The organism is Actinoplanes sp. CA-015351, assembly GCF_050955685.1.
GTDB lineage: Bacteria > Actinomycetota > Actinomycetes > Mycobacteriales > Micromonosporaceae > Actinoplanes.
The window spans coordinates 7,289,686-7,346,877 of record NZ_CP192102.1; the positions used below are offsets into that span (position 1 = coordinate 7,289,686).

The 57,192-nt window shown below is 70.0% G+C and carries 51 protein-coding genes and 1 pseudogene (2 of these 52 cut by a window edge); 16 read left to right on the forward strand and 36 right to left on the reverse strand.

Translation table 11 applies throughout. From position 1 onward, the window contains the following. Positions 1–585: the beginning of a 1-deoxy-D-xylulose-5-phosphate reductoisomerase gene (gene dxr / locus ACQP2E_RS33040; protein WP_433834144.1), read on the reverse strand. 624 nt of this gene lie to the left of the window's left edge; 585 of the gene's 1,209 nt are visible here — the first part of the coding sequence; it begins with the start codon at positions 583–585; its stop codon lies beyond the left edge, outside the window. Between the two features lie 64 nt (positions 586–649). Here dxr and ACQP2E_RS33045 point away from each other — a divergent pair, with 64 nt between their 5' ends. Further along, the gene (locus ACQP2E_RS33045; RefSeq protein WP_433826904.1) at positions 650–1,495 is read left to right on the forward strand and encodes a YhjD/YihY/BrkB family envelope integrity protein; all 846 of its coding nucleotides are present in this window, start codon (positions 650–652) and stop codon (positions 1,493–1,495) included. 11 nt (positions 1,496–1,506) lie between these two features. Then, positions 1,507–3,075 carry a phytoene desaturase family protein gene (locus ACQP2E_RS33050; RefSeq protein ID WP_433826905.1) on the forward strand — a complete coding sequence of 523 codons (1,569 nt, stop codon included), beginning with the start codon at positions 1,507–1,509 and terminating at the stop codon, positions 3,073–3,075. Here ACQP2E_RS33050 and ACQP2E_RS33055 read toward each other — a convergent pair. Beyond that, positions 3,072–4,622: a Rieske 2Fe-2S domain-containing protein gene (locus ACQP2E_RS33055; protein WP_433826907.1), complete on the reverse strand. Its 1,551-nt coding sequence runs from the start codon at positions 4,620–4,622 to the stop codon at positions 3,072–3,074. The genes ACQP2E_RS33050 and ACQP2E_RS33055 overlap by 4 nt on opposite strands. Positions 4,623–4,749: 127 nt before the next feature. Here ACQP2E_RS33055 and ACQP2E_RS33060 point away from each other — a divergent pair, with 127 nt between their 5' ends. Next, positions 4,750–4,986: a DUF2631 domain-containing protein gene (locus ACQP2E_RS33060; protein ID WP_433826909.1), complete on the forward strand. Its 237-nt coding sequence runs from the start codon at positions 4,750–4,752 to the stop codon at positions 4,984–4,986. 63 nt (positions 4,987–5,049) lie between these two features. Here ACQP2E_RS33060 and ACQP2E_RS33065 read toward each other — a convergent pair whose 3' ends face one another. The 7 genes from ACQP2E_RS33065 to rpsB all read right to left on the reverse strand — a co-directional run bounded on the left by ACQP2E_RS33065 (position 5,050) and on the right by rpsB (position 12,171). Beyond that, entirely contained in the window at positions 5,050–6,312 is a 1,263-nt protein-coding gene (locus ACQP2E_RS33065; protein WP_433826911.1) for a DivIVA domain-containing protein, read from the reverse strand. Between the two features lie 37 nt (positions 6,313–6,349). Beyond that, a complete protein-coding gene (rlmN, locus tag ACQP2E_RS33070) occupies positions 6,350–7,528 on the reverse strand; it encodes a 23S rRNA (adenine(2503)-C(2))-methyltransferase RlmN (RefSeq protein WP_433826912.1) in 1,179 nt (392 codons plus the stop codon). Between the two features lie 63 nt (positions 7,529–7,591). Beyond that, entirely contained in the window at positions 7,592–8,602 is a 1,011-nt protein-coding gene (locus ACQP2E_RS33075) for a phosphatidate cytidylyltransferase (RefSeq protein ID WP_433826913.1), read from the reverse strand. Positions 8,603–8,810: 208 nt separating this feature from the next. Further along, a complete protein-coding gene (frr, locus tag ACQP2E_RS33080; RefSeq protein ID WP_433826915.1) occupies positions 8,811–9,368 on the reverse strand; it encodes a ribosome recycling factor in 558 nt (185 codons plus the stop codon). A gap of 61 nt (positions 9,369–9,429) precedes the next feature. Further along, complete coding sequence (gene pyrH / locus ACQP2E_RS33085) at positions 9,430–10,137, reverse strand: UMP kinase (RefSeq protein WP_181557968.1); 708 nt, start codon at positions 10,135–10,137, stop codon at positions 9,430–9,432. Between the two features lie 153 nt (positions 10,138–10,290). After that, on the reverse strand, positions 10,291–11,118 hold the full coding sequence (tsf, locus tag ACQP2E_RS33090; RefSeq protein ID WP_433826916.1) for a translation elongation factor Ts: 828 nt from the start codon (positions 11,116–11,118) through the stop codon (positions 10,291–10,293). Positions 11,119–11,205: 87 nt separating this feature from the next. Next, a complete protein-coding gene (gene rpsB, locus ACQP2E_RS33095; RefSeq protein ID WP_433826918.1) occupies positions 11,206–12,171 on the reverse strand; it encodes a 30S ribosomal protein S2 in 966 nt (321 codons plus the stop codon). 384 nt (positions 12,172–12,555) lie between these two features. On the opposite strand from rpsB, the gene ACQP2E_RS33100 reads away from it, so the two are divergent. The 3 genes from ACQP2E_RS33100 to ACQP2E_RS33110 are packed head-to-tail and all read left to right on the forward strand — an operon-like array spanning position 12,556 to position 15,642. After that, on the forward strand, positions 12,556–12,915 hold the full coding sequence (locus tag ACQP2E_RS33100; RefSeq protein WP_433826919.1) for a YraN family protein: 360 nt from the start codon (positions 12,556–12,558) through the stop codon (positions 12,913–12,915). Beyond that, a complete protein-coding gene (locus ACQP2E_RS33105) occupies positions 12,915–14,483 on the forward strand; it encodes a YifB family Mg chelatase-like AAA ATPase (protein WP_433826920.1) in 1,569 nt (522 codons plus the stop codon). The genes ACQP2E_RS33100 and ACQP2E_RS33105 overlap by 1 nt, the downstream gene beginning before the upstream one ends. Further along, a complete protein-coding gene (locus ACQP2E_RS33110; RefSeq protein WP_433826921.1) occupies positions 14,470–15,642 on the forward strand; it encodes a DNA-processing protein DprA in 1,173 nt (390 codons plus the stop codon). Before ACQP2E_RS33105 ends, ACQP2E_RS33110 begins: the two co-directional genes overlap by 14 nt. A gap of 151 nt (positions 15,643–15,793) precedes the next feature. Here the strand turns inward: ACQP2E_RS33110 and ACQP2E_RS33115 are convergent, their stop codons facing one another. Further along, positions 15,794–15,979, reverse strand: a complete 186-nt coding sequence (locus tag ACQP2E_RS33115) for a DNA-binding protein (protein ID WP_229069476.1) — start codon at positions 15,977–15,979, stop codon at positions 15,794–15,796. 421 nt (positions 15,980–16,400) lie between these two features. Between ACQP2E_RS33115 and ACQP2E_RS33120 the strand changes: the two genes are divergently transcribed. The 3 genes from ACQP2E_RS33120 (at position 16,401) to ACQP2E_RS33130 (ending at position 18,871) form a co-directional block, all read left to right on the forward strand. Next, positions 16,401–16,643: a hypothetical protein gene (locus tag ACQP2E_RS33120; protein WP_433826922.1), complete on the forward strand. Its 243-nt coding sequence runs from the start codon at positions 16,401–16,403 to the stop codon at positions 16,641–16,643. A gap of 86 nt (positions 16,644–16,729) precedes the next feature. Continuing rightward, entirely contained in the window at positions 16,730–17,665 is a 936-nt protein-coding gene (locus ACQP2E_RS33125; protein WP_433826924.1) for a tyrosine recombinase XerC, read from the forward strand. Between the two features lie 18 nt (positions 17,666–17,683). After that, positions 17,684–18,871, forward strand: a complete 1,188-nt coding sequence (locus ACQP2E_RS33130; protein WP_433826925.1) for an aminotransferase class V-fold PLP-dependent enzyme — start codon at positions 17,684–17,686, stop codon at positions 18,869–18,871. Here ACQP2E_RS33130 and ACQP2E_RS33135 read toward each other — a convergent pair. The 13 genes from ACQP2E_RS33135 to proS all read right to left on the reverse strand — a co-directional run bounded on the left by ACQP2E_RS33135 (position 18,839) and on the right by proS (position 27,588). Beyond that, positions 18,839–19,318: a murein hydrolase activator EnvC family protein gene (locus tag ACQP2E_RS33135; RefSeq protein WP_433826926.1), complete on the reverse strand. Its 480-nt coding sequence runs from the start codon at positions 19,316–19,318 to the stop codon at positions 18,839–18,841. The two genes, ACQP2E_RS33130 and ACQP2E_RS33135, sit on opposite strands and share 33 nt — an antisense overlap. A gap of 72 nt (positions 19,319–19,390) precedes the next feature. Beyond that, positions 19,391–19,714 carry a DUF2469 domain-containing protein gene (locus ACQP2E_RS33140; protein ID WP_067505225.1) on the reverse strand — a complete coding sequence of 108 codons (324 nt, stop codon included), beginning with the start codon at positions 19,712–19,714 and terminating at the stop codon, positions 19,391–19,393. After that, positions 19,711–20,574, reverse strand: a complete 864-nt coding sequence (locus tag ACQP2E_RS33145; protein ID WP_433826927.1) for a ribonuclease HII — start codon at positions 20,572–20,574, stop codon at positions 19,711–19,713. Before ACQP2E_RS33145 ends, ACQP2E_RS33140 begins: the two co-directional genes overlap by 4 nt. Then, positions 20,574–21,035: an NUDIX hydrolase gene (locus ACQP2E_RS33150; protein ID WP_433826928.1), complete on the reverse strand. Its 462-nt coding sequence runs from the start codon at positions 21,033–21,035 to the stop codon at positions 20,574–20,576. Before ACQP2E_RS33150 ends, ACQP2E_RS33145 begins: the two co-directional genes overlap by 1 nt. Positions 21,036–21,076: 41 nt before the next feature. After that, a complete protein-coding gene (lepB, locus tag ACQP2E_RS33155; RefSeq protein ID WP_111651365.1) occupies positions 21,077–21,739 on the reverse strand; it encodes a signal peptidase I in 663 nt (220 codons plus the stop codon). Further along, the gene (lepB, locus tag ACQP2E_RS33160) at positions 21,736–22,629 is read right to left on the reverse strand and encodes a signal peptidase I (protein WP_433826929.1); all 894 of its coding nucleotides are present in this window, start codon (positions 22,627–22,629) and stop codon (positions 21,736–21,738) included. The genes lepB (ACQP2E_RS33155) and lepB (ACQP2E_RS33160) overlap by 4 nt, the downstream gene beginning before the upstream one ends. A 165-nt stretch (positions 22,630–22,794) precedes the next feature. After that, positions 22,795–23,151: a 50S ribosomal protein L19 gene (gene rplS, locus ACQP2E_RS33165; protein ID WP_433826930.1), complete on the reverse strand. Its 357-nt coding sequence runs from the start codon at positions 23,149–23,151 to the stop codon at positions 22,795–22,797. Positions 23,152–23,270: 119 nt separating this feature from the next. After that, complete coding sequence (gene trmD, locus ACQP2E_RS33170) at positions 23,271–24,035, reverse strand: tRNA (guanosine(37)-N1)-methyltransferase TrmD (RefSeq protein ID WP_433826931.1); 765 nt, start codon at positions 24,033–24,035, stop codon at positions 23,271–23,273. After that, entirely contained in the window at positions 24,032–24,601 is a 570-nt protein-coding gene (gene rimM, locus ACQP2E_RS33175) for a ribosome maturation factor RimM (RefSeq protein ID WP_433834147.1), read from the reverse strand. The genes trmD and rimM overlap by 4 nt, the downstream gene beginning before the upstream one ends. Before the next feature lie 7 nt (positions 24,602–24,608). Then, positions 24,609–24,866: an RNA-binding protein gene (locus ACQP2E_RS33180; RefSeq protein WP_111651360.1), complete on the reverse strand. Its 258-nt coding sequence runs from the start codon at positions 24,864–24,866 to the stop codon at positions 24,609–24,611. Then, a complete protein-coding gene (rpsP, locus tag ACQP2E_RS33185; RefSeq protein WP_433826932.1) occupies positions 24,844–25,359 on the reverse strand; it encodes a 30S ribosomal protein S16 in 516 nt (171 codons plus the stop codon). The genes ACQP2E_RS33180 and rpsP overlap by 23 nt, the downstream gene beginning before the upstream one ends. A gap of 172 nt (positions 25,360–25,531) precedes the next feature. Continuing rightward, a complete protein-coding gene (locus ACQP2E_RS33190; protein WP_433826933.1) occupies positions 25,532–26,179 on the reverse strand; it encodes a DUF402 domain-containing protein in 648 nt (215 codons plus the stop codon). Between the two features lie 2 nt (positions 26,180–26,181). Further along, complete coding sequence (proS, locus tag ACQP2E_RS33195) at positions 26,182–27,588, reverse strand: proline--tRNA ligase (protein ID WP_433826934.1); 1,407 nt, start codon at positions 27,586–27,588, stop codon at positions 26,182–26,184. Positions 27,589–27,668: 80 nt separating this feature from the next. Between proS and ACQP2E_RS33200 the strand changes: the two genes are divergently transcribed. The 4 genes and pseudogenes from ACQP2E_RS33200 (at position 27,669) to ACQP2E_RS33215 (ending at position 31,665) form a co-directional block, all read left to right on the forward strand. Next, the gene (locus ACQP2E_RS33200) at positions 27,669–28,151 is read left to right on the forward strand and encodes a SigE family RNA polymerase sigma factor (protein ID WP_433834149.1); all 483 of its coding nucleotides are present in this window, start codon (positions 27,669–27,671) and stop codon (positions 28,149–28,151) included. Next, positions 28,141–29,565, forward strand: a complete 1,425-nt coding sequence (locus tag ACQP2E_RS33205) for a PQQ-binding-like beta-propeller repeat protein (protein WP_433826935.1) — start codon at positions 28,141–28,143, stop codon at positions 29,563–29,565. Before ACQP2E_RS33200 ends, ACQP2E_RS33205 begins: the two co-directional genes overlap by 11 nt. A 77-nt stretch (positions 29,566–29,642) precedes the next feature. Further along, positions 29,643–30,119, forward strand: a pseudogene (locus tag ACQP2E_RS33210) (SigE family RNA polymerase sigma factor); the annotation flags it as partial. 112 nt (positions 30,120–30,231) lie between these two features. Beyond that, a complete protein-coding gene (locus ACQP2E_RS33215) occupies positions 30,232–31,665 on the forward strand; it encodes a PQQ-binding-like beta-propeller repeat protein (RefSeq protein ID WP_433826936.1) in 1,434 nt (477 codons plus the stop codon). Here the strand turns inward: ACQP2E_RS33215 and ACQP2E_RS33220 are convergent, their stop codons facing one another. The 4 genes from ACQP2E_RS33220 to ACQP2E_RS33235 all read right to left on the reverse strand — a co-directional run bounded on the left by ACQP2E_RS33220 (position 31,666) and on the right by ACQP2E_RS33235 (position 35,285). After that, positions 31,666–32,742 carry an amidohydrolase family protein gene (locus tag ACQP2E_RS33220; protein ID WP_433826937.1) on the reverse strand — a complete coding sequence of 359 codons (1,077 nt, stop codon included), beginning with the start codon at positions 32,740–32,742 and terminating at the stop codon, positions 31,666–31,668. A 25-nt stretch (positions 32,743–32,767) separates the two neighbouring features. Next, on the reverse strand, positions 32,768–33,370 hold the full coding sequence (locus ACQP2E_RS33225) for a Uma2 family endonuclease (protein ID WP_433826938.1): 603 nt from the start codon (positions 33,368–33,370) through the stop codon (positions 32,768–32,770). A 68-nt stretch (positions 33,371–33,438) separates the two neighbouring features. Then, positions 33,439–34,989, reverse strand: a complete 1,551-nt coding sequence (ffh, locus tag ACQP2E_RS33230; protein WP_433826939.1) for a signal recognition particle protein — start codon at positions 34,987–34,989, stop codon at positions 33,439–33,441. Positions 34,990–35,054: 65 nt separating this feature from the next. Beyond that, positions 35,055–35,285: a hypothetical protein gene (locus ACQP2E_RS33235; protein WP_433826940.1), complete on the reverse strand. Its 231-nt coding sequence runs from the start codon at positions 35,283–35,285 to the stop codon at positions 35,055–35,057. 239 nt (positions 35,286–35,524) lie between these two features. Between ACQP2E_RS33235 and ACQP2E_RS33240 the strand changes: the two genes are divergently transcribed. Together ACQP2E_RS33240 and ACQP2E_RS33245 are read left to right on the forward strand one after the other, a co-directional pair. Continuing rightward, positions 35,525–37,294 (forward strand): stealth family protein, encoded by a 1,770-nt coding sequence (locus ACQP2E_RS33240; RefSeq protein ID WP_433826941.1) that lies wholly within the window; start codon positions 35,525–35,527, stop codon positions 37,292–37,294. Positions 37,295–37,312: 18 nt separating this feature from the next. Beyond that, positions 37,313–38,575, forward strand: coding sequence for a nucleotide sugar dehydrogenase (locus ACQP2E_RS33245; protein ID WP_433826942.1), 1,263 nt, complete (start codon positions 37,313–37,315; stop codon positions 38,573–38,575). A 1,077-nt stretch (positions 38,576–39,652) separates the two neighbouring features. Here the strand turns inward: ACQP2E_RS33245 and ACQP2E_RS33250 are convergent. From ACQP2E_RS33250 to ACQP2E_RS33270, 5 genes are all read right to left on the reverse strand, one after another. Beyond that, complete coding sequence (locus ACQP2E_RS33250; RefSeq protein ID WP_433826943.1) at positions 39,653–40,030, reverse strand: GtrA family protein; 378 nt, start codon at positions 40,028–40,030, stop codon at positions 39,653–39,655. Continuing rightward, the gene (locus ACQP2E_RS33255) at positions 40,017–41,057 is read right to left on the reverse strand and encodes a glycosyltransferase family 2 protein (protein WP_433826944.1); all 1,041 of its coding nucleotides are present in this window, start codon (positions 41,055–41,057) and stop codon (positions 40,017–40,019) included. The genes ACQP2E_RS33250 and ACQP2E_RS33255 overlap by 14 nt, the downstream gene beginning before the upstream one ends. Further along, positions 41,054–42,577, reverse strand: coding sequence for a hypothetical protein (locus ACQP2E_RS33260; RefSeq protein ID WP_433826945.1), 1,524 nt, complete (start codon positions 42,575–42,577; stop codon positions 41,054–41,056). Before ACQP2E_RS33260 ends, ACQP2E_RS33255 begins: the two co-directional genes overlap by 4 nt. Before the next feature lie 62 nt (positions 42,578–42,639). Beyond that, the gene (locus tag ACQP2E_RS33265; RefSeq protein ID WP_433826946.1) at positions 42,640–43,308 is read right to left on the reverse strand and encodes a hypothetical protein; all 669 of its coding nucleotides are present in this window, start codon (positions 43,306–43,308) and stop codon (positions 42,640–42,642) included. After that, on the reverse strand, positions 43,301–45,529 hold the full coding sequence (locus ACQP2E_RS33270; RefSeq protein ID WP_433826947.1) for a glycosyltransferase: 2,229 nt from the start codon (positions 45,527–45,529) through the stop codon (positions 43,301–43,303). The genes ACQP2E_RS33265 and ACQP2E_RS33270 overlap by 8 nt, the downstream gene beginning before the upstream one ends. Positions 45,530–45,703: 174 nt before the next feature. On the opposite strand from ACQP2E_RS33270, the gene ACQP2E_RS33275 reads away from it, so the two are divergent. Further along, positions 45,704–48,415, forward strand: coding sequence for a glycosyltransferase family 2 protein (locus ACQP2E_RS33275; protein WP_433826948.1), 2,712 nt, complete (start codon positions 45,704–45,706; stop codon positions 48,413–48,415). 1,287 nt (positions 48,416–49,702) lie between these two features. Here ACQP2E_RS33275 and ACQP2E_RS33280 read toward each other — a convergent pair. From ACQP2E_RS33280 to ACQP2E_RS33295, 4 genes are all read right to left on the reverse strand, one after another. Beyond that, entirely contained in the window at positions 49,703–51,757 is a 2,055-nt protein-coding gene (locus ACQP2E_RS33280) for an acyltransferase family protein (protein ID WP_433826949.1), read from the reverse strand. 4 nt (positions 51,758–51,761) lie between these two features. After that, entirely contained in the window at positions 51,762–52,808 is a 1,047-nt protein-coding gene (locus tag ACQP2E_RS33285) for an O-methyltransferase (RefSeq protein WP_433826950.1), read from the reverse strand. A 55-nt stretch (positions 52,809–52,863) separates the two neighbouring features. After that, positions 52,864–55,326 (reverse strand): glycosyltransferase family 2 protein, encoded by a 2,463-nt coding sequence (locus ACQP2E_RS33290; RefSeq protein WP_433826951.1) that lies wholly within the window; start codon positions 55,324–55,326, stop codon positions 52,864–52,866. A gap of 73 nt (positions 55,327–55,399) precedes the next feature. Further along, positions 55,400–57,192, reverse strand: partial view of a [protein-PII] uridylyltransferase gene (locus ACQP2E_RS33295; protein WP_433826952.1) — the 3' portion only. It continues 478 nt past the right edge of the window; 1,793 of the gene's 2,271 nt are visible here — the last part of the coding sequence; its start codon lies beyond the right edge, outside the window — the gene reads right to left on this strand; it ends in the stop codon at positions 55,400–55,402.

Genomic DNA, 57,192 nt, shown 5'->3' on the forward strand with positions numbered 1-57,192 from the left:
CCGCCGGCCACGGAACGCTCCCCCGCTCGCGGTGAGCACGAGACGGCGTACCTCGTCGGCCCGGCCGCCGCGCAGGCACTGAGCCAGGGCGGAGTGTTCCGAGTCGACCGGGACGATCTGGCCCGGCTTGGCGATGGCCCGGACCAGCGGCCCGCCGGCGACCAGGGATTCCTTGTTCGCCAGGGCGAGGATGCGGCCTTCGGAGAGGGCGGCGAGCGTCGGTGCGAGGCCGAGGCTGCCGACAACGCCGTTCAGCACGACGTCGCAGGGGTGCCGCGCCAGCTCGGTCATCGCGTCCGGCCCTGCCACGATCTTGGGGATCTTGAAGTCACCGGTCGCGTAACCGCGCTTCTGCGCCTCGGCGTAAAAAGCCAACTGCAGATCTTGTACGGCCGACGAGCGGGCCACGCCGACCACCTCGACGCTCAGCTCCAGTGCCTGGGCGGCGAGGAGCTCGATGTTGCCACCCCCGGCGCCGAGGGCCACCACACGGAACCGGTCCGGGTTGCGGCGGACGATGTCGATGGCCTGAGTACCGATGGATCCCGTGGACCCGAGCAGAACGAGGTCGCGCATGATGCCCATCCTCCCGTAGGCGCGCACGCCGCTCAGCGCTGGGCCGCGACCTATGAGTGATCTGGGAGCGCCGATGGGGTACCCCTGCGGTGTGCGATCAAGAATCGCGGCTCTCCTGCAGCCGCTGCGTGGCCGGGACGTGTCGTTGCATGCGGCTGCCATCACGTTCTACGCCGCCATCGCGGTGGTGCCGGTCGCCCTGCTCGCGGTCTGGCTCACCGGCCTGACGATCGGCGCTGACCGCGTACGCGATCTGACCGGCCGGACCATCTCCGCCCTGCCGGACCAGCTCGGGGCGCCGCAGGCGCTCTCCGCCCTGATCGAGGCCGGACTGAACCTGACGCCGATGCTGGCGCTCGCCAGCCTGCTGCCGGCGACGCTCTACGGCGAGGGCCTGCGCCGGGCCTTCGTCTCGCTGAGGCGCCCCGGGGAGTCGCTGGTCGGCTGGCGTGGCCGGATCCTCTGGCTGCCGCTGCTCGCGGCCGCGCCGGCACTTCTGCTCGCCCTCTTCCTGGCGCTGCCGACCACGAGCGGACTATGGCTGCGCGGCGGCTGGTGGTCGGTTCTCGGCGTGGTGCTCTCGTTCCTCGCCACCTGGCTGGTGCTGACCCCGGTGGTGATCTGGGTGTACCGGTACGTCGCGCCGGGCCGGCCGCCCTGGCTCTCGACGATCGTGATCGGCTCGTTCACCGCGGCGAACCTGTCCGGGTTCCTGCACGGCGCCGTGCTGTTCTGCTCGCTGCCGCTGGATCTGGGTGTGCCGTTCGGCGGCTTCACCGAGATCGGCGCGATGGTCGCGACCCTTCTCTGGCTCTACCTGTTCCACATCGTCCTGCTGACCGGATTCGCCGTCACGCACACCGTCAAGACGTATTTAACGGACGATTCACCGAGGGTGCCGGGCCTCTTCGCGGGGTAGTCTCGCTCGCCATGACCTCCATCCCCGATCGCGCCGATGTGGTGATCATCGGCTCCGGGCACAACGGCCTGGTCTCGGCGATCCTGCTCGCCCGCGCCGGGCTCGACGTCGTCGTGCTCGAGGCCGCCGGCGTGCTGGGCGGCGCGACCCGCACCGAACACCCCTTCGCCAAGGTTCCCGGCCTCGGCCAGTCGACCGGGTCGTACCTGCTCGGCCTGATGCCGCCGGAGCTGCTGCGCACGCTCGACCTGGACATTCCGGTCCTGCGCCGCGACCCGCACTACTTCCTGCCGACGCCCGGTCCGGCCGGTTCGCCGTACCTTCTGTTCGGTCGCGACCGTGCCGACACCCGGGCCCAGCTGGAGCAGTTCTTCTCACCCCGGGACGCCGCCGCCGACGAGGCCCTCGCCGTGGAGATCGGCGCGCTTCGCGCCGATCTCGCGCCGGCTTGGCTCGACGAGCCGGCCTCCGTCGAGGAGATCGCCGACCGCCACATCCGGCCGCAGCTCCAGAGCACCTTCTTGGATCTTGTACGCGGATCCGTCGCCGACTATCTCGACCGGTTCGGCTTCAAGAGCGAACTGCTGGTCAGCATGTACGCGGTGACCGACGGCCTCTCCGGTCTGAACGCCGGCCCGGACGACCCGGGCACCGGACACAACTTCCTGGTGCACAACATGTGCCGGCTGCCCGGTGCGGACGGCACCTGGATGATCGCCCAGGGCGGCATGGGCACCGTCTCGCGGACCTTCGCGGACGCGGCCCGGGCTGCCGGGGCGCGCCTTTACACCGGCGCCCGGGTCAGCGCGGTGACCGTCGACGGCGGTGCGGCCAGCGGTGTCGTGCTCGCCGACGGAAGGAGTGTCGCGGCCCGTGTCGTTCTCGGGAGCTGTGACCCGTACGCATTGATGAGTCTTGTCCCGCAGGGTGCGATTCCGGCGGAGCTCACCGACCGGATGGCCGCCGTCAGGCGGCCTGGGACCACGCTCAAGGTGAACCTCGCGCTTCGTGATCTGCCGGTCTTCTCGTGCCTGCCGGCCGGGGCGCCGTCGCCGTTCGGGGCGACCATCCACCTGCTGCCGGACTCCGGCTCGCCGATGGCGTCGCTGCGCGAGATGTGGGCGGACGTGCAGGCCGGGCGGTTGCCGTCGGAGCCGACCATCGAGTGGTACCTGCACACGACAGTCGATCCGTCGCTCCAGGACTCCGAGGGGCACCATTCGTCGGCGCTGTTCGTGCAGTCGGTGCCGTTCGAGCCGGCCGGGTCGTCGTGGGATTCAGAAATCGACGGATACGTCGAGAAACTTCTGGCTATCTGCGACCGGTACGCGCCCGGGGCCAGCGATCTCGTGGCGGACGTCATGCCGCTCACGCCGCCCGGCATCGAGAAGCATTTCGGGATCACCGGCGGGCACATCCACCACGTCGACAACACTGTCGCGTTCGATCAGCGGATGCCGTACTTCACCGGTCTGGACGGGCTGTACGCCGGTTCCGCCGGCGCTCACCCGGCCGGAAGCGTGATCGGCGCGGCGGGCCACAACGTGGCCCGCCGCATCCTGAAAGATCTCGCTGCCTAGGAGTTCTTCGTCGCCCTGATCTTGTGGCCGACGCCGGTCAGGCATCGGCCACTGGGCAGGTCGAATTTCCATCCGTGCAGCTGGCAGGTCAGCACGTTGCCCTCGACGATGCCGAACCGGGACAGGTCGGCCTTCAGGTGTGGGCAGCGGCGCTGCACGGTCCAGTCGCCGAACTCGATGTCCTCGGCGTCGACCGCCTTCTCGTGCTCGTCGTACCAGCCCTCGGCGTACTGCAGGCGCTCCTCGGAGAGGCACTTGAAGAACGCGTAGACGAACTCGTTGTACTGACCGATCCGGGCCGCCGAGAAGCGGCAGGAAAGGAAGAGCGAGTTCACCCAGTCGCCCTCGTCGATGAAGATGAGGTGCTCGATCAGCTCACGCTGGGTCTTGAAGCGGTACCGGACCTTCTCGTCCGCGTACGGCCGGACCTGCTTGCCCGGGAAGTCCACGACGATCGACTCGATCTCCTCGCCGTCGTAGGAGACCAGGTCGAACCGGACCGGGCCGCCGACACCCTTGGCCAGGTAGATCGACTCCTCGAGCAGCGGCTCGATCCGCTTCTTCAGCTCACCGAGCACGTCGATCTCGGGGTGCCGCCAGGACGCCTTCTCCGCCTCCAGGGCCGGGCGCTTGCGCTCGCGCATCTCCTCGAGGTGGGCGACCTTGTTGGCGAAGAACTCGTCGACAGGCATCGGGTGCGTCGTCGACTGCGTCCGGCCGCCGTCGGAGAGCTCGGTCACGCTGCCCGGGAGCTGCACGACCGCGTTGGTGCCGCCGACCTTCGCGTACTCGGTCAGGAACACCGACTGGTCGGGGAAGATGTTGCCCTCGTCACCGTGGATGTCGTTGAACTGCCACAGGTCGTCGTCGAGGAAGCACGGCGGGCCGGCGATCGGGAAGACGAAGTCCGCCTTCAGGTCGTCGATGTACCGCCAGGTGCGGTCGAACTGCCGCTCCCGCTTCTGCTTGCCGAACGCGGTCTTCGCGTTATCCGGCAGCTCGTAGACCATCGGGTACCAGATCGCGCCGGAGAACTGGAGCATGTGCGCGTGCACGTGGCCCAGCTCGTTGAAGCGGGTCAGGTCGGACGGCCGTGCGTCGTTCTGGTTCAGCACGCGGATGCCGTCGTGCTCCACCCAGAGCGACGAGTCGCCGATCGGGCCGTCGGTCGGGCTGATCAGCGCCTGGATCATCACCTTGAGACCACCGTCCAGCTCGTGGACTTCGTCGGACTTGGTCCGGAAGAAGCTGGTGAAGCCCAGGTCGCGCAGCTCGTCCTCAAGCTGGCTGGTCGGGTACTCCGGCAGCAGAACCGTCGCCTTCTTGCTGATGAAGCGCTTCAGATGTTCCGCGTCGAAGTGGTCGCGGTGCAGGTGCGAGACGTACAGGTAGTCGACGTCGCCCAGGGTCTCCCAGTCGAGCTGCGAGTTGTCCGGGAACGGAAACCACGAGGCGAAGTACGCCGGGTTCACCCACGGATCGCACAGAATGCTGCCTGCGGCGGTGTCGATCCGCATGCTCGCGTGTCCGGTGCCGGTGATCCGCACTTGTTCGCTCCTCTGCTTTCGCTTCCGTTTGCCGCATCGAAAGTACAGCCGGGTTGCCGGGTTCCGCCCGGCGACCCCGTGACACACTGAGATCCTCGTTATGGCTCGGTTATAGGAGGACGCCACCGTGGCTGCGGAGGAACACGACGAGGTCTACGCGCCGGACCAGCTCAAGCCGGGTAACCGGAAGCGTGCCCAGAAGGGCGCGATCATCTCTGCGGTGATCATGTTGCTCTTCTTCTGGGGCAACCAGCAGGGCAACACCGAGAAGGTGTGGCTCGTCGTGATCGCCATCGGCCTGGTCGCCGTCATCATCGGCGACGCGGTGCTGCGGCGCGCGGGATTGCGCCCCAACGACCAGTAACGACTGCTCAGCAACGAAAGAGGGGGCCATCGGCCCCCTCTTTCTCGCTCTCCGGCTCGTCGCTCAGCGACGGCGCAGGAGGATGTCCTTCACCTCGCGCAGCGCGGCGTCGACCTCAGCCTCGAAATAACCGTTCGGTACGAGGCCGAACTGCAGCATGTCGAGATCGTTCTCGTTCACCGGCATCGGGCCGCGACCGGTCATCGCCTCGAGGATGCCCTCGAAGAGCCGGTCCACCTGCATCGGGTCGTAACCGCTGCCGAAACGCCGCGGCTGGAACGTGCGGCGCATCTGGTCAACCCGGTGCAGCTCGCCACCGGGCTCGCCGACCGGCGGGCCGAACTGCTGCTGCGGCGGGCCGAAGCCACCGGGAGGGCCACTCATCGGCGCGCCGGGCATCGGTGAACCGGGCATTGCCGACGGCATCTGCGGAGCGCCGTAACCGCCACGCGGGTCGCGGTCCGGCATCCGGATCTCGGCCGTCATGTCGGCCTTGCCGTGCCGGCCCGGCTCGAAGCCGTCATAGCTGCCGCCCTGGTCGTAACCGGGCGGGCCCTGGTCGTACCGAGGCGGCTGCTGGTCGTAACCGGGCGGCGGGCCCTGGTCGTAACCACCCTGGTCGTAACCCTGGGGCGGCTGGGGCTGACGCTGCGGGGGCTGCTGGCCGTAACCGGTGGGCTCGTCGTAACGCCCGTAGGGGTCGGGCTGCGGCATCTGCGGGCGCTGCGGCATCTGCGGGGGCATCTGGGGCGGCAGCATCCGGTCGTCGCGCACCGGGGCGGGAAGGCGCTCGGTCGGCGGCGCCATCCGGGCCGCGGCCGGGTTCATGCCGGGGTTCTGCGGGCCAGGCGGAAGCTGGCCCATCGCACCCTGGCCCATCGCACCCTGGCCCATCGCACCCTGGCCCATCGCACCCTGGCCCATCGCACCCTGGCCCATGCCGGGGCCGAACTGGCCCTGGCCGCCGCCCATGCCCTGGGGGGCACCCATCATGCCGGGCGGGGGGCCTTGAGGCGCCTGAGGGACCGCTGAGAGGCCGCCACGCATCGAATCGCGCATGGGGTCGGGGGCGGGACGGCCGCCGCGCTCCTCGAACTCGGCCAGCTGGCGCTCGACGCGGTCCAGGTGGAGGTCGACCTGCCACTCGTCGTAACCGCCGAAGCGCACCCGGAAGACGACGTCGTGCACCTCTTGCGCACCGACCGGCGGGCCGACCTGCTCACCGGCCAGGGTCGCCTCGACCCGGTCCAGGAACGCGTCGACCTCGTCGACCTTGTAACCACGCCGTAGCGCACGCCGCCGGAAACGCTGCCCCTGACTCGTCACAACGTCTCCCACTCCGTTTGCTGGGACCTGCGCCCAGTCACTGTGCCACCTCCGCGTCGGCTGCGGCGCCCCCTGCGCTCGCTTGCGTCAGCTCGCCCGCAGCCAATTGGCCGCATGCGCCGTCGATCTCCTGCCCCCTGGTGTCGCGAACAGTGGTCGACACACCGGCCTCTCGGAGCCGGCGGACGAACTCGCGCTCGACCGGTTTGGGGCTTGCATCCCACTTGCTCCCCGGGGTCGGGTTGAGCGGGATGAGATTCACATGGGCCAGCTTGCCGCTCAGAAGCTTGCCGAGCAGGTCGGCACGCCAGGGCTGATCGTTTACGTCCCTGATCAGGGCGTATTCGATGGAGACCCGACGGCCGGTCTGTGCCACGTAATCAAACGCGGCATCGAGTACCTCGGCCACCTTCCAACGCTGGTTGACGGGCACAAGCTCATCGCGCAGATCATCATCGGGGGCGTGCAGTGACAACGCAAGAGTCACCGAGAGCTGTTCGGCCACCAACCGGCGCATTGCGGGCACCAAACCCACCGTGGACACCGTGATGTGCCGTTGTGACAGCCCCAGACCCTCCGGAGCTGGTGAGGTGAGGCGCCGCACTGCCTCGATCACCCGGGGGTAGTTGGCCAGCGGCTCACCCATCCCCATGAAGACCACGCGGGACAGCCGGGGCGGCGATCCGGTGACCGCGCCGGAGGCCGCGACACCGGCAAGATAGACCACCTGGTCGACGATCTCGGCCACCGAGAGGTTACGCGTGAGGCCCTGCTGGCCGGTCGCGCAGAACGGGCACGCCATGCCGCAGCCGGCCTGGCTGGAGACGCAGGCCGTCACACGGTCGGGGTAGCCCATCAGGACGCTCTCCACCAGAGCGCCGTCGTGCAGCCGCCACAACGTCTTGCGGGTCGCGCCGTCGTCACAGGCCTGCTCCCGCAGCGGGGTCAGCAGCTGCGGGAAGAGCTCGGCGGTCAGCCGGTCGCGGGACGCCGCCGGCAGATCGGTCATCGCCGAGGCGTCACGCACCAGGCGGCCGAAGTAGTGGGTGGAGAGCTGCTTCGCCCGGAAGGCGGGCTCGCCCAGGCTCGCGACGGCGCTCTTGCGTGCGGCGAGGTCCATGTCGGCGAGGTGCTTCGGCGGCATGCTGGGGCGGCGACGGGTGATCACCGCGTCGGGCTGGTCTGGACTGATCGGGATGACCGGAAGAATCGTCATGGCGTATCCAGTCTCCCACGCCCGTCGAATCGGTCAGCCGTAGCTCGTTCGGCACGCACCGGGTCAGCTCGGGATGATGATCGCGAAGAGCAGGTAAGCCGTCGGGACGGCGAACAGGATCGAGTCCAGCCGGTCCATCAGGCCGCCGTGCCCCGGCAGGAGGTTGCTCATGTCCTTGATCCCGAGGTCCCGCTTGAGCATCGACTCCGCGAGGTCACCCATGACGGCCACCACCGAGATCACCGCACCGAACAGCAGGCCCCAGTAGACCGGCACGTCGAGAAGGAAGAAGAGCAGAGCGCCGCTGCCGATCGCGGCGGCCGTCAGCGAACCGGCGAAACCCTCCCACGACTTCTTCGGGCTGATCTTCGGCGCCATCGGGTGCTGGCCGAGGAAGACGCCGGCCGCGTAACCACCGGTGTCCGAGAGCACCACGGCGACCAGGGTGCAGATCACCCGCCAGGCGCCGTCGTCCGGAAACACCAGCATCGCCGCGAAACTCAGCAGGAACGGCCCGTAGACCGCGGTCAGCACGGTGCCGGTGAAGTCACGGCGGACCGCGGCAAGACCGTCGGCGAGACGCCAGAGCACGGCCGCGCCGATCGTCACGAGCAGGCCGAGGACCAGGGCGTCCGGTCCGCCGTACCAAGCCAGGCCGGTCATCAGGGCGGAACCGCCGACCAGCGGGATCAGCGGGATCCGGCTGCCGGCCGCGGTGAGCGCCTTGGACATCTCCCAGACGCCGATGCCGGATGCCACGACCAGGACCGCCAGCAGTGCACGCCGCTCGATCAGCAAGGAGGCCAGGACCACGACGCCGAGACTCAGCCCGACCCCGATGGCGGCCGGGAGGTTGCGCCCGGCGCGGCTCTTGCCCTTGCTCTGGCTCCGGCTGGCCCGGCGGCGGCCCTTCGCGCCTTTCGGCGTGGGCACGTCGGTTCCCAGCTCGGTCACCGGGGAATTCGCGTCGGGATCCCCCTGCCACGCCGGGGTGGGGGTGTCATAGAAATACGGCGCCGGCACGTTGGTGTCGTCGCCGGACGGACGGCCGGCACGCGGATCGAGGTAGGACATCAGAGTTCGAGCAGCCCCGTCGTGTGCGAAATCAAAGCCATCCCCTACGTGCCGTCGCCTGTTGTTCTCCCCCCGGACAGGAGTCGGCCCCGAGCCTACTGCACAGCAAAAGGGTTAACAGCGGGCCTGAGCGGTGGTTTGTTCCGTACATACGAAAGCCCGGCCTCGGCACAAAGGCACAAGACCGGGCAGACGTACGAACTTCGGATCAGACCTCGAGCAGCTCGGCTTCCTTGTGCTTGAGCAGCTCGTCGACGACGCCGACGTACTTGTGCGTCAGGTCGTCCAGCTCTTTCTCGGCACGACGGCCCTCGTCCTCGCCCGCCTCGCCGTCCTTGACCAGCTTGTCCAGCTGGTCCTTGGCCTTGCGGCGGACGTTGCGGATCGCGATCCGGCTGTCCTCGGCCTTGCCCCGCGCCACCTTGATCATCTCGCGGCGCCGCTCCTCCGTCATCTGCGGGAGGTGGATGCGCAGCTGCGTACCCTCGTTGTTCGGGTTCACGCCGAGGTCGGAGTCACGGATCGCCCGCTCGATCGGGGCAAGCTGCGACGCGTCGTACGGCTTGACGATGACCATGCGCGGCTCCGGCACACCGACCGACGCCATCTGGGTGACCGGCGTGGGCGCGCCGTAGTAGTCCACCAGGATCTTGGAGAACATAGCCGGGGTTGCCCGGCCGGTACGGATGGCGGCGAACTCCTCCTTGGCATGTTCGACCGCGCTGTCCATCTTCTCCTCGGCCTCGAAGAGGGTTTCCTCGATCACCGGCTCTTCTCGCCTCCTCGCTGTCTTCGGTGGTGCGGGATGTGGGGACGTGGGCGCGCGATCACGCGGTGATGAGGGTGCCGATCTTCTCGCCCGCGCACGCGCGCACGATGGTGTCGTCGCCCTCCGCGCCGAAGACGAGCATCGGCAGCTTGTTCTCCTCGCAGAGGCTGAAGGCGGCCTGGTCGGCGACCCGCAGACCCCGCTGGAGGAGCTCCTGGAAGGTGATGTTGTCCAGCTTCTGAGCGGTCGGGTCGACCCGCGGGTCAGCGGTGTAGACACCGTCGACGCCGTTCTTGCTCATCAGCACCATGTCGGCGTGGATCTCCAGCGCACGCTGGGCGGTCACCGTGTCGGTGGAGAAGTACGGCATGCCCGCGCCGGCGCCGAAAATGACGACCCGGCCCTTCTCCAGGTGCCGGATCGCACGCAGCGGGATGTACGGCTCGGCGACCTGGGCCATCGTGATCGCGGTCTGCACCCGCGTCTCGATGCCCTCCTTCTCCAGGAAGTCCTGGAGGGCCAGGCAGTTCATCACCGTGCCCAGCATGCCCATGTAGTCGGCGCGGTTCCGGTCCATGCCGCGCTTCTGCAGCTCGGCGCCGCGGAAGAAGTTGCCGCCACCGACCACCACGGCGACCTGGATGCCACGCTGGTTGACGGTCGCGATCTGCCGGGCCAGCGCCTGCACGACGTCGGGGTCGACGCCGACCGCGCCGCCGCCGAAGACCTCGCCGGAGAGCTTGAGGACAACCCGCCTCGGCCGCATGGTCGGCGGGTTCTGACCGTCGACCGCGGCGGACTGGTCGGTCACCATCGTCATGGAACCCGCCTTCCTTTCAGTTTCTGCAAGAGACCTTATGCGACGAGGAGGCCGGTCGCAGAATCGCGTACCCGACCTCCAACGTCATTGCTTGTTGCCTTACTCCTGGCCGACCTCGTACCGGACGAACCGGGTGACCTGGATGCCGGCCTCGTCGAGGATCTTCTTGACGGTCTTCTTGTTGTCGACGACCGACGCCTGCTCGAGGAGGACGAAGTCCTTGAAGAAGGAGTTCACCCGGCCCTCGATGATCTTCGGCAGAGCCTGCTCCGGCTTGCCCTCCTCGCGAGCGGTCTGCTCGGCGACGCGACGCTCGGTCTCGACGGTCTCGGCCGGAACCTCTTCACGGCTGAGGAACTTCGGACGCATCGCGGCGATCTGCATGCCGACGCCACGGGCGTCCGCGTCACCGGCCTCGTCGGTCTTGCCGGTGTACTCCACCAGCACGCCGACCTGCGGCGGGAGGTCCTGCGCCTTGCGGTGCAGGTAAACCGCGACGTTGCCGTCGAGGATCGTGAAGCGGTTCACGACGATCTTCTCGCCGATCTTCGCGGCGTACTCCTGGATGGTGTCGGCAACGGTCTTGCCGTCCAGCTCGGCGGCGAGCAGGCCGGCGGCGTCCGCGACCTTGTTCTCCTCGCCGAGCTTGACCAGGCTGTCGCCGAGGGCGACGAAGTCGGGGGTCTTGGCGACGAAGTCGGTCTCACAGTTCAGCTCGAGCAGAGCCTTGCCGTAGTGCGCGACGATGCCGTTGGCCGCGGTGCGACCGGCACGCTTGCCGACGTCCTTGGCACCCTTGATGCGCAGGAACTCGACGGCCTTGTCAAAGTCGCCGTCCGCCTCGTCCAGCGCCTTCTTGCAGTCCATCATTCCGGCACCGGTGAGGTCGCGGAGCTTCTTGACGTCCGCGGCGGTGAAGTTAGCCATGACTCTTCTCTCGATGTCAGTTCGGGACTCGGCCGCCGCCGCGAGGAGCAGCGGCGGCCGAAACGCACCTGGGACTTCGGGCCGAAATTACTCGGCCGCGACCGGCTCGGCCTTCTTCTCAGCCTCAGCGGCGGGGGCTTCGGCGGCCGGGGCCTCGGCAGCGGGGGCCTCAGCAACCGGGGCCTCAGCAGCGGGGGCCTCGGCAGCGGGGGCCTCAGCAGCGGCGGCGGGAGCCTCGGCCGGAACCTCGGCGGCCTTCTTCTCGGCGCCCTCGTAGAGGTCGCGCTCCCACTCGGGGAGCGGCTCGCCGGCGGCGACGGTGCCCGCCTCGGGCTTCTCGTCGGCGTTGCCGCGGTGACGGCCGGAACGCGCGATCAGACCGTCGGCGACCGCGGCGGCGATGACCTTGGTCAGCAGCTCGGCGGAGCGGATGGCGTCGTCGTTGCCCGGGATCGGGAAGTCGACCTCGTCGGGGTCACAGTTGGTGTCCAGCACCGCGATGACCGGGATGCCCAGCTTGCGGGCCTCGTCGACGGCGATGTGCTCCTTCTTCGTGTCCACGACCCAGATCGCCGACGGCGTCTTGGTCATGTCACGCAGACCACCGAGGGTCTTGGTGAGCTTGGTCTTCTCCCGGAACAGCTGGAGGGTTTCCTTCTTGGTGTAACCAGCAGCGGTGCCGGTCAGGTCGCCGAGACCCTCCAGCTCCTTCATCCGCTGGAGACGCTTGTACACCGTCTGGAAGTTGGTCAGCATGCCGCCGAGCCAGCGGTGGTTCACGTACGGCTGGCCGACCCGCGTCGCCTGCTCGGCGATGGCCTCCTGCGCCTGCTTCTTGGTACCGACGAAGAGGATGGTGCCACCCTCGGCGACGGTGGTCCGCACGTACGCGTACGCCTTCTCGATGTAGTCGAGGGTCTGGCGCAGGTCGATGATGTAGATACCGTTGCGCTCGGTGAAGATGAAGCGCTTCATCTTCGGGTTCCAGCGCCGGGTCTGGTGCCCGAAGTGGACACCGCTTTCCAGCAGCTGGCGCATGGTCACGACGGCCATGGTGAGTTACTCCCTGATCTTCCCTGGTTGTCACGCTCACCGGCGGTGGGCGTCCTGGCGCCCGGTCGGCGGCCACAGTCGGACCCGACAAGATCGGGACCAGGGAGGGCCGTCGCCGACGATCACCGTCGCTGGGTGCAGCGAACGAAACGGTCGGAGGGCGCGCGAGGTCGACCGCACGAGGCGGTCGCCGTCGTCAAGCATACGCCAACCGGCGTGGCGGCCCGGGCGGCCCCGGGTCAGGCCACGGAACCGAGTCCAACGTCACCGTCCGTAACGCCCGCCCGATATCACATCGGGCGGCACGCAGCTTCGATATCCACAATTCCGGCCCGTCCACAGGGCCCGCGCGCCGGACCCGGAATCCTGCCACGGTGCCGCCTCATGACGACACAGCGGAAAGCGATCGGTGCCTACGGCGAACGGCTCGCGGCCCAGCACCTCCAGGAGAGCGGCCTCGTGCTGCTGGACCGCAACTGGCGCTGCGCGGACGGCGAGGTCGACCTGATCCTGCGCGACGGCGACGACGTGGTCTTCTGCGAGGTGAAGACCCGGCGGACGGCGACCTTCGGTCCGCCGGCCGCGGCCGTCGGCCAGCGGAAGGTGCGCAAGCTGCGGCTTCTCGCCGCGCGATGGCTCGAAGAGACAAAGGTACGCCCGAAGCAGGTGCGCTTCGACGTGGTCGAAGTCCTCCCGCAGCCGCGCGGGGCCACCCGTGTCGTGCACATCAGGGCGGCGTTCTGATGAGTTACGCACGGGTGCTCTGCGCCGGCCTGGTCGGCGTCACCGGCCACCTGGTCGAGGTGGAGGCGGACCTGTCACAGGGCCTGCCCGCCCTGGTGCTCACCGGCCTGCCGGACACCGCCCTGCACGAGGCCCGCGACCGGGTACGCGCAGCCGTGGTCAACTCCGGGCACGATTGGCCGAACCGCCGGATGACCGTGAACCTGCTCCCGGCCGGCCTGCCCAAACACGGCAGCGGCTTCGACCTGGCGATAGCCGCGGCGCTGATGGCCGGCGCCGGCGACCTCCCGACCGAGCGGCTGAACGGGGTCGCCCTGCTCGGCGAGCTGGGCCTGGACGGCACGGTCCGCCCGGTCCGCGGGGTCCTGCCGATGGTCGCGGCCGCGGTCCGGGCCGGGGTGACCCGGGTCATCGTGCCGCTGGACAACGCCCACGAGGCCTCGGTGATCCCCGGCGTCACGGTCCGAGCCGTCGACTCCCTGCGCCGCCTCGTCGAATTCCTCCAGGGCACCGCTCCCCTCCTGGACCCACCACCCGCCCAACCGGTGCCACCCGACCCTCAGCCGGACCTCGCCGACGTGGCCGGCATGCGGACCGCCAGATACGCGCTGGAGATCGCGGCGGCCGGCGGCCACCACCTCGCGCTGCTCGGCCCACCTGGCGCCGGCAAGACCATGCTGGCCGAACGCCTCCCCTCGATCCTGCCGGAGCTGGACGACGACGCGGCGCTGGAGGTCACCGCCCTCCAGTCGATCGCCGGCGTCCTGCCTGCCGGCTCCGGCCTGATCCGGCGACCACCGTTCCAGGCCCCGCACCACACGGTCGGGCCGTCGGCCCTTATCGGTGGCGGTTCGGGCCTCGCCCGCCCGGGCGCGATGTCGCTGGCACATCGAGGAGTCCTGTTTTTGGACGAAATTCCGGAGATGGGCAGGACCGCACTCCAGGCCTTGCGTCAGCCGCTGGAAAGCGGCCGGGTGGTGCTGGCCCGGGTCAAGGGCATCACCGAATACCCGGCGCAGGTCCAACTCGTGGCCGCCGCGAATCCGTGTCCCTGTGCGTCCACCGCCGGTGATCAACACTGCACCTGCCCGCCTCAGGTTCGACGACGTTACCTGGGCAGATTCTCCGGGCCGTTGCTCGATCGGATCGACATCAGAATCACGGTCCAGCCGCTGCGCGCGGCACAGCTCACCGACCCGTCCGGCCCCGCCGAGTCGTCGGCCCAGGTGGGCGCACGGGTGGCCCGGGCACGCGACGCGGCCCGATACAGATGGTCCGATTCCGGCTGGCAGCACAACGGCGAGGTGCCGGGCACCACGCTGCGGCGCCGGCCCTGGGAACTCGCGTCACCGGACACCGCATCGCTGCGCAAAGCCTTGGACCACGGCGTCCTGTCGGCGCGTGGTTTTGACCGGGTGCTGCGGATTGCCTGGACCATCGCTGACCTGGACGGGCGGGACCGGCCACGCGAGGACGACATATTCGAGGCCTTCCAGATGCGGATGGGTGAGGAACCCGCCGACCGCCGGAGCACGGACCTGGAGGGAGACCACGATGACGAGCCCTGATCAGCTGGACCGGGTGGCTCGGGTGGCTTTGACGTGGTTGTTCGAGCCCGGGCACCGGACGATCTGGACTCTGGTTCAGGAGGTGGGTGCGGCCCAGGCGCTGGATCGGCTGCTCGGCGGGGATGTGCCGGACCATCGGCTGCGGGCTGCCGTGGCCGCGCGGAACGCGATCACCGACGCCCGCCGGTTCGCCGAGACCGCCCTGGACCGGGGTGAGCGGCTCGGCGCCCGGCTCGTCGTGCCGGCCGACTCCGAGTGGCCGGGCCGGGTGGACGAGCTCGCCCGGCTGCGGCTCAGCACCGGCGGACGGGTCAATCAGGACACCCGGCCTCCGCTCTGCTTCTGGGTACGCGGCGCGCCCCCTCTGGGCCCGGCCACGGACCGATCGGTGGCGATCGTCGGGGCCCGGGCGGCGACGAGTTACGGCAGCCACGTCGCGAGCGACATGGCGTACGCGCTGGCCGAGAAGGGCTGGACCGTGGTGTCGGGCGGCGCCTTCGGGATCGACGCGGCGGCGCATCGGGGTGCGCTGGCGGCCGGTGGGCGTACCGTCTCGGTCCTGGCCTGCGGGGTTGACCGTCCTTATCCGCAGGGAAATGCGGCGTTGTTCGAGCAGATCGCCGAGCAGGGGCTGATCGTCAGCGAGTGGCCGATCGGCGCGGAGCCGCTGCGGCACCGGTTCCTGGTCCGCAACCGGGTCATCGCGGCCGCGACCGCCGGGACCGTCGTGGTCGAGGCAGCCGCCCGCAGTGGCGCCACCCAGACGATGAGCCGGGTGCTCGCGCTGAGCCGGCCGGCCATGGTGGTGCCCGGGCCGATCACCTCGGCGATGTCGGTCGGCTGTCACGCGATCCTGCGCGGCAACCCGTACGCCAGGCTGGTCACCTCGGCCGGCGAAGTGCTGGAGGAGGTCGGGCGGATCGGCGAGTACCTGACCGAGCCGCCACGCGGGCCGGACCACGCGCGGGACGCCCTGGACGAGGAGTCGGCGCTCATCCTGGAAGCGCTGCCCCGGCGGGGTGCGTCCAGTCCGGAGGAGCTCGCGGCGGCCGCCGGATTGGACGTGCGAACCGTGCTTCGACGCCTGTCTTATCTGGAACTGGCCGGACTCGTGGTCAGAAGCGGGGACGGAGTGGCCTTCAGACTTGACAGTTGTTGAGTCCCTGCACGGGTGATTCTCACCTACGGATCAAGCGTCCGGATCGCACGGTTATGACCGGCCTGCCGTGCCGCGCACTGTCGCATTCCGACAGTACGCCGGCACGGGTGGCCGGTGCGTTCCGACGCCGAGAATTCCGGCGTGAGGCGGGTCAGTCCTCGGAGTCGTCGAGGTCTCGGCGATGGACCTTCATCCATGCTTCTACGTCCTCGGTCAGCCAAACCTTGCCCTGAGCAAGGTCTGCGGCCGGCTTCGGAAAGTCCGCGCGACTCGTGATCTGGTAGGCCCGCTGACGGCTTACCCCGCCCAGCCGGATGCGGATCTCGTGTGCGCCCATGAGGCGGATCGGCTTCACTCCCACATGATCGACCGTAGGCGTGAGACTATTAGTCGAAGTCCAACTTGTTATGGGACAGGTAGGCGTACGCCAAGTACTTTTCGTGCATGCCCAGACGCTTTACGCCTACGGATCCGGTGCCGACTTCGCCCAGGCACCGCCGCGATTGGCGCAGGTTGTGGCGACGCTGCATCTGTGGTCTCCCAGCCCCTTGCATCGACGCCAAACTCGCCGTTAATCCCCCGCCGGCCCATCAGCACCCGCCGAACGCAGCACCCGAAGACCCGCCCCCGCCGCCGGTCCTCCCGCCGCCGGTTCTCCCGCCCCCAGTCCTCCCGTCGCCGGTTCAGCGGCACCGGGCCAACCAGCCGTCGCCGACCAGATACCGCCGTGATGCCCCGGGCCAGCAAGGAGGGCCGGCATGACGGCCAAGGACCACACACACGTCCGGCCACAGTGGGACTGCCGGGTCTGCGGCCAGCCCTGGCCCTGCCCGGAGGCACGGGCCGGGCTGCTCGACGAGTACCGCGCGTTCCCGTCCCTGCTGAAGATCTATCTCACCGCGCTGATGTACGACGCCCTCGACGACCTGACCGTGGGCGGGGAGTCGCCGCCGAACCTTTACGAGCGATTCCTGGCCTGGGCCCGGAAACGCCCCTGGTGACAGCCGAGGTGATCGAGTCCCGGCCCGCCAGGACTCGATCACCAGGAGGCTAGGCCGGGGGCGCGGCGGAAAATACGATGGCAACGATGCGTATTCGCCAGATGCACGAAGCCCTGCCGCCCGCACTGCGCGAGGCGGTGGACGACTTCGGGCATCACCTGGCCGGCGTCGAGAACCGTTCCGAGCACACCGTGCGCGCCTATCTCGGTGACGTGGTCTCGATGCTCGACCACGCCGTGCGCGAGGGCCGGCTCACCCTCGCCGACCTGGACATCACGGTGCTGCGCGGGTGGCTCGCGGCCCGGCTCAGCGGTGGCGCAGCGCGTACCTCGCAGGCTCGCCGCGCGGCTGCGGCACGCGCCTTCACCGGCTGGGCTCACCGCGCCGGTCGCGCGCCCGGCGATCCGGGCGCCCAGCTCGCCAGCCCGCGCGCGCACCGGGACCTGCCCACCATGCTCCGCGCCGACCAGGCCGAGGCGATGATGGCGCCGGCGGCGCACGACCCTTCAGAAAATCAAGCCCTTTCGGTACGCGACCGCGCGGTCCTCGAGATGCTCTACGCCACCGGGGTACGCGTCTCCGAGCTCTGCGGCCTCGACCGCGCCGACGTCGACCACGGCCGGCAGGTCGTCCGCGTCCTCGGCAAGGGCGCCAAGGAGCGGGCCGTCCCGTACGGGCATCCGGCGCGCGACGCCCTCGACGTATGGCTGCGGACAGGCCGGCCGGAGCTCGCCGGACGGTACAGCAAGGACGCCCTCTTCCTCGGCGCGAAAGGCGGCCGTCTCCAGCCGACAGTGGTGCGCCGGATCGTGGCCGGCGCCGCCCGGTCGGCCGGGCTGCCGCACACCAGCCCGCACGATCTGCGGCACTCCGCCGCCACCCATCTGCTGGACGGCGGCGCAGATCTCCGGGCGGTGCAGGAGCTGCTCGGGCACAGCTCGCTGTCGAGCACACAGATCTACACCCATGTGTCGACCGAGCGATTGCGGTCGGCATTCAAACAGGCGCACCCCCGCGCCTGACGACGTACGATCCGATTCATGAGCGCCGAAGATCCGCCACGGTCCATCCCCGGCGCTCGCCTGATGTTCACCCTGGACCCGGCGGTGTCCTATCTGAACCACGGCGCGTTCGGCGCTGTCCCGATCACCGTCCAGCGCACCCAGCAACGACTGCGCGACGAGATGGAGGCGAACCCGCTCCGGTTCTACGGGACCGGACTGGTCGACCGCGTCGTACACACCCGGCGGCACCTGGCCTCGTTCCTCGGCGCCGATCCGGACGGCAGCGCGCTGGTGCCGAACACCACTGCCGCCATCTCGCTGATCCTCCAGTCGGTCCGGTTCCAACCGGCCGAGGAGGTCCTGCTCACCGACCACTCGTACGGGGCGGTGACGATGGCGGTCCGGCGGCAGTGCCGGCGCTCCGGGGCCACCGCGCGCACCGTGGCGATCCCGCTCGGCGCGACGGACGCCGAGGTGGTCTCCCGGATCCGGTCCGCGCTGCGCCCCGGCCGGACCCGGCTGCTGGTGGTCGACCAGATCGCCTCGGCCACCGCGACGGTCTTCCCGGTACGCGAGATCGTGGCCGCCGCCCGGGAACACGACATCCCGGTGCTGGTGGACGCGGCACACGTCCCCGGAATGCTGCCGGTCGACGTGGCGGCGATCGGCGCCGACTTCTGGGTCGGCAACCTGCACAAGTGGGCCTGGGCTCCCCGGGGCACCGCGCTGCTGAACGTGGCGGCACCGTGGCGTCGCCGGATCGATCCGCTGATCGTCTCGTGGGACCAGGAGGAGGGTTATCCCCTGGCGGTCGAGTCACAGGGCACCATCGACTACACCCCGTGGCTGGCCGCTCCCACGGGGGTGTTCACCCTGCGTACCCTCGGCTGGGAATCGGTACGGGAGCACAACGCCGCGCTGGCCGCGTACGGACAGAGGGTTGTGGGTGAGGCCCTCGGCCTCGCGCCCTCCGATCTGCCCGGCCACGACGGACCGGGGATCGGAATGCGCGTGATTCCGCTGCCCGCCGGCCTGGCGACGACCTCGCCCGAGGCGCTCGCGCTGCGCCAGCGGATCGCCGACAAGCTCGCGGTGGAGACCGCGGTCAACGCGTGGGGTGGGCGCGGGCTGCTCCGGCTGAGCGCCCAGGTCTACAACCGCCCTGAGGAGTACCAGCACCTGGCCGAGCACCTACCGGCCTTGCTGGCGGCCTTCCAGCGGTAAGAGCCGGACGCGGCCCAGGCCGAGCAGTGCCAGCGGATCCAGGTAGACGTCTCCGCGGCGCAGGCCCCAGTGCAGGCAGACCGGCTCGGGGCAACCCGGGTGACCGATTTCGATCGTGCCGAGGGGATCGCCGGCCGCCACCTGGTCGCCGATCTCGACGTCTGCGGTCACCGGCTCATAGGTGGTGCGCAGCCCGTTGGCGTGCGCCACACTGACCACCCCGCGCCCGGCGATCGTGCCGGCGAAGAGAACGATCCCCGGTCCGGCCGAACTGATCACGGCAGCCGGATCCACCGCGAGATCAGCGCCTCGATGGCCGGCCAGCCACGGCTGCGGTGGCGGGTCGAAATGCCGCACCACCCTCGGTGAGATCACCGGCCATCGGTAGACCGACGGCCCAGCAGGCAGCGAGAACAGGGTGACCAGGACAGCCACGAACCAAGACATGCCGGCCAGCGTGCCCGGCATCGCCCGGGCCCGCGACCGCCCCTGTGGACAACCGCGGGCTGTGGAAAACCGTCAGCCGCCGAAACCGGGCTCGTCCGGCAGGGAGATGTCCGGCTTTTCCAGCTCCTCGACGTTCACGTCCTTGAACGTCATCACCCGGACGTTCTTCACGAAGCGAGCGGGACGGTACATGTCCCAGACCCAGGCATCGTGCATCTCGACCTCGAAGTACACCTCGCCGTCGGAGTTGCGCACATGCAGATCGACCTGGTTGGCCAGGTAGAACCGGCGCTCGGTCTCCACGACGTAGGAGAACTGGCGGACGATGTCGCGGTACTCCCGGTAGAGCTGGAGCTCCATCTCGGTCTCGTACTTCTCGAGATCCTCTGCGCTCATCGTTTCTCGCCCTCCATGGCCTTATCTTCCACCACCGACGCCGGTGGCTGAGGCTGCTCGCCCGACGCCACGCCGACGGTACCCTCAGCTGCTCCCGGAAGCAGCAGCGGCTCGGTAACAGCCGCGTCGAAAGACGCGGTTTCGTCGAAAAGCGTGGGCACCGCCGCCATCACCCGCTCGGCGGGCCGGCGCGCGCGAGGCGGCCGATTCCCCCGCCCGGAGGCGGCGGCGACGTTCACGTACGAGAACCGATGCTCGACGCACGGCCCGTGTTTCGTCAACGCGGCAGTGTGGTCATCGGTGATGTAACCCTTGTGCACGGCGAAGCCGTACAGCGGGAATTCCGAGTCCAGCTCCACCATGAGGCGGTCCCGGGTGACTTTCGCCAGCACGCTTGCCGCCGCCACGCAGGCGGCGACCCGGTCACCTTTCCACACGGCGAGACCCGGTGCTCCCAGGCCGTCCACCGGGAAACCGTCGGTCAGCACGTAATCCGGCCGGACCGTCAGTGACGCCAGCGCGCGGCGCATCGCCGCGAGGTTGCAGACGTGCAGGCCACGGGCGTCGACCTCGGTCGGCGGGATGATCATCACGGACCAGGCCAGGGCTTTCGCCACCACCTGCTGGTAGACGCGCTCGCGGGCCGCCGCGGTGAGCAGTTTCGAATCGGCCAGGCCGGGGATCTCGCCGCGCTTGCCCTCGGGCAGGATCGCGGCGGCCGCCACCAGCGGACCGGCACAGGCGCCACGGCCCGCCTCGTCGGCGCCGGCCACGTGCCGGAAGCCTCGGCGTTGCAGGGCCTGCTCCAGCGCGTACAGCCCGGCCTCGCGGCGGACCACGGTGCGCGGTGGTGCCAGCATTACCGGCCCCTTCCCGCCGTGGTGGCGCGCAGCAGGCCGGCGAGTCCGTCCGGGAAGATCTGCTCGGTGCTCGACTCGATCTCGGCGGCCGACCACCAGCGGTGCTCGGTGATGGTGAGCTGCTCGTCCGCGTTCATCCCGGCCGTGTCGACCTGCCAGTCGGAGACGCGCAGGACGAAGAATTCCTGCTCCTGACGGTACTGGCCGCCGTCGTACTCGAACTCGGCCACCTCGTGCCAGACCGGGCCGTCGAGGTCGCCGGGCCGCACGCGCAGCCCGGTCTCCTCGAATAGCTCGCGGGCGGCCGCCTCGGCGACCGTCTCGCCCGGCTCCAGGCCGCCACCGGGAGTGAACCACCAGCGTTTGCCCGGACGGGCCGGATCGCCGCCGTGCAGCAGCAGAGCGCGTCCCGCCCGGTCGAGCAGCAGGACGCGGCCGGCGCGGCGGTCAATCACGGTCACGGGAGCAGCCTATTGCGCTCGCGGGCCAACCGGCGAACCGGTCACTGCCCCGAAGCGTTCGGAATCGTCTCGTACTCGTCCGGCACGGAGAGCCAGGTGGCGCGATTCGCCGGCCAGAAGATGGTGAACGCGCGCCCGACGACCGACTCGATCGGGACGGTCGCGTCAGCGAGCTTGCCGGCCTCGTCGGTCGCGCTGCTCTGCTCGTAGTGCTCCAGGGAGTCGCCACTGGCCTCGCGGTGGTCACCCATCACCCAGATCCGCCCGGCCGGCACGGTGATGTCGAAGTTCTGATCGGCCACCTGGTTACGGGTGCCGTCGTCCTCGGTGTAGATGTACGACTCGTCGAGCGAGACGCCGTTGATGACCAGGCGCTGCTCGCTGTCGCAGCAGACCACGTTGTCACCGGGGGTGCCGATGACCCGCTTGATGAAGTCCTCGCCCTCGGTGCCGGACTGCCACTCGGACGGTGCCTTGAAGACCACGATCTCGCCGCGACGCGGGTCGCGGAAGTCGTAGACGAGCTTGTTGACCAGGACCCGGTCCCACACGTTGAGGGTGTGTTCCATCGACGGGGACGGGATGTAGAAGGTCTGAAGCACAAAGGCGCGGACCAGGACCGCCACCAGGATCGCTACGCCCAGCAGAATGGGGAGCTCGCGCCAGAACGAACCTTTGCGCTTTTCGGTCTGCTCGTCAATCACGCTCGGAGCCTACGTCGTCGAGTCACGAACGACATGCCGGAACGCGCGGATAAAACTACGCCGAGCACGAGCGGCATGACCTCGGTCGCCACCACCGGATCCGGCTCCCGATGCTGGGCCGGCAGCCCCGCGGCGGCGGTCGGATGATCCACCTCGAATTGTTTCCACACGTCAGGAACGTTGAGGCTGGTGAACCGGTCGCTCGGCCAGACCACCACGAACGCCCGCCCGATCACGTTCTCGATCGGCACCGGACCCTGGCAGCGGGCATCCTGGGAAACCGATCGGTGGTCACCCATCACGAACATCTGCCCGGCCGGGACGACCACCTCGGAGAACCGCCGGCTCGTGCACTGCCCCGGGATCGGTGGCTGGTTCAGGTCCGAGTTGAAACCCTCGGAGATGTACGGCTCATCGATGCCGATCCCGTTGACGGTGATCCGCCCCTGCTCGTCGCAGCAGGCCACCTTGTCACCCGGAAGGCCGATCACCCGTTTGATGAAGTCACGCTCGCCGGGCCGGCTGACGCCGACCAGGTCGCCGATCGTGCGGCCGAGTTTCGCGAGGAAGGTGTTGCTCACCGTCTCGGTGACCTCGGGCGCCCAGTCGTCGGTACCGCGGAAGACCACGATCTCGCCACGCAGCGGGTCACGCATGTCGTAGACGACCTTGTTGACCAGGACCCGGTCCTGGATCTCCAGCGTGTGCTCCATCGAGCCCGACGGAATGTAGAACGCCTGAACCAAGAATGTGCGGATCAGCACGGCCAGGCAGAACGCCACCACGAGCAGCAGAGGCAGCTCCTGCCAGAGCGGCATCTCCTTACGCCGGATCATCGACCGGCGCCGTCGGGACGGCGTATAGCCTTCCATCGGTTCCACGCTTCGCATCTCCTGCCGTCGCCCGGCCGAACCGCCCCCGGATACAGCACTACCGCCCGAGTTTCCCGGCTAGGGAAAGTTACGGGCGGTAGGACTGAAAAGGTTCATCAGAACCGTCCGGCACAGGCGCAAGCGTAGTTCGCCCGCGCCTTGCGTGCCGGACCCGGTCGTCCGTCAGACGGACTGCTTCTCGCGAAGCTCCTTGATCTTGGCCTTCTTGCCACGGAGCTCACGCAGGTAGTAGAGCTTGGCGCGACGCACGTCACCACGGGTCAGGACCTCGACGCGGTCGATCGCCGGGCTGTTGAGCGGGTAGGTCCGCTCGACACCGACGCCGAAGCTGATCTTCCGGACCTTGAAGGTCTCGCGCAGGCCGGCACCGTGACGGGCGATCACCACGCCCTGGAAGACCTGGACACGGGAGCGGTTGCCCTCGACGACCCGGGCGTGCACCTTGACGGTGTCACCGGCGCGGAAGTCGGGGTTGTCGGTGCGCTGCGACTGGGCGTCGAGTTCGTCCAGCGTGTTCATCGCTGCATCCTCGTACTAGAGGCGCACCGGGTGTCGGTGCGCGGTGGGTGATTCTGATCCCCCGCGACTCCAAGGGATCCTCGACTCGACCCGCGGCGCGGGTGGAGACGGCAACCTCACTACTCTGCCACACGGCGCGGCGGGATCTGAAATCCGGCCTCGAGCAGCGCCTTCCGGTCCTTCTTGTCCAAATTTTCCGGGGGGTACGCGGCCCACATGTCCGGGCGCCGGGTCAGCGTCCGCAGCATGCTCTGATCGCGCCGCCAGCGGGCTATCCGGCCGTGGTCGCCGGAGCGCAGCACGTCCGGCACCTCGCGGTCACGCCAGGACACCGGCTTCGTGTAGACCGGGGCCTCCAGCAGGCCGGCCGCGTGCGACTCCTCGGTCAGCGAATCGGCGTTGCCGAGCACACCCGGCAGCAGCCTGGTGATCGCTTCCAGGATCACGATGACCGCGACCTCACCGCCGAAGAGCACGTAGTCGCCGAGCGAGACCTCACGGACCGGCATCCGGTCCGCCGCCTCGTCGATCACACGCTGGTCGATGCCCTCGTACCGGCCGCAGGCGAAGATCAGGTGGTCCAGGCCGGCGAGTTCGTGCGCGTCGGCCTGGGTGAACGGCTTGCCCACCGGGGACGGGACGACAAGCGTCGCGTCCGGCGAGTGGACCGCGTCCAGCGCCTGCCCCCACGGCTCCGGACGCATCACCATGCCGGGGCCGCCGCCGTACGGGCTGTCGTCCACCGTGCGGTGCACGTCGTGGGTCCACGTCCGCAGATCGTGCACGGAGAGGTTCAGCGTCCCGGTCGTCCGCGCCTTGCCGACAAGCGACAGGTCCAGCGGTGCGAAGTAGTCCGGGAAGATCGAGATGATGTCGACCTTCACAGATCCAGCAGGCCTTCCGGTAGGTCGACGACGATCCGCCCACCGGCGATGTCAACGGTCGGGACCATCGCGGTGACGAATGGGATGAGAGCCGTCCCACCGCCCGATTTCTTCAGCACGATCAGGTCCGAGGAGGGCGCGTGGTCGATCCGCAGCACGGTCCCGTGCTCGGTGCCGTCCAGCGACTCCACCCGCAGGCCGATCAGCTGGTGGTCGTGAAACTCCTCAGGATCCTCCGGCGGCGCCACACCGGCGCTGTCCACCTGGAGGAAGACGCCTCGCAGCTCCTCGGCGACGTTACGGTCGGCGATGCCCTCGAAGACGGCGATGCCGCGGCCCTGATGCCAGCGGATCGACTCAAGAGTGAGCTGTGCGGGAACTTGGTAGCGAACCCCTTGTGCGGCAGGCGCGCCCGCCGGGCCGGTGCTCACCCGGCGGTCCCGGGGGACCTCCGTGATGAACACCGAACCGGCGGTGAAGCGTGCCTCGGGTTCGTCGGTCCGCACGACAATCGAGACTTCGCCCCGGATACCGTGCGGCTTACCGATCTGGCCGACGACGAGCAGCATGAAATCAGTACGCGTCGACGATGTCGACGCGAATGCCGCGCCCGCCGATCGAGCCGATCACCTGACGCAGGGCCTTGGCCGTCCGTCCGCCGCGCCCGATGACCGTTCCCAGGTCCTCCGGGTGCACGCGAACCTCGAGCCGCTTGCCGCGGCGCGAGTCGACCAGCCGGACCCGGACGTCGTCCGGGTTGTCGACGATGCCCTTGACGAGGTGCTCCAGCGCGGGCCGGAGCGCCCCGTCAGCTTGCGTCGGCGCCGGCACCGGCCGGGTCCTGTGCAGTCTCGGCGACAGCCTCACGGTTCGGCGCGGCCGGGTCGACAGCCTTGGTCTCCGCCGGCTTGGCCTCGGCGGCCTCCGGAGCGGCGGCCTTCTTGCTCGACTTCGACGCGGTGGCCGGCTTGGTGTCGGCAACGCCCGCGGCAGCCTTGGCCTCGGCCTGGTAGACCTCGGTCTTGTTCTGCTTGCTCGGGGCGACCAGAAGCGGCGGCGGGGCCGGCAGGTTCTTGAACTTCTGCCAGTCGCCGGTCTTCTCGAGGATGCGCTGCACGGGCTCGCTCGGCTGCGCGCCGACGCTCAGCCAGTACTGCACGCGCTCGGACTTGACCTCGATGACCGAGGGGTGTTCCTTCGGCTGGTAGATGCCGATGTACTCGATGGCGCGACCGTCACGCTTGGTGCGCGAGTCGGCGACGACGATGCGGTACTGCGGGTTGCGGATCTTGCCCATCCGCAGGAGCCGGATCTTAACGGCCACGGTGTTTTCGCTCCTGATGAATACGTGGGTGAGCCGACCGGAACCCACGTGGGGACATGGGGCCGATGCCTCGTGGACTGGCGTCGCGATCAGGGGTTAGAGGGCGCCTGACACGTGCCGGATACCAACAAGCCATTCTGCCAGATGAAAGGCCGGTAAGCCCAACCGGGTCTCAACGCGCTGCCGGCCGATCCCATCCGGGCGGCACCTCGACCGGCGCGGGCCAGTGCGGGCCAGGCTGGAAATCGGTCCAGGTCCCGTCGAAGGGGAACTCGCCGGCCTCGATCTTCTTGATCACCCGACGGCCCTCGGCCCAGACCGCGTCCGGGTCCGGCACCCAGTAGTGCTCGGGCAGGGCCAGGCGCTCGGCGAACTCGTCCTCGTCCTTCCAGCGCCAGCAGCGGTCCGGCCCGGCGACAACGTCCAGGTCCTGGTCCACCACGTCGACGCCGGCGATCCCGCCGTCGTCCCAGCGGACCCCGTGCTCCTCCAGGTTCACGTACCACTCGCGGAACGCGCCCTCGTCGGTACGGAAGAACCACACCGAGTGCTCGCCCTCGGCCGGCAGGAACATCAGGATGCCGGGGCCGGACCAGGTGGCCGGGACCAGATGGCGCTCGGTGACCGACCACTGCTCGAACGTCATGGCGCGGACGCCCCGGCCGTCCACGGCGACCTCGTTGAGGACGGCCGAGCCGCGGGCCAGCCAGAGCAGCAGCCCGCGCTCGTCGTCGGAGATCACCCGGCAGGGCCGGACATGGACCAGCCGGCCACCCGAGAAGTTGCGGTAGAGGACCGGCCGGCCCGGTGCGAAGACCATGCTCAGTAGGAGCGGCCCAGGTACGCGATCAGGTCCGGCTCGTCGTCCGACTCCGGCATCGAGCCGTCCTCACGGGTCAGGCAGCGGACGGTCACGGCCTTGCCGTTCGCCTCCTTCTCACCGGCCTCGCCGACGGCCGACCACGGCACCCGGGCGAACCCGGTCTGCGACGCCTCGATCGCCTCGCCGAGGGTCTTCACGTCGACCGTGTGCTCCACCCGGAACGCCAGCGCGTCGTCGTACATCCGCTGCTGGTCGGCCTTGAGCGCGCTGGTGACCGCGCCCACCACCTCGGCGAGCGGTATCGGCGACTTGGTGCCGTCGATGCGGCGGGCCACCGTGACGTTTCCGGTCGCCAGGTCACGCGGGCCGACCTCGACCCGGATCGGCACACCCTGCAGCTCCGCGTCGACGGCGCGGCGGCCGAAGGGGATGTCCGCGCGGTCGTCGAGCTTTACGCGTACCCCTGCGGTCTTGAGGTCCTCGCTCAGCTTGGCCGCCGCTTCGGTGACGCCCTCGCCTGCCTTGACCACCATGATCTGGACCTGGATGGGCGCGAGGCGCGGCGGAAGCCGCAGGCCGTTGTCGTCACCGTGCACCATGATCAGACCGCCGACCATCCGGGTCGACGTGCCCCACGAGGTGGTCCAGGCGTGCTCGACGGTGCGGTCCGCCGAGGAGTAGGTGATGTCGAACGCCTTCGCGAAGTTCTGGCCGAGCTCGTGCGAGGTGCCCATCTGCAGCGCCTTGCCGTCGCGCATCATGGCCTCGACGGTCATCGTGTTCGTCGCGCCGGCGAAACGCTCACCCTTGGTCTTGCGGCCCGGGATGACCGGGATCGCCAGGATGTCCTCCATGAACGACTGGTAGACGTTGTGGTGGATGTCCCGGGCGTGCTCGCGGGCGTCCGCCTCGGTCGCGTGCGCGGTGTGACCCTCCTGCCAGAGGAACTCGGTCGTGCGCAGGAAGGTGCGCGGCCGCAGCTCCCAGCGGACCACGTTCGCCCACTGGTTCAGGAGCAGGGGCAGATCACGGTACGAGTCGACCCACTTGGCCATGAACTCGCCGATCACGGTCTCGCTGGTCGGCCGGACCACCAGCGGCTCGGCGAGCTCCTTGCCACCGGCGTGGGTGACCACGGCGAGCTCCGGGGAGAAGCCCTCCACGTGGTCGGCCTCGCGGCGCAGGTAGTTCTCCGGGATGAAGAGCGGGAAGTACGCGTTCTGCACGCCGGCCGCCTTGATGCGGGCGTCCATGTCGGCCTGCATGCGCTCCCAGATGGCGTACCCGACCGGCCGGATCACCATCGTCCCGCGCACCGGGCCGTTGTCGGCGAGCTGCGCCTTGGCGATCAGGTCCTGGTACCAGCGGGGAAAGTCCTCCGCGCGGGGAGTGAGCACACGAGCCATGTCGAAGAATCCTAGTCGTGACGCCGCGCAACCATCCGGGCGGGCATCCCGTGTCCCTTTCCGTGAAGGTCGACTTCGACATGTTCTACCGGGACACCTCCCGGCGGCTGCTTCGATACGCGTACGGCCTGACCGGTGACCCGGCCGAGGCACAGGACCTGGTTCAGGAGGCGTACGCCCGCGCGTGGCAGCGCTGGCGGCGGGTCTCCGGGTACGAGGATCCGGAGGCCTGGCTGCGTCTCGTGGTGAACAGGCTCTCCACCGACCGATGGCGGCGGCTCTTCGTCCGCCGTGACCACGCGGCGGCACAGCCACCCGGGCCGGTGGTGCCACCGCCGTCGGAGGACGTGGTCCTGCTGGTTCGCGCCATGCGGACGCTGCCGGCCGCGCACCGGCGGGCGCTGGCCCTGCACTACCTGCTGGACCGGTCGATCGCGGAGATCGCGGTGGAGACCGGCGCCTCGGCCGGGACCGTCAAGTCGTGGCTGTCGAGAGGGCGAGCCGGATTGGCCGCCGCCCTGCATTCCGAAGAGATCCCGGAAGGAGCTCGTCGTGGCCGCTGAACTGGATGAACTCTTCACCGCGATGGGCCATCAGGCCGACGTCCTCCCGCTGGCCGGCCCGGACCACGCGCGCCGGATCGGACGCCGCCGCATCCGGAACTCGGTGATCGCCGCGACCGCTGCCGTGCTGCTCGTCGTCGCGGGCGCCGGCATCGCCACCTGGCGGCACAACCCCTCCCCCGAGCCGATCCTGCCGGCGAACACCATCCGGGGGATCGCCCCGATCGGGTCGCCCCTGCGCCTGCACGGGCCGGGCGACGAGAACATGTTCAGCACGATCGCCATCGACGGCAGCCGGGTCTCGGTCGCGTCCGGGGCCTTCAGCGGTGACTCGTTCGAGGTGATCGGGGTGGACACCGCGAGCGGCGCCAAGGTCTGGGATGCCGGCCGGATCAACGCGATCGAGACGAACGGGCCGGTCGCGGTGCCCGGCGCCATGTTCCTCTACGACGGACCGGACCTGAGTATTCGCGAACCGGAGACCGGCGCCGAACTCTGGAAGACGGTGGACCCGCCCAACGGCGACGTCGTGGTCGGTGACGGTGTGCTGGTCCGGGTCAACGTCGGCGGCCTGTCCGAGGGTTTCGCGCTGCGTACCGGCACGAAGCTCTGGTCGGTGCCCGCCGCGGGCGATGACCGCCCGCGGCATTCGATCGGTTTCCTCGAAGGCAGTAGCCGGCACAGTCTCCATTTCAGTGACGACCGGTTCGCCCAGCTCACGCTCGGCGGCACGGTGCTGGTCCGGGATATCCGCACCGGGAAGATCCTGACGTCGGTGGCGACGACCGTCCGGCCGAAGCTGATGACCAGCTTCACCATGTCCGGCGATCTGGCGCTCATCGGCGACACGACCGGATATCTCGGCAAACCGTCGCGGCTCGTCGCTGCCGACGTGTCCACCGGGAAGGTTCGCGACATCTACTCGATCAAGAACGGCCGCATGCGCGAGGCCACTCCGTGCGGAGCACAGCGGATCTGCGTGCCGTCCGCGGAGGGATACACCGCGGACGGCGGCTTGAACGCGGAAGACGTCAAGGTGATCGACACGACGACCGACCGGGTCCTCTGGACGGCCCGGCCCGGGGACATCCTGCTCTCCGCCTCCAGCCGAGCTGGACGGATCTTCGTGACCAGCGTGGGCGCCTCGGGGACCCTGTACGACAAGGACGGCCGGGTGATCGCCCGGAGTGGCGGGTCTTTCCACGGCGCCGGCCAGGGCTGGATCGACGACGAGAACATGCTGATGCTGACCTCGACGGCCACCGGGTACGACATCGACGCGATCTCGGCCGTGGACGGGACCAGGACCACGCTCGGGAAGCTGTCCACGGTGACCGGCGGGTGCTCGTGGACGAGCGAGATCCTGGCGTGCCGGGACGGCGCCGAGCTCAAGTTGTGGCGCCTCCTCCGCTGAGAAGCCGGTAAATGCCGGGGGCGGGTGCAACCCACCCCCGGCCGCCACCGTGTCTCATGTCCGGAAAGGGCGGTGAGATGACGGGGACCGATGACTTCGACGCGTTCCACCGGGACACGTCCCGGCGGCTGACGCGGTACGCGTACGGCCTGACCGGCGACTCCGGGGAGGCACAGGACCTGGTTCAGGAGGCGTACGCCCGCGCGTGGCAACGCTGGCGGCAGGTCTCCGCCTATCAGGATCCGGAAGCGTGGATGCGGCTGGTCGTCAACCGGCTCGCCACGGACCGCTGGCGGCGGCTCTTCCGGCGGCGCGACCACGCTGCCGCTCAGCCTCCCCAGCCGCCCGCCCCGCCACCGTCGGAGAACACCGTGCTGCTGGTCCGGGCGATGCGCACGCTGCCCGACACGCACAGCCGGGCCCTGGTCCTGCATTACCTGATGGATCGCACGGTCGCCGAGATCGCGGCCGAGACCGGTGCGTCCGCCGGCACCGTCAAGTCGTGGCTGTCCCGGGGCCGGGCCGGCCTCGCCTCCGCACTCGGCGTCACCAGCCCCGCCGGCAGCCCTGCCACCAGCCCTGCCACCAGCCCTGCCAGCAACCCTGCCAGCGGGCCCGTCATCAGGCCCGTCTCCAGACCCATCACCAGCCCGGAAGGAGCCCGCAGTGAACGCTGACCTGGACGAGATGTTCGCGGCCCTGAGCCGTGACGGTGACGCGGTGCCGGTGAGCCCGGCCGAAGGCGCCCGCCGTCGCGGAAATCGCCGTTCCCGCAACCGGTCCGTGGCAGCCGCGCTCGCCGTCCTGCTGGTGATCGCCGGCGTGAGCGCCGCCGCCTGGCAGCGGGACCACCACCGGCAGCCGGTTCTACCGGCCACGCCGGATCAGCCGGACACACTGATCCGCGGCCTGAACACCCTGGGCGATCCACTGAATCTCGGAGCCGACCGCATCTGGCGATATCCGTCGTCCCTGGAAGGCCGGTTGTTCGCCCTCTCGGTGCCGGCCACCGCGAGCGGGTCCGAACGCCGGAACCGGACCGTGGCGATCGACGAGCGGACCGGCGAGATCCTCTGGTCGACGCCCGACGAACTGGGCAACACCGACGCCCCGATCCCGATCCCCGGGTCGGTGCTGCTGCCGGAGGAGACCGAAAAGCCCACCATGCGCATCCTCGACCCGGCCACCGGCGCCGAACGCTGGAAGCTGCGATTCGAGCCCAAGGACACGCTGATCCTGCACCCCGACGTGCTGGTGCGGGCGGCGGTCACCGACGGGACGACCGAAGGGCTGGACATGCGTACCGGCGCCCGGCTCTGGGTGTCGCCGACCAGCGATCGCCCCACGTCAACAGGTGGCATCCGGGACCGATCCGGCACGCCGACCTTGGGAACAGGCTTCTACCGCGACAGCGACGGCTACATGTTCCAGGTGCTGACGAGCGGAAACGTCCTGATCCGCGACGTCCGCACCGGCGACGTGGTGCACCGGTTCGAGAACATCCAGCAGCGCGAGAGCGAACTCGCCACCGTGCACGACGGCACCGCGATCTGGCCGGCCGGCCACCAGATCTGGGCAGCCGCGCTCGGTGGCGGCGAGCCACGCGCTCTTCTCGAGCTGGGCGCGGACCAGCGTCTGGAGGACCTCTTCGGGTGCGGGCCGGGCCGGATCTGCGTGGCCCAGGCGAGCCTGACCAGCCCGCTGCAGACTCGGATCGACGCGGTCGACATCGCGTCGGCGCAAACGGTCTGGCACGCGACGCCGTCGAACGGGTTCATCAGCACGTCGAGGGGCGGCCGGACGCTGATCAGCGGCGCTGCCGGGCCGGTACTTCTCGACGCGAACGGCGAGGAGATCTTCGCGGCGAAGGACGGGGTGGACTGGGTCGACGACGGCAACCTGCTGCTGTTCGAGCGGACCCCGGACGGCCAGGAGGTGGCCCTCGCCGCGGTGTCGGCCGTGGACGGCGTGCGAACCCCGCTGAGGAAGCTCCCCGGCGACTCCGAAGTACCGGACTTCGGGTACGACTGCGGGTGGAGCGCCGCGGTTCTCGCCTGCGCCAAGGGCGCCGACCTCCATCGGTACGCCTTCACCCGCTGATCACTTGATGACGGCGCCTCGCAGGACGATCCGGCGGGGCGCCTTCACCACCCGCAGGTCTGCCCGCGGGTCGGCGTCGTAGACCACGAGGTCCGCCAGGCCGCCCTCGACCAGCCCCGGGAAGCCGAGCCACTCCCGCGCCTTCCACGACGCCGAGGCGAGCACCGCCTCCGCCGGGATCCCGGCCTCGTGCAGGTAGAGCATCTCGTCGGCGGCCAGCCCGTGCCGGATGCCGCCGCCCGCGTCGGTGCCGACGAAGATCGGGACGCCGGCCTCGTGGGCGGCCAGCACCACTGATGGGAATCGGTCGCGCAGGGCGATCATGTGGTCCGCGTACCCGTCGAACTTGCCCCTCGCCGAGTCGGCGATGGTCCCGAAAGTGCGGATGTTGATCATCGTGGGCACCAGGGCGGTGCCGCGCCGGGCCATCTCGTCGATCAGGTCGAGCGTGAGGCCGGTGCCGTGCTCGACCGAGTCCACCCCGGCCTTCACCATGATCTCCACGCCCTCCTCGGAGAACGTGTGCACCGCGGCCCGCGCGCCGGCCGCGTGCGCCGCCTCGACAGCGGCCGCCATGGTCGCCGCGTCCCAGCTCGGCGCCAGGTCACCGACACCACGGTCGATCCAGTCGCCGACCAGTTTCACCCAGCCGGTGCCGGCTTTCGCCTGCGCGGTCACCGCGGCGGCCACCTCGTCCGCGGCCACCTCGACGCCGATGTCCCTCAGATATCGCCGCGGCGCGGCCACGTGCCTCCCGGCCCGCGCGAGGCGCGGCACGCCAGGTTCGTCATCAAGTTCCGGGTACGGGTACGGCGAACCGGCATCGCGCAGAGCCAGCACCCCGGCATCGCGGTCGATGACGGCCAGATCACGAGCCTGGCCGACGCTCTCGATCGGTTTCGCCCCGTAGGCGATCCCGAGATGACAGTGCGCGTCCACCAGGCCCGGCACGACGAACCCGCCGTCGCTGATCGTCTCCGCACCCGCCACCGGTTCAAAGGTGACCCGGTCACCGACAAGCCAGAGATCCCGGACCGCACCGTCCGGCAGAACCGTCCCACGCACATGCAACGCCATGGAACAGTCCTACCTGATCAACCGTTCAGTTGTCCGGCCGGGCCACCGCTCGAATCCGGTCCCGCCGCCGCGTCCAGGCCGGGAGGTCGAGCGTGATCTTCCACGGACGGTCGACGGTGACCAGCTCGTCGGTCTGGAGCAGCCGCTGGTAGTCGCCGCCCGGACCGAGTGCGAACTGGGTGAGCGTGACGCGCTCGGCCAGTGGGTCGACGATCCAATAGTTGCGGATGCCGACGTAGGCATACTTTTTCAGCTTCCCGTCGCGGTCGAACTTCTTCGACGACTCCGAGACCACCTCGACGACGAGCGGAACGTCGTCCGGGCGGACCGGCGACCTTCCCGCGCCCTCCTCATAGATGAGCGCGACGTCCGGCCGCAGTTCATTGCGCCGGTCCAGCAGGACTGCCTGCTCGCCGTTGACGAGAACGTCGTCCGGACAGTGCTCCTCGGCCGCGGTAGCGACCCTGTGGGCGATGAATTGATGAATGGGCAGGGCCAGGGGGGACAAGACGAGCCTTCCGTCGATCAACTCATATCGAAGATCCTCGGGAAGGCTCGCCACATCATCGACAGTCAGATCTCGTCGATTCAGCAACGCGGTTACGTCAGCGTGCAGGGTGACGGTCATCGAATCCTCCTCGATGGGACTCACCCCTCACGGTACTAGGCATTGAGCAGGTAGCGCCATGCCACTTTTCAGCGATTGTCGTCCTTCGGCTTGTTCAGCTTGTTGAAGTCGAGTTTGGGCAGCTTGAAGCCGGGCGGCATGCCTCCGCCGCCCAGCGCGCCCGGGTCCATGCCCGGCGGGAGTTGCGGCATTCCGCTGCCCGGGAAACCAGCCGGCATTCCGCCGCCACCGCCACGCGGGCGGTTGCCGCTCTTCGTACCCTTGCGCTTGTTCTTCGGGCTTTTCGTCGCTGAGCGGCGGCCGCCCGGGAGGCCCATCATGCCGCTCATCTGCTTCATCATCTTCTGAGCGTCGGTGAAGCGGTTGAGCAGCTGGTTCACCTCCATCACCGTCACGCCGGAGCCGTTCGCGATGCGCAGGCGGCGGGAGGCGTTGATGACCTTAGGGGTGGTGCGCTCCTGCGGGGTCATCGAGCGGATGATCGCGGTGACCCGGTCGAAGTGACTGTCGTCGAGCTCGGCCAGCTGGTCTTTCATCTGGCCCATGCCCGGCATCATGCCGAGGATGTTGGCGATCGGACCCATCCGGCGGACCGCGATCAGCTGGTCCAGGAAGTCCTCCAGGGTGAACTGCTCGCCACCGAGCAGCTTGTTCGTCATCTTCTCTTTCTGGTCCTCGTCGAACGCCGCCTCGGCGGTCTCGATGAGGGTCAGAACGTCGCCCATGCCCAGGATCCGGCTGGCCATCCGGTCCGGGTGGAAGACGTCGAAGTCCTCCAGTTTCTCGCCGGTGGAGGCGAAGAGGATCGGCTGGCCGGTGACGTGCCGGACGGAGAGCGCGGCGCCACCACGGGCGTCACCGTCGAGCTTGGAGAGCACCACGCCGGTGATGCCGACGCCGTCGCGGAACGCCTCGGCGGTCTGCACCGCGTCCTGGCCGACCATCGCGTCGATGACGAAGATGACCTCGTCCGGGTCGACGGCGGCGCGGATGTCAGCGGCCTGCTGCATCATCTCGGCGTCGATGCCGAGACGGCCGGCGGTGTCGACGATGACGATGTCCTTGGCGGTGCGCCGCGCCACATCGATCGAGTCTTTCGCGACCTTGACCGGGTCACCGACACCGCTGCCCGGCTCGGGGGCGTAGACGTCGACGCCGGCCCGGCCGCCGACCACCTGGAGCTGGTTGACCGCGTTCGGCCGCTGGAGGTCGGCGGCGACAAGCAGCGGCTGGTGGCCCTGGGTCCGCAGCCAGCGGGCCAGCTTGCCGGCCAGCGTCGTCTTGCCGGCGCCCTGCAGGCCGGCGAGCATGATGACGGTCGGCGGCTGCTTCGCGAACACGAGGCGCCGGCCCTCGCCACCGAGGATGTTGATGAGCTCCTCGTGGACGATCTTGATGATCTGCTGGGCGGGGTTGAGCGCCTGGGAGACCTCAGCGCCGCGCGCCCGCTCCTTGAGGCTGGCGATGAACGCCTTGACCACCGGCAGCGCCACGTCAGCCTCCAGCAGCGCGAGACGGATCTCGCGCGCGGTGGCATCGATGTCGGCGTCGGTGAGTTTGCCCTTGCCGCGGAGCTTGGTGAAGATCCCGGACAGGCGGTCACTCAAGGTGTCAAACACGGTGCGACATCCCCGGTCAGTCGTAGTTGGCGTTCGACCGCAAGCCTAACCGCACCGCCCCACGCTCACCGGTTCCGCATGCGGTAGGTCTTCGCCGCCGCCTCGATGCGCCGCTGAGTGCGGGTGCCGGGCGCCACCGAGCGCTTGATCCGGCCGTAGACGTAGGTGCCGCCACCGACCACCAGCGCGCCCACGATCAGGTAATAGAGGAACCCGCCGAGCAGCGAGCTGGCCACCCAGCCCACCACGATCACACCAGCGATCAGTGCTGCCAGAAACGCCACTGCCTTGCCCATCTCGGCCTCCCGCCGTCGTCGCGTTGCCGCTTTCCACCATGCAGTGCGCACGCAACAACCCGCATCGGCCGTGACCCCTATCCGTTCCCCTAGGGGTGGGCTCTTTCGCAAACAGCCACAAGAGGCCCATGAACCACGTATACCGCAGTTAAAGGGTGCAACTCCTGATATAGACCGCAACTTCCGTCTCGTCTGGCGCGTTGAAGCGCTCGGCGGACATGCGGCGAGAGGACGACGGCGTGACCCTGCGGCAGATCCTGCGGCTGACCCCCTGGGCAGTCCGGCGACGGATCTTCACGTCGGCCGAGAAACACCTGCTGCCACGCGTCGCCCCGGAACGGCGGCTGCGCGTAGCGCGTACCCTCATGCCTCTCGCACCCAGCCGGATGCCGCGGCGATCAAGGGTGACCAGCGGCGGGGTGCTGCGAGTGCGCGGCGTCGCCGCGCGAGTGGCGAACGCCGCCTCGCCCGCCGAGGTACGCCGGGAGAACCTGGACCGGGTCGCGCAGGCCCTCGACGCGGCAGGCATCGACTGGTTCCGCCTGCCCGCGCCCACACCGCTGAAAACCGTGGTGGCGGTGCCGGAGTCCGGCCGGGAGCGTGCTCTCGAACTGGTACGCGAGCTGGCCGGGCGTGACCACGGACGGCTCCGCACGGTCCTTGAGGCCGGCCGGGGGAACACCCAGGTCGTCTCGATCTGCTGGCCGGTCACCGACCCGGACGGCAGCATGCTGCTCGGAGCCGAGTACGCCTGCGAGATCGAGTTCTGGCGCGAGTCGGGCGGCAAGCTGATCGCCCCACGGCGCAACCCGGTCGCCGACACGATCTCCGCCGACGAGCCGCCGATGATCGCTCCCGAGCCGGTGTTCGGCCCGTTCAGCTCCCCCGACGACGTGACCGGGTACCGCACCCGCGAGATCTTCACCGCTGTCGACCCGGACCGGATCGAGTTCCCGATCGACGTGGTCTACACCTGGGTCGACGGCGACGACCCGGCCTGGCAGCGCCGCAAGGCCCGCGCCCTGGCGGACAACCCCTGGGTAACCGGCGTCAACGCGCAGGCCGCCAACGACTCCCGGTACGCCAGCCGCGACGAGCTGCGGTACTCACTGCGCGCGCTGCACAGCTTCGCGCCCTGGGTCCGCCGGATCTTCCTGGTCACCGACGATCAGGTGCCGGCCTGGCTGGACATCGGCAACCCGAAGATCACCCTGGTCAGCCACCAGGAGATCTTCGGCGACACCGGGACGCTGCCGACGTTCAACTCGCAGGCGATCGAGTCCCGGCTGCACCGCATCCCCGGGCTCGCCGAGCACTTCCTGTACCTCAACGACGACGTGATCCTGGGCCGGCCGATCACCCCGGATCTGTTCTTCACGCCGGGCGGGCTGACCAATTTCTTCCCGTCGAAAGCCCAGGTCGACGTCAAGCCGCGCGGTCCCGGCGACCGGCCGGCCGACTCGGCCGCGAAGAACAACCGCAAGCTCATCGAGCAGGCCTTCGGCCGGGTGCTGACCCGCAAGATGAAGCACACGCCGCACCCGTCGCGGCGCAGCGTCATCGAGGAGATCGAGGCCCGGTTCGCCGAACACGTGACGGCGACCGCGGGACACCAGTTCCGGCATCCGGACGATCTGTCGCTGCTGTCGTCGCTGCAGCAGTACTACGCGTACCTGACCGGCCGGGCCGCCCCCGGAAAGATCAAGTACCTCTACACCGACCTGGCACAGCCGGTCACCGCGCTGCGCCTCGCCCGGCTGCTGCGTAATCGCGACGTCGACGCGTTCTGCCTGAACGACGTGGATGTGTCAAGCGCCGCGAAAGCCGACCAGGAAGCCATGCTCGCCGACTTCCTGCCGCTCTACCTGCCGTTCGCCTCGCCCTTCGAGCTGCGCCAGCCACGGCCCGCGACAGCACCGGCCACCCGCGCGGTCACCGCACCGCGCCAGCCCAGCGTCGGCGAACGTCCCGTCCCACCCACCGACGTGGCGCTTCCGCCCGTCGCCTGACCAGCAAGGAGTCTTACCGTGAGCTACGACGTAGTCATTCTCGGGCTCGGTTACGTCGGGCTGCCGCTGGCGCAGCAGGCGACCCGGGCCGGCCTCACCGTCCTCGGCTTCGACGTCGACGAGACAGTGGTGCGCGCCCTCGCCGACGGCCGTTCCCACGTGGACGACCTCAGCGACGACGATGTGGCCAAGATGGTGGCCGAGGGCTTCCTGCCGACCACCGACGAAACCCTGATCGCGCAGGCCCGCACCGCGGTGATCTGCGTACCGACGCCGCTCTCCGAGGGTGACGGGCCGGACCTGCGCGCGGTGCTCGGCGCCACCTCCGCGGTCGGACGCAACCTGCGCCCCGGCATGCTGGTCGTGCTGGAGTCCACCACGTACCCGGGCACCACCGACGAGGAGGTCCGCCCGCGGCTGGAGCAGCTCTCCGGCCTGACCGCCGGGATCGACTTCCACCTGGCGTTCTCCCCGGAGCGAATCGACCCCGGCAACGAGGTCTACGGCGCGCACAACACCCCGAAGGTGGTCGGCGGGTACACCCCGTCGTGCACGGCCGCCGCCGCCGGTTTCTACGGCCGCTTCATCGAGACCGTCGTGCCGACCCGCGGAACCCGTGAGGCGGAGACCGCGAAGCTGCTCGAGAACACGTACCGGCACGTCAACATCGCGCTGGTCAACGAGATGGCCCGGTTCTGCCACGAGCTCGACATCGACCTCTGGGACGTGATCCACGCGGCGTCGACGAAGCCGTTCGGTTTCCAGGCGTTCTACCCGGGCCCGGGCGTCGGCGGCCACTGCATCCCGATCGACCCGAACTACCTCTCGCACAACGTGCGCAGCAAGCTCGGTTACCCGTTCCGGTTCGTCGAACTGGCCCAGGAGATCAACACGACGATGCCGGCCTATGTGGCCCGCCGTGCTCAGAACCTGCTCAACGCCGACGGGCAGGCTGTCCGGGGTGCCACCGTGCTGCTGCTCGGGATCACCTACAAGGCCAACATCGCCGATCAGCGCGAGTCGCCGGCCGCTCCCCTGGCCCGGCAGCTGGCCGCGCTCGGCGCGACGGTCGCCTATCACGACCCGCACGTGCGGACCTGGGATGTCAGTGGGGTGCCGGTCTCCCGTACCGACGACCTGGAAGGCGCCGCCGCCTCGGCCGACCTGGTCATCCTGGTGCAGAACCACCGCGAATACGACCCGGACCACCTGGCCCGCATCGCGAAGCGCTTCTTCGACACCCGAGGCGTTACCACGGCACGCGAGGCGCACCGCCTTTAAAAGTCTGCTTGGGTACGCGTAAAGCACCGCTTGGGTACGCGCAAAGCACCGAGCCGGGAGCCCACAGTGAGCTTCCGGCTCGCCGCGTCGGTGGCCCACCGTGTGCTTTCAACCCGCCGAGCCCGCCGAGCCCGCCGAGCCCGCCGAGCCCGGGGCCCACGGTGCGCGCCCAACCCGCCGAGCCAGGGGCCCACCGTGTTCGCGCGGCCCCGGCGACCCGGAAGCCCACCGTGTGCTCGCGTTTCGCCTAGCCGGGAGTCCACGGTGTGCGCCCGGCCCGGCACAGCGCAGCCCGGCCCGGCACAGCCCGGCGCGGGTTGGCCTGGCCCGGCGCGGTGGTGGCTCACCGTGTGCCCTCGTCCACCTGGTCGAACCTCAGCGCACGGCCCGCGTGGACGAAGCCGCACGCAGTGCCCGGCCTGCGTGGACGAAGCCGCACGTAGCGCCCGGCCAGCGTTGCCGAGGACTCACGCAATGACAACGTGCGACTTCATCCACGCCAGGGCCGAGATACGAGTTCACACACGCACTATGTGAGGCCTCATCACCGCCGCGGGCCGCTTACGTGTGCCCACATCTCGGCGGCGAGCAGACGATCAAGCTCAAGCCCATCGGCAACCCTCGGCAAATCAGCCTTACGCCGCGTAGCCGCCCAGCGATCGTCGACGATGAAGCGCGCGTATTTGTGGAGTTCTGCTGAGGTCAGAGCGACCACGATCCTCCAAGATCTGCGACACACCCCAGAGCACCCTCACACCCCGTGACACGGGCGAAGGCTCGGAGCCGAGACCTGGCGGACGCCGACGACGCGTGTCGCCTTCAGGCGTGAACGCACCCCAATTCGACACACCCGGCCGCGGTAGCACCACCGGTAGCGACACCAGCGGTAACGGCACAAGTGGCACTAGCGGTAACGGCACCAACAGCACCAACGGTAACGGCAGCACCAACGGCACCAGCGGTAACGGCAGCACCAACGGCACCAGCGGTAACGGCAGCACCACCGGCACCAGCGGTAACGGCAGCACCAACGGCACCCGCGGTTACGGCACCACCACCACTACCACCGCCACCAGCTCAGGTCACGAACGTCCATCTGGAGTTGAGGGCGTAGTTCAGCGCCGGAATCAGCACGATCGCCACCGCCTGCACCACCGCAAACGGGCCGCCCAGCACCTCCGCGCCCACCCACAACACCACGGTGTTCAGCGCGAACGCAGCCGCCGTAACCACCAGGAACCGCACCCCAGCAGCCCCATGCCCCCGCGCTGACCGGAAAACCCAGGTGTGCTGCAAAAGATAAGAGACCACCACACTCGCCATGAAACCGACGGCCGATGCGACAACCGGCCCCAATGCCCGCACCAACGCGAACCCCACCCCGAGATGAGTGACCGCGCTCAGCCCGCCACTCACGCCGTACCGAAAAAGCCGCCCGAAATCACCGATCGGCATGCTGTTCGACAACCCACTGCTCCGGAACAGCAGGCTCCCCCGAACCCGAACCCGAACCCGAACCAGAACCAGAACCCAACCCCGAACCCAACCCCGAACCCGAGAAAACCGACCTCTCCTGCACCAGATACCGCGGCCTCCCCCGCACCTCCTCGTGGATCCGGGCCAGGTACTCCCCGATCACCCCGAGCCCGAGCAGCACGAACGTCCCCGTCACCAACAGCAGCAGAATCACCGTGGTGAACCCCGCCACCGACCCGCCGTTGACCCACCGGACAAGCGTCTGCACCCCGAGAACCAGCGAGAACAGCGCGAACCCGATCCCCGCCATCGTCACCAGGTGCAGGGGCGCCGACGTGAACGAGGTCAGCCCATTCACCGCGAGCCGGCACAGTCCGCGCACCGACCAGCGGGATGCGCCACCCTCCCGGTGATCGATGTCGATCTCGACGGTGGCCCGGGTGAACCCGATCCAACTGCTCGTCCCGCGGAAGAACGACGAGTGCTCCGGCATCCGCAACAGCGCATCAAGCGCAGGACGACCGAGCAGCCGGAAATCCGTCGCGTCCACAAGATCAACCTTGGTCAGCCCGGTGAACGCCTTGTTGAAGACGCGGGAGCTGAGCCGGTTGCCGAGCGACTGCCCGGTCCGATTCCGTTTCACCGCCTCGACGACGTGTGCGCCGTCCTGCCAGCGCCGGACCATCGCGGGGATCGCGGCCGGCGGGTGCTGGAGATCCGAGTCGATCACCACGACGGCGTCGCCTGACGCCTGTTCCAGCCCCGCGAGCAGGGCGGCCTCCTTGCCGAAATTACGGGAGAGCCGCATTCCGCGTACCCGGGAATCCAACCGTGAGTGATGCGCGATGCGCGACCAGGAGTCGTCGGTCGACCCGTCGTCGATCAGCAGGAACTCGTAGCGCAGACCGGCCTCGGTGAGGATCTCGCCGACGCGTTCCAGGAACCGGTCGACACCGTCGCCCTCGTTGTAGATCGGCGCCACCACGGAGATCAACGGATCATTCATCGAAGCCTCAAAACCTGACAGAACGGAACGCCGGCCAGCGCCTGTGCGGCGGCGTCGAGTGATTCGGTGAGCCGTTTCTGACGTACCGGCTCGCCGTCGAGATGACGCAACCCTTCGTCGAGCAGTGCGCACCGCCGCTGGTTGCCGGCCGGGCTTCGTTCGAAGCCGCCGACGGCGAGCGCGATCCGGTTGTCGAGCTGCGCCGACGCCCAGGACGCCGAGGTGTTGGCGTAGGCCCGGTTCGCGGTGGTGGAGACCGTCGCGCAGAGGACCAGAGCGGCCAGGATCACCGCGGGCGCGGACCGTGAGGAGCGCGCGACCAGCAGCAACACCGCGACGGCGAGCAGCATCCCGGCCGGCACGGTGACCGCCGAGTCCCGCCAGCCCTGTTCGATCAGCGCCCGCACGTCGAAGTAGTCGTGCACCTCGACGCTGAGCGCCGCCGGCAACGCGCCGAATCCCAGAAAGGCTCCGGCAGCGATTGCCAGGCCACGAAGCGGTCCGCCGCCGGGTCGCGTCGCTTCCGAAAAGACCTTGAGGGTACGCACGGAAAGCCCCGCGATCAGCAGGAACGCCACGATCGGCAGCACGCCCCAGAGCCAGTTCCCGGTGCTCTTCTCGGTAGCCGACTGCCACTGTGCCGGCGGGAGCCAGGCCAGCATCCGCGCGGGCAGCACCAGCAGCGAGCGGGCGTCGACGACGACGTCCGAGCCGTGGTAGCAGCCGCCGTCCGAGCAGTACCCCCGGATGATCCAGCGGACGACCGCGAAGACCGGCAGGAACCCGGCCCAGAGCAGCGCCGCGAGCCGCACCCCGGACGAGGTGAGCAGCTCCCGTTGCCGCTGCCCGAGGACGAACCAGCCGCGGGCCAGGACCGCGACGGTCGCCAGCGGCCCGGCGAAGTACGCGGGTTCGTTGAAGACGGCAAGCGCGCCGCCGGTGGTGACCGCCAGAACGGCGTGCCACCAGCGCAGCCGTTCGAGCCGGCAGGCCGCCGCGGCGACCAGCAGGACCAGCGCCGACGTGCTCAGGTACAGCCCGCCGAACAGCGTCGTGGTGCTGTTGGTTCCGGCGGCGACCAGACCGCCCGCTACGGCGTACGGAAGAAGCAGCGCGACAAGCGACGGCGTGGAACCGAAAAGCGGTCCTCGAGTCAGCACGCTCTCCGCGAAGATCACGACAGCGGTGGTGAGCGCGACGGCGGCGCCGGCCGTGACCAGGCGCAGCATGATCGCCGGGGAGACGTGCAGCTGTTCCGCGCCGAGCAGGACCAGCAGGTCGAGGAACTTCTCCAGCATCCGGCCGAGCGGGCGGAAGTTGCCGAGCCGCAGGTACGTCTCGCCGGTGCCGATGGTGTGCGTGATGATCCGTTGCGGGTGGTCGAGGAAGAGCCCGCCGTGCCAGTAGATGTTGAACCGGTGGTCGCCGCGGGGCGCGACCGCGATGAGCGGCAGCAGCACGATCATCGGCAGCAGCAGGCAGCGGCGCAGGACGTGACCCCAGAGCCGGGGTCCCGGCACGGATCGCCGTTGCGAATCCGAGCGGCCTTCCGATTGCTGCGGAAATATCACGGTTTGAGCGGTCACGACTGAGGCAACGACAGGTGCACGGGTGGGGTTGTGTCGATCTCGGACAGCAGATCGGGCAGGTTCGGCGGCGCCTCCGGATCGACGAAGATCACCTGTGCGGCGCCGTGATCGCGCGACAGGTGCGCGAGCCGCTCCGCGAGCACACCGTCCCACGGCCGGTCCGGCCGATGCTTCTCCCAGGTCACCCGGTCCGGCAGGTACTCCAGGATCAGCCCGGCCTTGCGCAGCAGCGAGAACGCCGGCTCGTCGGTGAGCACCACCGCCCGGTGATCAGTTTCGACAAGCAGCCGCCGCCGCACCGCCAGCACGAAGTCACGCAGCGCGTCCAGATCCAGCCCGATCGCCACGTACAGATGCGTCGGCAGCGGCGGCGCCGGAACCTTCTTCCGGCTCGCCGGCTTCGCCGGCTTACGCCGCACCTTGCGCACGATCCTGCGGGAGGAATGCAGCGGATTACGGGCAAAAGATACGAGGGTACGCCCTAACCGGTACGACCCACTGGCCCGGATCTTGCGGACCGTCTCCCGTTCGGTGTCCCGTTCGCCGGCCATTCCCTCGAACCGGGTCCGCCACGCGTCACGCTGCTGTTCGATGGTGCGCAGCCGGACGACGAGAGCGTCGACCGCTGCCCGCTCGGTGAGTTCGGTCGTGTCGTCAGACATGGGTCACCCTCCGGGAGGTTCGTCGGTCGGCCAGCTCGGACAGCCAGCGGGCGGCTTCCGCAGCACCGTTGCCGGGTGCCACCTCGAGGCAGCGGCTGCTGAGCTGTTCCCGCACGTCGGGACGCACTGCCCGGGTCAGAACCCGGTCCAGGTCCTCGCCGTCCGGATCCTCGATGATCAGCGCGGCCCCGGCGGCCGCGGCGAACCGGGCCCGGCTCACCTGGTCGTCCAGCGAGGTCTCCCGGTTCGGCACGAACACCGCCGGTACGCCGAACGCCAGCAGCTCATGGAACGAGTTGTATCCGGACGCGCTGATCACCAGGTCCAGCCCGCGCAGATACCGACTGATCGGGTAGAGCTTCACCAGATGGGCACCGGGCACCGGCTGCATCGGCTCGGTGGCGATCGCGGACTCGGCGAGCACCATCTGGAAGCCGGCTTCACGCAGGTGACCGGCGATCCGCGCGACCGGCGACGAGATGTCGTTGATGTTGCCGGCGCCGAGCTGGAGCAGCGCGGCCGGCCGGTCCGGCGAGAGGCCGAGAGCCTGCCGGGCGGCGGCCGGGTCGACCAGCTCGTCGGAGTCGAGATAGGTGATCGGGTCGACCGTGTGCACCCCGGCCCGATCGGTGACGGTCGGGCCCTCGTCGGCCGCGGCAGCGAACTCGCCCGGTTCCAGGATCGCGTCGAAGTATCCGCCCCGCTCGATCCACTCGGTGCCGGTGTCCCGCCGCCACATCGGCCGCCGCACCCAGACCCAGGTGATGTCCGGGCGCGCCCGGACCGCGGCCACGATGCCGTCGTGCGGAACGCTGTCGACCGCGACCACTGCCGGTTCGTGCAGGTCGATCAGCTGCTCCAGCCGGCTGCTGAGCATGTCGGTCCAGCGCTGCCGGGGCAGCTTCAGCACGCTGCGGGACGGGATGTACTCGGTGAGGAAACCCTCCCGGTGCGCCACCGAGGCGCCGTGCGACTGGGTGGCGATCACCGTGGGTGTGCCGGGCGGCAGCCGCCGGCCGATCGCCATGAGCCGCGACAGATGGCCCAGGCCGACACCGTTGTCACTGACCATGAGGACACCCCGGGACCGGCCGGACGCGCGTGAACCGGCCGGGCGGCGTACCTCCACGTCGGTGCCCGGGCCGGGCGGCCGCACGCCACGCTCGGCGAGCCGGTCGCAGTGCGAGGCGTACCCGAAGCGGGACTCGACGAAATCCCGGGCCCGCCGCGCCACCTTGCGGTATCGCTGCTTGTCGGCGTGCAGCTCGCGGACGAGCGGGAGCACACCGGCCGGAGTCGTGTAGAGCGCCGCGTCACCGAAGATCGGCCGGAAGTGCTCGCCGATCAGCACCGGGACGCCTGCCGACATCGCCTCCATGATCGTCCGGCCGAACGCCTCGACCAGGTCCGGGTCGTGGAAGTAGACGAAGAAGTCGATGGTGCCGAGGAACTGCCGGGGCGGCATCGAGCCGAACTCGACGATTTCCCACCCGGCCGGTTTGCGGCCCAGCTTCTCGACGGCCAGCTCGCCGCCGCCGAGTACGCGTACCCGGACGCCCGGGTCGTCGGGATAGGCCTGGAGAAGCTCTTCGGTGGTGCGCGGCCACTTCACCGGATCGGGGCGGCCGTGCCGGCCGATGACCGGTATGTCGTTGTTTGCTGCGGAGCGCTGGTCTTTTGTCTTTTCGGGGATCCACCACTCGGCCACGTCGATGATCTCGTGCCAGTCGGTTGCGGTCAGCGGTGCGTCCGGCGCCGAGCGCAGCACTTCGGTACGCACCTGCGGGCTGATCGGCGCCCACTCCAGATTCGTACCGAAGTAGCCCTCGATCCGCTCCCGGACCGCCGCGAAGTCGTAGTAGAGGGCCGGGTCGCTCGCGTCGCCGGGCGCCTGGTTCAGCACCATCACGGTGCGATCCGCGGTCACCCGGGGCACCGACGCCAGATCGGCCGTGAAGATCCGGGGCTGGCGGAGCACGAAGAGCTTCGCGCGGGTCTGCTCACCCTCGACGGCCAGGTGCGCCGAACCGTCCTTGAGAAGCTCCACGATCAGGGGATTGAAGGGGCGGTCCCGCTTGAGGTGTGGCGACCTGACCTGGACCAGCACTGTGGAGAGCCCGGCCCGGGCCTGTGCGCGTACCTCGGCGGCGATGCTGGCCGAAGTGCCGCCCGGGTAGCGGAAATCCGAGAGGATCGCCACGTCATGGACGTTCTCGGTCATGCGATGTTCTCCGATGTTCAGCGTCCGGTGCCTGGCGGCTGTCGGTGTCAGGCACGACGGCTGCGGGTGTCAGGCCTGACGGCTCCACAACGAACGGCGCTCGTCCAGCGTCACGCTCGCACCTGCCCGGGCGTTGATCCTCCTAGGCACCGCGATATCACCCGGCAGGAGCACATGCGCAGGCAGCACACGACACCGGACGCGTACGGAACCGAGCTGCTCGAACGGCAGTGGCAGGAAATCTCCGGCGGATCACCAGCCGGACCGGCCACGGCCGCTCTGCACACCCGGTCGGCCTCGGCCCGCGCGGTGATGGCATATGCGGCGGCACGCCGGTCGGTCGACGACCTGATCGGCGGCGCCTACGAGGGACGGCTGTTCCCGGACGCCGACCCGTGGATCTTCGGCGAACTCGCCCGGGTGATCACGCTTCAGGACCTGTGGCCGGAGGACCGGGCCGATGCCATGGTCCTGCTCGACTCGCTGCTGCGCACCTTCGGCACCGTCGGCGTCGCACCGCAGCACCAGGGCCTGCACGCCCAACTGGCGTACGCCACAGGCGACCTGACCCGCACCGAGAAACTGCTCGCCGACTATCCGGAGATCCCCGATCCGGTACGGACCGCGCTGGTCGTGGACCTGACCACCGGCGACGACTGGATCCGCCGGTTCCTGGGGTTGTTGCCGGCGCCCGGGTTCACCCTGGACGGTGAGATCGGGCCGCGGTTCGACCGGATCCGCGCCGACCGGGTCGACCGGGTCGGGTCGGCACACCGGATCAGCACGATCGTCACGACGTACCAGCCCGGGTTGTCGCTGCTCACGACCGTACGGTCGCTCGTCGCGCAGACCTGGACCAACCACGAGATCCTGGTCGTCGACGACGGCTCCGGGCCGGGCCACGACGCGGTGCTGGCCCGGGCCGCCGCACTCGACCCGCGGGTACGGATCCTGCGGATGCCGGAGAACGGCGGCACCTACCTGGCCCGCAACGCCGGGCTGGACGCGGCCACCGGCGAATTCGTCACGTTCCAGGACTCCGACGACTGGTCGCACCCGCTGCGGCTGGAACGCCAGGCCGCGCCGCTGGCGGCCGACCCCGCGATCTTCGCCACCACCTCGAACGGCATCCGGGTCACCGAGGACCTGGTGGTGACCCGTCCCGGCGTCGCCGAACACCGGTCGTACAACCTGTCCTCGCTGATGATCCGCCGGGAGGCCGCACTGGCCCGCCTCGGATATCTGGACACCGTCCGCAAGGGCGCCGACGCCGAGTACGTCGAACGGGCTCGCGCCGTCTTCGGCCGCCGTGCCGTGCACCACCTGGGCGGCGAACCGCTGGCCCTGATCCGTTTGTCGGCCGGCTCGCTGTCCAGCGCGGACATCCGGCCCGGGTGGATGCATCCGGCGCGGCACGCGTACCTCTCGGCCTTTCAGAGCTGGCACACCCACGTGGCCGCAGGCCGCGCGGAGGCCTTGCGCCCCCGCGAGATCGGCGCCCGTCCATTCGCCGCGCCGCGGCGCTTGCGGGACGCGCCGGCCGCGCCTCGCTCGTTCGTCAGCGTGGTGGTGGGTGAGCCGCTGCCCCCATCGGTGGACGAGGCGGTGCCCTCTCAGGAACCATTGAACTCTCAGCCGTTGCACTCTCTGACGGCCGTCACGGGTGAGCTGCGATCCCTGGCCCCGGCGCCGGCTTCGGCTCTCGTGGTCGAGGGATCGGTTGTCGACGTGCCTCAGGAACTGGTCGCCGCCTCTGTTTCCTCGCAGGATCTCGTGGTGCGCTCGGGCGGCTCGCAGGAGCTGGATCTCGCGACGCCTTTCCCCGAAGACGATGTGGTCCCGGAGGTGCTCCCGGAGCGCGACTACGACCTGATCATGGCGGCGGACTGGAGCACGCCGGAGAGCATGGCCCGGCCGTCCGGCGAGCGCCTGCGGGCCGTCGCCGTGCCGGGACGTTCGGTCGCGGTGCTGCACCTGAACCTGCTGCGCAACGTGACCGGCAAACCCGCCAACCTCGACCCGGACGTCCAGGAAATGATCAATTCCGGACGAGTGGACCAGGTCGTGATCTCCGACGACGTGACCGCCCGCCTGGTCCTCGTGCAGGACCCGGCGCTTGTCGCCTTCGCACCCGGCTATCCGTCGGCGATCCGCGCCGACCGCGTGGTGATCGAAGCCGACCCGGTCTGGGGCGACGCCGCCTTCCACTGCGAGGCCGAAGCCCGCCGCCTGTTCGGCGTGGAGCCCTGGTGGGCACCCGCCGGCGCCGCCGAACGACACCAGCTGGCCGGCGGCCCGTTCGGCATCCGGCTCGCGAAGGCGGACGTGCCCGGCACTGTCGACCCGGAACGCTGGCGCCTGCACCGCACCGGCTCCCGCTCGGACCGCCCGGTGATCGGCCGGATCCTGCTCGACCGCCCCGGCGCCACCGCCGCCGCCGAATGGCTGCGCCTGCGCGAGGCGCTGCCCGCTTCAGCAGGCTTGGACGTACGCGTCCTGGCCCCCGAACCGCCCGCGAAACTCCCCAAGGGCTGGCTGGTCTACGGGCGCCCCGACCTGGGCCCCCGGGCGTTCCTGAACCAGCTCGACTTCTATCTGCACCTGCCCGCCGACGAACGAACCACCGCGCTGGACCCGGAACTGCTCGCCGCACTGGCAGCGGGGTGCGTCCCGGTCCTGCCGCACCGGTACCGGCCGCTGCTGGGGCCGGCCGCGATCTACTGCGAGCCGGAAGAGGTCGCGTCAACGGTGTCCCGCCTGCACCGCCGCCCCGACACCCTGGCCCAGCAGAGCCGCCGAGGCCGCGACATGGTCCGCCTGTCCCACCACCACGGCCGCTTCGCGGAGTCGATAACGGCCCTCCTTTCCCCCGACAAAGCCCCCTGACCACCCCCACCCCATCGCCCACCGCCGCGCCACCCCCGCGCCGTGCCGCCCCGCGGCGCCCCCGCGCCGCGCCCCGCCCCGCCGCCTGGATCTTGTGGACTTCCCCGCAGACGTGCCCGCACAACTCCACAAGATCGAACAAGCCCCGGCCGATCTTGCGGAGTTACACGCAAACGGTTCGCCAAACTCCACAAGATCGGCGAAGCACCGCGTTCACCACGCCGAAACCGTGAAGCACCACGTCACCACGTCACCACGTCACCACGTCACCACGGTGAAGTACCGCGTTCACCACGTCTGTTGTCGCGGCGGATCGCGGCAGAGCCGCACCTGGGTAGACGTTGAGCGCCCATGCGACTTCCGCCCACTGTGGTAGCGGGTGCCCCTACGCTGTCGACAGGAATGCCATGCCCAGCACCACGACGGATCCGAGCCCGCCCGTTATGACCTGCCTGCGGCACTCGTCCCACGGGACCCTCACGCAGGGCGAACGCCACCCCGCCGTCACTGGCCGAATCGTGGAAACCCGCAGGGCATAGAACACCCACGAGTCTCCACGATCCAGCATGTCTACCCGCCGTGATGGCCGAGCGTCACCACAACGCTCGCCCACTACCCGAAACCAACGTGCCGTCGATGACCGTCCCGCAAACTCGTGCACTCACGGTCGATCAGCCGGCCACACCGCACAAGATCTCCGAGCGGCACCGCGTACCGAGAAACCGCCACGACGCCCCGAACCCGTTACCGGTCCACAAATGGCGAAACCCGGGCAGCCAAAACTCGCCAAGATCGGCGTTGAGCCGGAGTGAGGGCGAGCCGCCCGCGCTCGGCGGGGATCAGGGCGCACGGAGGGGCACGATCACCGAGATGAAGCCGCACGCAACAACACCGTGCGGCTTCATCCACGTCCTGGCCGGTACAGGAGCTCACACAGGCACTCGGTGCGGCCTCATCACCCCTGCCCGCCCCTTGCGTGCGCCCGAGTCACGATCACCCGCCCGCTGCGTGTGCCCGCGTCACGGCTGCCCGCCCGCCGCACGCACCCACGCCACAATCACCCGACTCGCCGCACGCACCCACGCCACAATCACCCGACCCGCCGCACGCACCCACGCCACAATCACCCGACCCGCCGCACGCACCCACGCCACAATCACCCGACCCGCCGCACGCACCCACGCCACAATCACCCGCCCGCCTAAGGCCCGAGATCTGCTCCGGCTGGCCGACGCTGCTGCCGCAAGAGCGCCGATACAGCAGTGCCCCCGTCAGAACGCCACCGGACTACTGGTGAGGGCCTTCCCACGGAAGTTTGTGGTCCAGCAGCGGAGCCACCAGCCTGGCGTACGCCGCGGTCAGGTGGTTGCTGTCGCGATAGACCAGCCGATTGCCGACCACCAGCGGGCACCTCTCCGCGCACAGCCACGGCAACGGGTCGATCGTCGGCACCTTCGCCGCGTTCGCGGTGGCCCGCTGAATGGCCCGCCACCCCGGCTCCAGCACCACCATGTCCGCCGGCGGCGCGCACGTGCCGATCGCTGCCGGTCGGGTGGCCAGGCAATCAGCCGGGTCGCCGGCGAGGAACGGCGTGTCGCCGAGTACCGCGACCGCCCCCGAGCTGCGCTGGAGCGTTGCCAGGGTGCGGGCCCAGCCGGACCGCCACACGGCTTCCGGGTCGGGCGGGTCGCCGGTCAGCAGCGCCCGATAGTTCACGCTGGACGAGACCACCACGAGATCGGCCTTCAGCTTGCCGATCTTGCGAAGAATCTGCCGGCGCCAGGTGTCGCACTCGGTGTACCGGCGCTGGGCCCGGCGTTCCTGCAGCTCCAGGCCGGCCGGGCTGCACGCGCTACGGGTGTAGACGATCAGCCGCCAGTCCCGTTTGCGCGCGAGATCCTCGAACGCGGGGAACCACTGCAGGGCATGCGAGTCGCCGAAGAGCACGACGGTCCGGTCGGCGTCGACGTTGGCGTACTCACAATCGGTCTCCGGCCGGAACGGACCGGTCAGGCCGACGTGGCAGCCTTCCTCCTGCGGCGCGGACCGCTCACCGGCGGCCGTCTCGAACGCGGGCGTCAGGTTCTCCGGCACCTTCGTGGCGGTCTGCGCCTCCGCGATCATGTGCTTGAGCTGGGCGGCCGGATCGACGGCGCGGGCCATCAGCTTGCGCGCGTCCGGGACCGCGTCACCGGTCGGCACCAGCGGCGGGAAGATCATGCCGAGGGCGGCGAGACCCGCTGCCACAACGGACAGGGCAAACCCGAAACCCAAACCCCTTCTTGGGTACGGCTGCCAGAAGCGATGATGGCGCACCGGGTTCTCCAGCAGGTGATGACTCAGCGCGGCAAGGCCGAGCGCACCGGCGGCCACTCCTGCTCGGGCCCACAGCCCGGCCGGGGCCAGGAACAGCAGCGGCCAGTGCCAGAGGTACCAGCCGTACGACATCCGGCCGACCCAGCGCATCGGCCAGGTCTCCAGGAGGCGGTTCCCGCCGGACGCGATGACCGCGGCGGCGCCGGCCACCGGCAGCAGCGCCGCCGTGCCGGGGAACGGCGTGCTCTCCTTGTAGATCAGCGCGGCCGCGACCACCGCGGCGACGCCGAACCAGCCGAGCATCGGGCGACGGCGTCCAGCGCCGGTCACCGCGAGCGCGAGCAGCGCGCCGACGCCCAGTTCCCAGGCCCGGCTCAGCGAGCCGAAGTACGCCCACGGCGCGGCCCGATCCAGCTCGTACACGCTCCAGCCCAGCGACGCGAGCACGCCGAGGGTGAGCACCGTGCCGGGCAGCCATCGCCAGCGCCGGGCGCCGATCGCGAGCACCGCGATCAGCACCGGCCAGACCAGGTAGAACTGCTCCTCGACGGCGAGCGACCAGAAGTGCTGGAACGGCGAGGGCAGCTCACCGGCGAAGTAGTCGGTTCCGGCGTCTGCCAGCCGCAGGTTCATCGTGTACGTGGCGGCGCCGACCGCGTCGGCCGCGTACCCGCCGAAGCGGGGCGGCGGGGCGAGCCACCAGGCGCCGGCCAGGGTCGCCGCGATCACCAGGGTGGCCAGCGGCAACAGCCGGACCGCCCGGCGCGCGTAGAACCGGGGCAGGTCGAGGCGCCCGGTGTTGAGCAGTTCGGCCCGCAGCAGCGAGGTGATCAGGAAGCCGGAGATGACGAAGAAGACGTCGACGCCGACGAAGCCGCCGGCCACTCCGGGCACGCCCACATGGGCGAGCACCACGAGCAGCACGGCGACGGCCCGCAGGCCTTCGATGTCCGCCCGGTACCGGGGGCGGCTGGGCGCCGCGGCAGGCGCCGGACGGACGTCGGGTGGCGACAACGTCGTGGTCATCGGGTCAGCCGTGCGCGGCGGCCATCGCGGGTGGACGGGCGAACGCCAGCACCGCGTGCCGGCCGAGGATCTCGCCCTCCCTGGTCAGCCCCTCGAACCGTTCGGTCCAGGCGGCAAGCGCGGCCTGCTCGTCCTTGCGGCCGGCGTCGTCGAAGATCAGCGTCGCGCGGTCCGCGAGGCGCTTCTCGATCATGTGCAGAGCCGGGAACCGGGCGTCCGCCCCGATCGCCGCGGGCGGCCCGTCGATCAGCACGAAGTCGATGTCGTGCAGGTCGGACAGGGTCTCCGGGTCGTACCAGGGGTAGTCCCGGCCGTCGATCGACGCCGGCGTGAGCGGCGCGTCCCGCACCTCGGCGACCTCGTTGAGGCCGTGCGCGGCGAGCACCGCCCGGGTACGCCGGGCAAACTCCACATCGTGGTCCAGTGAGATCAACCGGCCACCGGACTGCTCCAGCGCGTACGCGATCCACACCGACGAGGTGCCGCTGCCGAGCTCCAGCACCAGCCGCGGCTGCCGGACCCGGATCAGGTGCAGCAGCTCCAGCAGGTCGGTCGGGTTGAGCGCCCAGTCGCCGGAGGACGGCATCGGCGCACGTGGCACGAAGCCCTGGAACAGCTGAACGGTCGCCTCCAGCTCGCGGGGCAGCCCGAGCACCTGTGCGGAGCTGGCCTTGCGATCGGCGACCTGCTTCACCCGGCCGATCGCCTCGGCCAGTTCCATGTGGCGGTCGCCGGCGGTGAGCCGTTCCCGCTCCACGGCGGCGACCAGGCGGCGCTGCATCTCCTCGACGGTGGTGCGCAGGTCACGCTGGGCGGCGAGCCCGGCTTTCTGCACGCCGGCCAACCGGCGCAGCACCACGAGCAGTACCGCCAGCGTCAGGCCGGCGAGCAGCCCGAGCAGAGCGGTCGCCACCTGGGCGTACCCGGTGACGGCGGCGGCCGCTACGCCGGCACAGAGGACGCCGGCACCGCACAGGGCGGCGGCCTGCCGTCCTGAAAGGCTCGGCAGCCGGCGGGCGGCACGCCGGCCGATACGGGTCAGGGAACTCATCCGGGCACTCCTCATCGCTGCGTTCACCTCGGTAACGGCGGTGGACACGCCCCCGTTACGCCCCGGCGGCGGGCACCCGCTGGGAGGGGGTTCCGGCCGGTGGGCGAGCCAGGGCTCCGATCCGGTCGGCGAACTCTCCGGGCCGATGATCACGGGCGATCGCCGCACGGGCACGGCGGCTCTGTTCCGCGTACCGTCGTGGCTCGTTCTGGAAGCGGCGGATCACCTTGGGCACGGATGCCGGGCCGCAAGCCACCGCGAGGTGGCCGTAAGCGTCCTTGAGCCGTTCCGGCACCAGCACGACGCAGCCGGTCGCGGCCGCTTCGAGGGCCGCCCGGGCGAGCAGCTCCGGCGTCTGCTCGGACGGGAAGTGCAGGTAGAAGTCGATCTGCGCGACGAAGGTACGCGGATCAAGATCCGCCGGCTCGTAGACCAGCCAGGACACCGGCAGCGTGCCGGGCCGCAGCGGGTTCTCCGGCAGCCGCAGCCGCACGTCGGCCCCGCGGCAGCGACGTGGCACGGCGAGCGCCGTGGCCAGGTCACCGGGCCACTCCCCCGAGTCGCAGAGGTCGGCGCCGATCACCGGCGGGCCACCCGGATCGGGCAGCGGCCGGCGGACGTCCTGCGGCTCGACCACCAACGGGAGATCAAAATCAGTCAGCTCGACACCGTCGGGCAGGGCTGCCCGGATCCCCGCGTCCTGCGGGCACCACAGCGGCTCCACCCCGAAGAGCCGCCGCACCGATGCGGTCGCGGCGTCCACGGTGTACCGGCGGTCGCTGCCGTCCTGCCGGGCCGGCGCGCGGTCGGCGACCACCATGACCCGGCGTGGCCGCAGCCCGCAGCCGCCCTCCGGGGCGAACTGGAGTACCTCCGGCTGCCGCACGATCAGCAGGCCCGCCTCGATCCGGTCACTCTCCAGGACCTGCGTCACCTGACCGGTGTTGATCAGCTGTTGCACGCCGGGGCTGAGCAGGCGGCGCTGCCGGTTCACCGACCGCAGCGACTCCAGGTGCATGATCGCCACGGAGAGGCCGGACTGGCGCAGCGCGCGTACCTCGGCCAGGGCGGCCCGCTGGGTGCCGGTCAGGAACCGCCAGTCGGCCGCGATCACCACGTCCCAGCCGGGTGCGGCCGAGCCGCCGGTGAGGTGCGGCGGCGCCACGAACGGGCGCTCCCGCGCCCCGGGATCCCGGCGCAGCGGCGCGCCCGAGGCATGCCAGCAGCGATAGGCCGACATGTACGCGGTCCGCGCCGGATGCATCCAGTACGCGCGGATCTCGGCCCGGGACAGCGAGCCCTCGGAGAGCCGGATCAGGGCAAGCGGCTTCGCCACCCGGCGTACCGAACCCGGTCCGAACGCCGTCTCGATGCGTTCCATGAACTCCGAGTCGGCCGCTTTGCGTACCGTGTCGAACCAGCCGATCCGCTCGGTCACGGCCGCTCGCCGGAACAGCAGCGAGGAGACGTTGACCCGGCCCCGGCGAATACCCGGGCGGGTCATCACGAGCTGGTCGGTGACGCTGATGCCCTCCGAGGTGGTGGCGACCACCTCGGCGCGTTGGAGCATCGGCTGGATCTGCAGCTCGACGCGGCGCGGATGCGACCAGTCGTCGGAGTCCTGGAACGTGACGAACTCGCCGTGCGCGGCCTCGACGCCGGCGTTACGGGCCGCGTACGTCCCGCTGTTCGCGGCGAGCCGCAGCACCCGGACCCGGTCGTCGAGCGCCTCGGCCTCGGCCAGCACCGCGTCGTACTCCGGCGGTGAGGCGTCGTCGACCACGACGATCTCCAGGTTGCGCCAGGTCTGCTCGGCCACCGAACGGACCGCCGTGATCAGCCCGACCCCCGGCCGGTACGCCGTCACCACCACGGTGACCCGCTGATCAGCCTCGACAGCGTCGGCGTGGGCGGTGGTGGTGAGCCGGTCGAACGGCAGCCGTTCGGGCGCTGCCATCAGGGCCGGGACGGGCGCCGGGAAGAGCCGGCCGAACCGGCCCAGCCAGGTCTCCTCGGCCACCGACCCACCCGCGTACGGGTTGGCCAGGTCGATCTCCAGCGTCTCCCGGGCCGGCTGCGGTATCCGCCGGTACGCGGCGAGCAGGTCACGGGCCTGGGTCGGCCCCTGCCACGCGTACGCCAGCTGGGTGTGCAACGCCTGATGTGCCGGAGGCACCGCCCGTGCCCCGAGTGCGGTACGCAGCAGCGCGTAGAGCGCCAGCGCGTCCTCCCGGTCACCGGGCAGCTCGTCCTGCATGGCGATGGTCTGTGCCAGCCCGGCGAAGAGCGCCGGATCGACCCTGCGCCGGAATCTCTTGAGGCGGCGGGTGTCCCCCGTCCGGGCCGCCTCGATCAACTCCTCGAGAGTTCCCCTGGTGCCGGCCGCCGCGCGGGCAAGCACCCGTCTGGCCGCGACCGAGCGGTTACGCATGGCGGTGTGCGGTAGCGACAGCTCCGCTCCCGCACCGGCCAAAGTTACGTGATCGTCCAGCAACGCGACCGGCTGCGCCTCGGCCATCGACTCTCCGTCCGTGTACCCCGCGGTGTCGATCAGCTCAACGCGACGCGGTGGCCCGGGGTGACGAGAGCGATCAGACCGCGGCCAGGACGGCGGCCTCCACACGGTCTCGTTCGGCGGACTCCGACCACGTGCCCACGAGGTAGAAGGCGTCCACGACGTCACCTCCGAGAGTGGAGATGCGGGCGGCGCGGATTTCCGCTCCGGCCTCGTCCAGGGCGGCGGTCACCCGGTAGAGCAGGCCGGCCGAGTCGGCGGCCCGCAGCTCCAGCACCACCGCGTCGGTCGCCACGGCACGCTGCCAGACGACCCGGGGCGACGCGGTGCCGCCTCGGGCGCTCATGGCGCGTGCGCGTACCCGCTGGGTCACCGAGACGTCGCCGGCGGCGACGCGGCGCAGGTCCGCCGCGAGGGCGACCGGATCGTACGGCGAGCCGTACCGCGGCGAGGTGTAGAACTCCACGATGGCCCGGCCGTCCACCGTCGACGTGTTGGCGGCCACCACGTCCAGCCGGTGCATGGCGAGGCAGGCCGCCACTCCGGCGAGCAGGCCGCGCCGGTCGGCCGCCGCGACCGCCACCCGGTCACCGTCCAGGTGGACCGCCGGCAGGCCGCCGTCGAGCAGCTCCGGGTCAGGCTGGGGTGGTTCGGGCAGCTCACCGGTGTCCAGCGCGGTGTGCACCTTGCGGACCAGCTCGGCCATGAGCCGGCCTTTCCAGTCCGACCAGGCGGCCGGACCGGTGGCGTGCGAGTCGGCGCGGGCCAGGGCGTGCAGCAGGTCCAGGGTGGCGCGGTCGCCGACGGCCTCGGCCACCGCGGAGATGGTTTTCGGGTCGCTCAGGTCGCGGCGGGTCGCCACGTCCGGGAGCAGCAGGTGCAGCCGCACCATCTTCTCGATCGTCGCCACGTCGGCCGGCGGCAGGCCGATCCGGGCCGCGATGTCGGCAGCGATCGGTGCGCCCACGATGCTGTGGTCACCGGGCAAGCCCTTGCCGACGTCGTGCAGGAACGCGCCGAGCAGCAGCAGGTCGGGCCGGTCCACCTCACGGGTGTACGTGGTCGCTTCGTACGCGGCCTGCACGAGGTGCCGGTCCAGCGTGTACCGATGGATCGGGTGGTGCTGCGGCAGGCTGCGCATCCGGGCCCACTCGGGCAGCCAGGCGTCGATCAGGCCGTACCGGTCGCAGGTCTCCCAGGCCGGCAGCAGGCCTTGACCGGAACCGAGCAGCGAGACAAGCGCGGCCCGCGCGGACGCCGGCCACGGCGTCGGCAGCGGCGGGCAGAAAGCGGCGAGCCATTCGCAGGTGGCGCGGGCGATCGGCAGCTGCACGGTGGCGGCCGCCGCGGCCACCCGCAGCGAGAGGCTGGGGTCCGGGACCGGGCCGATCGCGGTCCGGGCGAGGACCAGCTCACCGTCCTGCTCCACCACGTCACGGGCGACCGGGCGGCGGACGGGGGCGACCGGCACGCCGCCACGGCGGCGACCGTTACGCAGGCGGTCCACCGCGCGCCAGGCGTCGTCGACGGCATGAGCGACGGTACGCGCATCGCCCGACACCCTCCGCAGCAGCGCGTCGGCGTCCTCGATGTCGAGCAGGTCGGCGACGGCAGCGCGTTCCTGGGCGACCAGCCGGTCCACCCGGCGGCCGACCGCGAGGTGCAGGGCGTCGCGGGTGTCCAGCAGGCGCAGGCCGGCCGCGCGGACCGCGGGACGCATGGTGTCGGCGATGCCGGCCCGGCCGATGCCCCGCAGCAGCGTCAGGTCGCGCAGGCCGCCGGCGGCCTCCTTGAGGTCACCCTCGAGGAGGAAGGCGAGCTCGCCGTGCTGAGTCCAGCGGGCCGTGGTGATCTCGCGCAGTTGCGGCA

What these genes read in the sequence shown, in the direction of transcription:
- ACQP2E_RS33075 (WP_433826913.1), bottom strand. Translation starts at nt 8,602, where the DNA reads ATGTCCTACCTCGATCCGCGTGCCGGCCGTCCGTCCGGCGACGACACC.
- ACQP2E_RS33050 (WP_433826905.1), top strand. Translation starts at nt 1,507, where the DNA reads ATGACCTCCATCCCCGATCGCGCCGATGTGGTGATCATCGGCTCCGGG.
- rlmN (WP_433826912.1), bottom strand. Translation starts at nt 7,528, where the DNA reads ATGACGATTCTTCCGGTCATCCCGATCAGTCCAGACCAGCCCGACGCG.
- ACQP2E_RS33120 (WP_433826922.1), top strand. Translation starts at nt 16,401, where the DNA reads ATGACGGCCAAGGACCACACACACGTCCGGCCACAGTGGGACTGCCGG.
- ACQP2E_RS33235 (WP_433826940.1), bottom strand. Translation starts at nt 35,285, where the DNA reads ATGGGCAAGGCAGTGGCGTTTCTGGCAGCACTGATCGCTGGTGTGATC.
- ACQP2E_RS33130 (WP_433826925.1), top strand. Translation starts at nt 17,684, where the DNA reads ATGAGCGCCGAAGATCCGCCACGGTCCATCCCCGGCGCTCGCCTGATG.
- ACQP2E_RS33275 (WP_433826948.1), top strand. Translation starts at nt 45,704, where the DNA reads ATGCGCAGGCAGCACACGACACCGGACGCGTACGGAACCGAGCTGCTC.
- ACQP2E_RS33280 (WP_433826949.1), bottom strand. Translation starts at nt 51,757, where the DNA reads ATGACCACGACGTTGTCGCCACCCGACGTCCGTCCGGCGCCTGCCGCG.
- pyrH (WP_181557968.1), bottom strand. Translation starts at nt 10,137, where the DNA reads ATGCGGCCGAGGCGGGTTGTCCTCAAGCTCTCCGGCGAGGTCTTCGGC.
- ACQP2E_RS33200 (WP_433834149.1), top strand. Translation starts at nt 27,669, where the DNA reads ATGTTCTACCGGGACACCTCCCGGCGGCTGCTTCGATACGCGTACGGC.
- ACQP2E_RS33270 (WP_433826947.1), bottom strand. Translation starts at nt 45,529, where the DNA reads ATGACCGAGAACGTCCATGACGTGGCGATCCTCTCGGATTTCCGCTAC.
- ACQP2E_RS33140 (WP_067505225.1), bottom strand. Translation starts at nt 19,714, where the DNA reads ATGAGCGCAGAGGATCTCGAGAAGTACGAGACCGAGATGGAGCTCCAG.
- ACQP2E_RS33285 (WP_433826950.1), bottom strand. Translation starts at nt 52,808, where the DNA reads ATGAGTTCCCTGACCCGTATCGGCCGGCGTGCCGCCCGCCGGCTGCCG.
- ACQP2E_RS33105 (WP_433826920.1), top strand. Translation starts at nt 12,915, where the DNA reads ATGAGTTACGCACGGGTGCTCTGCGCCGGCCTGGTCGGCGTCACCGGC.
- ACQP2E_RS33255 (WP_433826944.1), bottom strand. Translation starts at nt 41,057, where the DNA reads ATGAATGATCCGTTGATCTCCGTGGTGGCGCCGATCTACAACGAGGGC.
- ACQP2E_RS33045 (WP_433826904.1), top strand. Translation starts at nt 650, where the DNA reads ATGGGGTACCCCTGCGGTGTGCGATCAAGAATCGCGGCTCTCCTGCAG.
- lepB (WP_433826929.1), bottom strand. Translation starts at nt 22,629, where the DNA reads ATGCGAAGCGTGGAACCGATGGAAGGCTATACGCCGTCCCGACGGCGC.
- rplS (WP_433826930.1), bottom strand. Translation starts at nt 23,151, where the DNA reads ATGAACACGCTGGACGAACTCGACGCCCAGTCGCAGCGCACCGACAAC.
- rpsB (WP_433826918.1), bottom strand. Translation starts at nt 12,171, where the DNA reads ATGGCCGTCGTGACCATGCGCCAGCTGCTGGAAAGCGGTGTCCACTTC.
- ACQP2E_RS33250 (WP_433826943.1), bottom strand. Translation starts at nt 40,030, where the DNA reads ATGCCGATCGGTGATTTCGGGCGGCTTTTTCGGTACGGCGTGAGTGGC.
- ACQP2E_RS33190 (WP_433826933.1), bottom strand. Translation starts at nt 26,179, where the DNA reads ATGGTCTTCGCACCGGGCCGGCCGGTCCTCTACCGCAACTTCTCGGGT.
- ACQP2E_RS33145 (WP_433826927.1), bottom strand. Translation starts at nt 20,574, where the DNA reads ATGCTGGCACCACCGCGCACCGTGGTCCGCCGCGAGGCCGGGCTGTAC.
- ACQP2E_RS33265 (WP_433826946.1), bottom strand. Translation starts at nt 43,308, where the DNA reads ATGTCTGACGACACGACCGAACTCACCGAGCGGGCAGCGGTCGACGCT.
- ACQP2E_RS33135 (WP_433826926.1), bottom strand. Translation starts at nt 19,318, where the DNA reads ATGTCTTGGTTCGTGGCTGTCCTGGTCACCCTGTTCTCGCTGCCTGCT.
- ACQP2E_RS33225 (WP_433826938.1), bottom strand. Translation starts at nt 33,370, where the DNA reads ATGACCGTCACCCTGCACGCTGACGTAACCGCGTTGCTGAATCGACGA.
- ACQP2E_RS33125 (WP_433826924.1), top strand. Translation starts at nt 16,730, where the DNA reads ATGCGTATTCGCCAGATGCACGAAGCCCTGCCGCCCGCACTGCGCGAG.
- tsf (WP_433826916.1), bottom strand. Translation starts at nt 11,118, where the DNA reads ATGGCTAACTTCACCGCCGCGGACGTCAAGAAGCTCCGCGACCTCACC.
- proS (WP_433826934.1), bottom strand. Translation starts at nt 27,588, where the DNA reads ATGGCTCGTGTGCTCACTCCCCGCGCGGAGGACTTTCCCCGCTGGTAC.
- ACQP2E_RS33220 (WP_433826937.1), bottom strand. Translation starts at nt 32,742, where the DNA reads ATGGCGTTGCATGTGCGTGGGACGGTTCTGCCGGACGGTGCGGTCCGG.
- ACQP2E_RS33290 (WP_433826951.1), bottom strand. Translation starts at nt 55,326, where the DNA reads ATGGCCGAGGCGCAGCCGGTCGCGTTGCTGGACGATCACGTAACTTTG.
- ACQP2E_RS33100 (WP_433826919.1), top strand. Translation starts at nt 12,556, where the DNA reads ATGACGACACAGCGGAAAGCGATCGGTGCCTACGGCGAACGGCTCGCG.
- ACQP2E_RS33110 (WP_433826921.1), top strand. Translation starts at nt 14,470, where the DNA reads ATGACGAGCCCTGATCAGCTGGACCGGGTGGCTCGGGTGGCTTTGACG.
- ACQP2E_RS33115 (WP_229069476.1), bottom strand. Translation starts at nt 15,979, where the DNA reads ATGGGCGCACACGAGATCCGCATCCGGCTGGGCGGGGTAAGCCGTCAG.